The following is a 57,054-nucleotide window of genomic DNA, read 5'->3' as shown; positions in this document are numbered from 1 at the left end:
CGGCGGTGAACAGCACGCTGCTGGCCAGAAAAATGGCGGCGCGTGAATTCCGCGAGGCACGCGCCAGTTCCGATCCGTTTCGTCATCGTCGTCTCCGGTTGGCGCCGCTTGGGACCAGCGCCGTCGATTGCGTCAAAACAAAAAAGCCGCCGGCCAGGTCTTCGCGTCCGGGATTCCGGGAGCGCGTGTGGACCTGAGCGGCAGCTTTGCCTGTGGCGCCCGCCATTGGACGCCGTGTCACTTGGCCCTTGCGGGCCTTACATTTTGGAAAGCAGGAAGCGTGCCAATTCGACAGCGCTCTTAATTATCGAATGAAATCAATATGAACCGCAGCCGCGCGACTTTTGACCAAGCTCGGCAGCGGATCAAAGATTAGTCAAGATGCCTTGCACAGCAGCATAATATTTGTGCAATGCGGTAGATTGCCCATTGCCGATGCAGATTTCCAATGATGATGACGCGTTAGCCCGTTATGGCCTCACTCCGCGGCTTCGACGAAGCGGTGGCGTTCGTAGAGGAATTTCAGCACCGCCTCGCGGCAGCGTAGGAAGGTGCGGTCGGAGGAAAGCTCGATGCGCCGACGCGGCCGGGCCAGCGGCACGGGAAGAACCTCGCCGATGGTGGCCGCCGGCCCGTTGGTCATCATGACGATGCGGTCGGACAATAGCACCGCCTCGTCGACATCGTGAGTGATCATGATCGTCGTCGAGCCGAGCCTCGAATGGATATCCATCACCGCGTCCTGCAGATGCGCACGGGTCAGCGCGTCGAGCGCCCCGAACGGCTCGTCGAGCAAAAGAATCTTCGGCTCCATCGCGAGCGCGCGCGCAATGCCGACGCGCTGCTTCATGCCGCCCGAAATCTCCGCTGGGCGCTTGTCTTTCGCATGCGCCATCTGCACGAGATCGAGATTGCGCATGATCCAGTCATGCCGTTCGGCCCGGCTCTTTTTGCCGCCGAAGACCTTGGATACCGCGAGGTTGATGTTTTCGTACACGGTGAGCCATGGCAGCAGGCTGTGGTTCTGGAACACCACGGCGCGTTCGGGACCGGGGCTGTCGACCTCCTTGTCCTCCAACAGAACCGCGCCGGCCGAGACCTTGGTCAGCCCGGCGATTAGATTGAGCAAGGTCGACTTGCCGCAGCCGGAATGGCCGATGATCGAGACGAATTCGCCCTTGTCGATGGTCAGTCTTATGTCCTTCAGGACGTCGCTGACCTGGCCGCCGCGCATGAAGGATTTATCGATATGGTCGAGTTTCAGATAGGCCGTCATCGTCCCTCTCCTCACTTTGCCGTTGTGCCGCGGGTGACGAAGACGCCGACCGACGCGACCAGGCGGTCGAGGCAAAAGCCGGTGACGCCGATATAGGCGAGTGCGACGATGATGTCGGGCAGCCGCGACGAATTCCAGGCATCCCAGATGAAGAAGCCGATACCGACGCCGCCGGTCAGCATTTCGGCGGCGACGATGGCAAGCCAGGACAGACCGATGCCGATGCGCAAGCCGGTGAAGATGTAAGGTGCCGCGGCCGGCACCATGATTTTCACGAAGAATTCGAGCTGGTTGAGCCTGAGGATGCGGGAGACGTTGCGATAGTCCTCTGGAATGTTGCGGACGCCGACGGCGGTGTTGATGATCACCGGCCAGATCGAGGTGATGAAGATGACGAAGATTGCCGACGGGCTGGAATCGCGGAACGCCGCCAGCGACAGCGGCAGCCAGGCGAGCGGCGGTACCGTGCGCAGAATCTGGAACACCGGATCAAGGCCGCGCATCGCCCAGATCGACTGGCCGACCAGAGCGCCGAGCGCGACGCCGACGACCGCCGCAAGGCCAAAGCCGATGGCGACGCGCTGCAGCGAGATCAGCACCCGCCAGGCGAGCCCAATGTCCTGCGGGCCATTGTTGAAGAACGGATGGGCGATCAGGTCATAGGCCTCGTTCCAGACCTGGCTTGGCGGCGGCAGGCTGGCCGTCGGCGACGAACAGGCGACCTGCCAGACGACGAGCATGAGGGCGACGACGATGACCGGCGGCACCAGCGTGCTGGCCAGCTTGCCTGCGATTGCGGCCGGGTCGAAGCGACGCCGCGCCCTGGCGGTGAAGGCGATGATTTCGGCGGGCTTGGAAGGCGCGGGGAACGGCTTCACCTTGCGGTCCTCGATGGCTTGGATAGACATTTCTCGAATGTTCCTTTGGCATTTGGCGACAAGCGGCGCCGTTGCGCTTGCGGCGACAAACGGCGCGAGCGCCGTTTGCACCGTTCAGGCCGATGCCTTGATCTTCAGGCTGTCGAGATAGGCGGACGGGTTCTCCGGATCGAACACCTTGCCGTCGAAGAAGGTCTCGACGCCGCGCGATGAAGACGCCGGGATATCGGCCGCGGCGACACCAAGATCCTTGGCCGCTTCGCGCCACAGATCCTCGCGATTGACCTGGGCGACCAGCGCCTTGATGTCGGTGGTCGGCGCGAACTTGCCCCAGCGGATGTTTTCGGCGAGGAACCAGCTGTCGTGGCTCTTGAAGGGATAGGACACGCCGCCCTGCCAGAACTTCATGTAGAGATCTGTGCCGTTGGCGACGCGGCCATTGCCGTAGTTGATGTCGCCCTTGAGGCGGCCGATGATGTCGGCGGTCGGCACGTTCATCCATTGCCGCTTGCCGATGATGGCGGCCATCTCGTCCTTGTTTTCCTTGGCTTCGCACCATTGCTGGGCTTCCATGACGGCCATCAGGATCGCCTTGGTGGCGTTCGGATACTTGTCGATGAAGGCGGCGCGCAGGCCGAGCGCCTTTTCCGGATGGCCCTTCCATAGCTCGCCAGTGGTAGCGGCGGTGAAACCGACGCCCTGGTGGACGAGCTGCTCGTTCCACGGCTCGCCGACACAGAACACGTCCATGTTGCCGACCTTCATGTTGGCAACCATCTGCGGCGGCGGCACGACGATGGTCGAGACGTCCTTGTCGGGATCGATGCCGCCGGCGGCCAGCCAGTAGCGCAGCCAAAGGTCGTGCGTGCCGCCCGGGAAGGTCATGGCGGCCTTGACCTCCTTGCCTGCGGCCTGCTTGGCGGCGAAGGCATCCTTCAGCCTGGAGGCGTCGAGGGCGACGCCGGTGGCGGCATATTCCTGGGCAACGGAAATGCCCTGGCAGTCGTAGTTGAGGCGCGCCACGATCGCCATCGGCAGCGGCTGCTTGTTTTGCGTCACCTTGCCGGTGTGCATCAGATAAGGCATCGGCGTCAGGATATGGGCGCCGTCAATGCCGTTGGCTTCGCCGCCGAGCACCAGATTATCGCGCGTCGCCCCCCAGGAAGCCTGCTTGAGCACCTCGACATCGGGCATGCCGAATTTCTCGAACAGGCCTTTCTCCTTGGCGATCATCAACGGTGCTGCATCAGTCAATGCGATGAAGCCGAGCTTGGCGCCTGTGACTTCCGGTACGGCGGTAGCCGCATAGGCGCCGGAGGGCAGCAGCGCACGCGCCGCGGCCAGCGTTGCCGCGGTGGCCGCGCTGATCCTCAGGAAATCGCGGCGGCTGATCGCCGTTTGGGCGGAATGGCTCTTGATGCGTTTCGTCATCGTCATCTCCGGTTGGGCGCGGCTTGGGATCGGCGCCGTCGATTGCGTGTTCGATCAAAACAAAAAAGCCGCCGGCCAGGCCGCGCGCGTCCGTCCATCCGGGATCGCGTGTTGACCTGAGCGGCAGCTTTGCCTGTAGCGCCCGCCATTGGACGCCTATTCCGTGACCCCGAGAAGAGTCTGCCTATTGCAACGCAGGAACCGTGCCAGTTTCGGAATGGATGATAAACATCAATGAGATCAACGGCATGCCAAAATCGTCGGCGCCCCGGCCCGCCGGGCGAGCAAGCCAAAGATTGTTCATTAGCGCAGTTGCACGCACATTTTTTGTGCAGTGCACAAGAATGGCGCGGAAATGATCAGGCTTCAGCGCGCGCCAATTTCTGGCCGGCAATGTAGGCGTCGATCTCGTCGGGATCGAAGATCTGGCCATCGAAGAAACCGTCGGGACCGAGCACCAGGCTTGCCCCCGCCGAACCAACTGGGGTCGCGGCCTTCAGCGCGCCCTCGACCTTGGCATTGGCACCGGGAAGCGCCACGCCAAGCGGCTTCAACGCCGAGCGGTAGAGATCGGGGCGATAGCAGTCGCGGGCAATAGCGAGGTTTTCCGGCGTGTGCGCGACATGCCCCCAGCGCACCATCTGCGTGTAGAACCACAGCGCATGGCTCTTCCACGGGAAGTTCGCCGCCTTGTTGAAGGGCAGAAAGAAGTCGCCGACGCTCAGTTCGGCACCGCCGCCGAGCGCCAGATGCCCGCTGAGGATCGGCATCTGCAGCGCCGGCGCCAGGCCGAGAAAGGCCGGCTGCGCCATCAGGGCCGCGAGTTCGCCACGGTTTGCCGGGTCCTGGCACCAGCGCGCCGCATGATGCAGCGCGCGCAGCAGAGCCGAAAGCGCGTCAGGCTCTCTTTCGGCCCATGCCTTGCGCACGCCGACGACTTTCTCCGGGCTGGTCTTCCAGATGGCCGCCTTGACCGTGGCGATATGGCCGGTGCCGGCGACGACCGCGGCGCTGTTCCAGGGTTCGCCGACGCAGTAACCGTCGATCCTGCCGGCGGCGAGCGCGTCGGCCATGAATGGCGGCGGCACGATGACGATTTCGATTTCACGCGACGGGTCGATGCCGCAGGCGGCGAGCCAGTAGCGCAGTTCGTAGTTGTGCCCGGAGTGCGGATGGACGACGGCGAAGCGCAGCGGATCGCCGCCGCCATTCGCCCGATCACGGATCAGCGCTCGCAACGCCTTACCGGCCCGCGCCGGATCGAGATCGGGCCGGGCGCCGTGCGCGGCCATGCCGGCCCAGACCGCGTTCGAAACCGTCACGCAATTGCCGCCGAGGCCGAGCGAGAACGGCACGACGGTGTCGGAGGCGAGCGGCGTCAGCCCCAGATTGCAGGCGATCGGCATCGGCCCCAGCATATGCGCCAGGTCGAAATGGCCGATGGCGATGCGGTCGCGGATGTTGGCCCAGGACGTTTCCCGGTTGAGCGTCAGGTCGATGCCTTCACGTAGGGCGAAGCCGATTTCCTTCGCCGCGACAAGGATGGCGCTGTCGAAGAGCGGCATGAAGCCAACATTGATCCGGTGCTCGGCCGCCATTCTCAACTCTCCTCGGGATCCAGAAGCCCTGCCGCCGTCACCAGGCTCTGCGCGATTTCGGCGATCTTGCGGTTCTGGTTCATGGCTGTCTTGCGCAGCAGCGTGTAGGCCGCGTCCTCCGACAGGCCGCGCGACTTCATCAGGATGCCCTTGGCGCGATCGATCACCTTGCGGCTCTCCAACTCGCTGCGGGCCTCTTCCAGTTCGCGCGCCATGCGCGAGAAGGCGTTGAAGCGGCTGATCGCCATGTCGAGGATCGGCTTGACCCGCTCCTGGCGCAGGCCGTCGACGACATAGGCCGACACCCCGGCTTCCACCGCTGCCTCGATCGACGCCTGGTCCGAGCGGTCAACGAACATGGCGATCGGCCGCTTCACCACGCGCGAAAGCTGGAACATGTTTTCGAGCATGTCACGGTTGGGATTTTCGAGATCGATGACGATGACGTCGGGTTCGATCTCGGCGATCCGCCGCGCTATGCCGGCGACGTCGTGGATGACCGTGACCTGCTGATGCCCGGCCTCCCGCAATCCCGCTTCGATTATGGAAGCGCGGATGTGGTTTTCATCGATCACCAGGACAGTGAGGGATTTGCGGATCATGCCGCATTTTGCGCAGGCGAGGCGATTGTGCAATGCGGTATAGCGAGATTCACGGAAACAAAGCCGACGCGCCGCCTGATGCACTGGACGCGACGGCCGGCGCGACGCGGGCGGCGGTCGGCGACAACGAACGGGCAACACGCCTGTCCGGCGTCTGCGCCTGGCAGGCGATCACCGTGCCCTACATCATCTCGAGCGGGCTCGCACTGCTCTATATCGGCCTGATCAAGGCGCCGTCGCTGTCGCTCGCCGAACCGCTGGTGCTGCCTTCGGTGCCCGCGGCCGTCGGCGGCGGAACCTCGATCTCCGGCGGCCGCGGCGGCTCCACCATCATCGGGGCGCTGATCCTCACCCGAAACGCTGTGCGGTCAGATAGTCATGGGATTTGAAAGCGTCCTTCACGGCTGCAGGCCAGATATCAGTCGTCGTTGACAAGACCACCGCGTGAGGATAATGAACATGATCATACAGGTTCACTGAACAGGTATCCAAATGAAGCGGCGTTCGGTTCAACTGTCTCCCGGCACGGGCAAGCCAGAACAGATTGCCACCGTTCTCGAACATGAAATCCGCTCCGGTGTTCTGGGCTTCGGCGACCGGTTGCAAAGCGAGAACGAGCTCGTCCAGCGTTTCTCCGTCAGCCGTAACACCGTTCGCAAGGGCCTTGAGGAACTGTCAAGCCGCGGACTGATCACCACCAAGGTCGGCATCGGCTCTTTCGTCACCTTCGATGGCAACCCCGTCGATGACTCAATCGGTTGGTCGCGGGCGCTCGCCAACGCCGGCGCCAATGCCGAGACGCGCACCCTGCGGCTTGAGGTGATCGAGGATCCTGATCTTGCCGCGCTACTTGGTATAGAAAACCCGTTTTTCATCGCTGTCGACCGGGTGCGCACCAATGCCAGCGACGGCCACGCTATTTCCATCGAGCGCAGCCGACTGCCATTGTCGCCCGAACTGGAGGACGTGCCGTTGCGCGGCCTGCGCGAAGGCTCCCTGCACCAGACGCTTCGCGGCGCCGGCCTCATTCCCGACCATGGCGAGGAATGGGTCGGGATCGAAATGCTCAACCCTGAGGACGCTGCAATCCTCGGCTGCCCGCAAGGCACGCCATTCCTGCGCGGTCGTCGGCTGACCCGCGCCGCCGATGACCGGCCGATCGAATATGTGACCAGCCTGCTCAACCCGGCGCATTTTGCGCTGCATATGAGGTTCTGAGTGATGCCGGACGACGCCGGGAGCATGACCGATCGGGCCCTGGGAGCGCTTGTCGGCGGCGCACTGGGAGATGCGCTGGGCATGCCGACGCAGCTTTTGTCGCCGGCGCGGATTGCCGAACTCTACGGCCATGTCGAAGGCTTCATTACTCCTTTCGCCGACCATCCGGTGTCGAAGGGGCTCCCGGCCGGAACGATCACCGACGACACCGAACAGGCGCTTCTGCTTGGCCGTATCTTGGTCGAATCCGGTAACCGGTTCGACCATGCGCGGTGGGTCAACGCGCTGCTCGACTGGGAACGCGATGTCAAGGCGCGCGGCAGCTACGATCTGCTGGGACCATCAACCAAACGCGCCATCGACGCCATCAACAATGGTATGCCTGCCGAGGAAGCCGGGCGCAGTGGCGACACAAATGGTGCGGCGATGCGCATCGCGCCAGTAGGTATCATGATGCCGCTGGAGCCGCTTGACGCGCTGGTCGCCAAAGTGGCCGAAACCTGCATGGCGACGCACAACACGTCGATCGCAATCGCTTCGGCCGCAGCGGTCGCTGCCGCCATCAGCCGCGGCGTCGCTGGCGGTGACTGGCGTGCCGCTTCCGACAACGCCATCACGGCAGCGAGACGAGGGGCGACGCTCGGCCATTGGGCGACCGGCGGTGACATTGCTGCGCGCATTGCTTGGGCGCAGGAGCTTGTGCGCGGCAAGGCGACGAAGGACGCGATTCGGCTGATCATCGATCTGGTCGGCACCGGCGTCGCCAGCCAGGAGTCCGTTCCGGCCGCATTCGCAGTGCTGGAGGTCGCCGGTGGGGATCCCTGGCAAGCGGCAGTCATCAGCGCCAATCTCGGTGGCGACACCGACACGATCGGCGCCATCGCAGCCGCCATGGCCGGTGCCTGTACCGGCTTTTCCCGATTGCCTCAGAACCGCATTGCAAACCTCAAGGGCATCGACATGACGGGGGTTAGCGCGCTCGCCGCCGACCTTGTGAAGGCGCGGATATCAAAGGGCCTTGTGGACAAGACCAGTGGCGGCAAGGATGCGACGGCATGAGCGGGCGTCTCGTCCATGTCGGCAGCGCGGTGGTCGACTATGTCTACCGTGTCGATGCCTTACCGGCACCGGGCACAGAGAAGACCGCGTCGAGCTACGCGCGAGTCGCCGGCGGCGGCTTCAACATGATGGTCGCAGCCAGCCGCACCGGCATGGAGGTGCTGTTCGGCGGCCAGCTCGGCAGCGGACCCAATGGCGACTTCCTGCGCAACGCCTTCAACGCCGAGGGTATCGATACTGTAACCCCGCCCTCGCCCATGATGGACAGCGGCAATTGCGTAGTCATGATCTCGAGCGATGCCGAACGCACTTTCGTGTCTTGGCCGGGTGCTGAAAGCGTGCTCAGCGTCGACATGCTGGCGCCCGTGGTGGTCGCTGCAGACGACTGGGTGTTCACGTCAGGCTATACGCTGAGCTATCCCAAGAGCCGCGACGCGCTCACCGACTGGATCGAGGCGCTTCCGGCCGACACACCGCTTGTCCTCGACCCGACACCTGTCATCACCGACATTCCCCACCCTATCCTGTCGCGGATACTCGCCCGTACTACCTGGTTGAGCTGCAACACGACGGAAGCGGCCGCGATTGCCGGTCCGGGCGCCGTCGAGACACTAGCGTCACGGCTGCTAAGCGACCACTCCCCTAAGGCCGTTGGCGTCGTCATTCGTGCTGGCGCGAAAGGCTGCCATGTGCGGCTGGCCGGCGGCTCGGCGCAAACGATTGCCGGCTTCGAGGTCGCCGCCCTCGACACCAATGGCGCCGGCGACACCCATATCGGCGCTTTCATCAGTGCGCTGGCGCGCGGCATGCCGCCTTTTGCGGCAGCGCACTACGCCAATGCGGCGGCGGCCATTTCCGTCACCCGCCACGGTGGTTCATCAGCGCCGACCGACTACGAGATCCAGACATTCCTAAGCCATGCCGGCGGTCCCCAGATGGGCCTCCATGGCCGGAAGCAAGAGGCCAAACGCCCGACAGCCTGACAAAGCCCGGGAAGCGGGCAAACACAGAGAGGAACGAACATGCGCATACCCGACTTTACCGCCCTAGTGACGGCGGCCGCCGTCTTCACCTCCGCACTCGCATTTGCCGCCAAGGCCGACGAGGTGCACGTACTCAACTGGAAGGGCTACGGCGCCGACGAGCCGTGGGCCATCGAGGCCTTCGAGAAGGCGACCGGCAACAAGGTCGTCAACGACTTCTTCAATTCCGAACAGGAAATGCTGACCAAGCTCAGGACCAATCCCGGCCTCTACGACGTCGTTATGATCAACGCCGCCTTCAACGACCAGGCAATGGCGGAAAAGCTGATCCAGCCGATCGACACATCCAAGCTGCCGAACTATGCCGACATCAGCAAGGACAAGGCGAGTTCGCCGATGCTTGTCCATAACGGCAAGGTCTATGGGGTACCGTGGGTCTGGGGACTGACGGCGCTCGCCATCAACGACAAGTCCTTCGACAAGCCGCCAACGAGCATCGCTGAAATGTGGGATCCCGCCCACAAGGGCCGCGTCACCATCCGTGACGATGCCGTCGAGGCGGTGCAGTTCGGCGCCATTGCCACCGGCCAGAACATCAACGATGTCAAGGACATGGAGGCGGTCAAGGCGAAACTCACCTCGCTGATGCCGCAGATCAAGACGTTCTGGAGCTCGGAGAACGACTGGAACCAGATGGTTGCCTCTAACCAGATCGACATCGGCACCTATTGGAGCGGCTCGGCCGACCGCGCCAAGACCCATTTCAAGCTGCCAGTCTCGCTCGTGATCCCGCGGGAGGGCGCTGTCGCCTGGCTCGACGCCTTCTCCATTCCCGTCGGTTCCAAGAATGTCGCCGGCGCCGAGGCCTTCATCAACTACATGGTCGACCCGAAGTTCTATGTCGAATGGGTCACCAAGGTCGGAGCCCCGGTATCTGCCAATACCAAGGCCGTGGAAGCACTTCCCGAGGATGCGTTCAACCGCAAGGTGATGGGTGACCCGGCAGTTGCCAAGCGCATTCAGTTCCAGGCGCCGATCACAGACGCCCAGCGCGAAGCCTATCTGTCGCTCTGGCAGCAGCTCAAGGTCAACGTGAAGTAACAGCAGAAAGCGGGATCAGCCGATCATATATGTCGGCTGATCCTTCCCTGGGAGGATGTCATGGCAGCACAGGTTGCAGCCGCGTCGCGCAGCGGGCTGAGATCGGCCTTGCCGCTACTGGCGCCTGCCTATCTCTGGCTGACGGTTGCGATCTTCTTGCCGCTCTCAGCCATGGTCTTCTTCTCTCTCACGACCGAGCTGCCGTTGTCGGGCAAGCCGTGGGCGTTCACGCTCGAAAACTATACCGCCTTCTTCTCGCAAAGCCTCTATCTGACGCTTCTGCTCGCCTCGCTGCGCCTCGGCCTCGAAGTGACGCTGTGGTGCATCATCGTCGGTTATCCCGCCGCTTATGTGCTAGCCAAGGTGCTGAAAGGCCGTAGCCGCGAAGCGATTTTCCTGCTCGTCATCCTGCCGTTCTGGTCAAATGGGCTTGTGCGCATCTTCTCCTGGGCGATGGTGCTGCGCGAAGGGGGCATTCTCGATACCGCGCTCAACGCCGTGCTGCCGTTCAAGATCAATATCGACCTGATGTATTCCTATCCGGCTGTCATCATCGGGCTAGTGCACTCCTACGTTCCTTACATGGTGCTGACCTGCTACCTGACCCTACAGGCCATCGACGACTCGCTGATCGAGGCCGGGCGCTCGCTCGGCGCATCGCGGCTGCAGATGCTGAAGCGGGTCATCATTCCGCTGTCGATGCCGGGGCTGGTGGCTGGCGCGGCCCTCATCTTCGTCCCGGTCGTTGGCTCGTTCATGGAGCCGCGCATACTTGGCGGCCGTACCGGCACCTTTTACGGCACTGTCATCGAGGACCAGTTCGTCGCCGTGTTCAATTGGCCGCTGGGTGCTGCGCTCTCCTTTATCCTGCTGGCCGTCGTGCTGGTCATCCTGGCGGTTGCCTCGCCGGTGCTGAGGAGGGCTATGTGATGGCGACGACACGGGTCCTCGAATGGCTCGGCCGCCTCTACATCTGGCTATTGCTCGCCTTCCTCTATGTGCCCATCATCATCATGGCGCTGATGTCTTTCAACGTTTCGCCCTTCTATCAGCTGCCGTTCGAATGGACGACGGAATGGTATGCCTCGCTGTGGCAGAACGACCAGCTCATCTCAGCCACCTGGAACAGCCTCGAGATCGCGGTCATCACCACCATCATTTGCGTGGTGCTTGGCTCCGCGGCGTCACTGGCGCTCTACCGCTATGAATTTCGCGGCAAAAAATTCCTGCAGGCGCTGCTGTTTCCGCCAATCGCCATTCCGTGGCTGATTACCGGCACGGCGATGCTGATCTTCTTCTTCGGCGTCGGCATCGGGCGCGGTCTGTTCGCCATCCTGCTCGGCCACGTCGCGCTTGCACTGCCCTATGTCATCGTCGTCGTATCGGCCCGGCTGCAGACCTTCGCGCCCGAGTTGGAAGAGGCGGCGCGCTCGCTCGGCGCCAATCAATGGCAGGTGACGAACCGCGTCACGCTGCCCTGGATCATGCCGGGTGTCATTGCCGGAGGGCTGTTCGCTTTCGCCGTGTCCTTCGACCAGTTCGTCGTATCCTACTTTCTGTCGACGCCCGGCCAAACGACGCTGCCGGTCGAAATCTACGCCGCGATCCGTAAGGGATTCACACCTGAGATCAATGCGGTCTCGACGATCATCATTGTCGTGTCGATGGCATTGATGCTGCTCACGGCGCGTTTCTTCAAATTCGCGGAGAGAAATAATGGCGGGCGTGCAGGTATCGAATGTGTCGCGCAGTTTTGGCGCGCACAAGGCGCTGGACGATGTCTCCATCGATTTTGCCGACGGCGGCTTCTACGCCCTGCTCGGTCCCTCCGGCAGCGGCAAGACCACGCTGCTGCGCCAGATCGCCGGCTTCGACTTTCCCGACTCTGGCCGCATTGCGATCGGAGGCGAGAGCGTCGAGCGGGTGCCGGTCGAAAAACGGCGCATCGGCATGGTGTTCCAGAACTACGCGCTGTTTCCCAATATGAGCGTCGCCGACAATGTCGCCTTCGGCTTGTCCGTGCGCGGCGAGCTCAAGGCAGTGATTGCTGCCGAGGTGCAGGGGGCGCTCGACCTCGTGCAACTCGGCAAGCTCGGTGGTCGCCGGCCACACCAGCTCTCCGGCGGCCAGCGCCAACGGGTGGCGCTCGCTCGCGCCATCATCACCAAGCCGCGTGTACTTCTGCTCGACGAGCCGCTCGGCGCTCTCGACAAAGCGCTGCGCGTCGGAATGCAGCTCGAGCTCAAGCGCATCCAACGCGAGATCGGCATTACCACAATCTTCGTCACCCACGACCAGGAAGAAGCGCTGACGATGAGCGACCGCGTCGGCATTCTGCGAGACGGCAAGCTGGTGCAGGAAGGCCCGCCCGAGGAGATCTACAATCGGCCGAAGAGCGAGTTCGCCGCCACCTTCCTCGGCGATGCCAACATTTTTCGTGGCGAGAGCACAGGCAACGGCATCCGGCTGCCGGACGGCACGGCGATTTTCGCTGGATCTGGCGCCAACCTTGCCCCTGGTGCAAAGGCCAGTTGCGCCGTACGGCCCGAACGGATCCGCATCTTCACCGATGCTGCGGCTCCGGATACGGCCAATGCGAACGTGCTGCGGGGGGAAGTGTCGAAACGCATCTTTGCCGGCAATAGCAGCACCTACTTCGTCGAACGTGGCGGACAGATACTGAAAGTCATCGTGCAGAACACCAGTGCTGACAAGCTGGCGGAGGGCCAGGAAGTGGTGCTGCGGTGGTCGCCGGAGAGTACCGTCCTGATGGCAGCGAGTTAGTCTAGCGGGCGGCCGTGCTAACGGGACGTTGCGTTACCTCCCCACCTCCTCTGCCCTACCGAACATTCGTCGCTCATCGTGAGCAAAGAAAAAATCCACCGCCAGATATTGGCAGCACTAATTGACTGCGTTGGGTCCAGATCAGGACAAATCCTTTGCCGTGCAGACCGCCGGCTCACTCACATCTCGCACCAAGAAGCCGCCGGTCCACTTTCCGCCCAAACGCGACGTCTGAGTAATGCTTCGGCGATGACCGCTTTTGGCTTTGCTGCTGTTGAGCGACGCCAGCTTTCGCCCAAATCGCCCTCCCCATCATCCCACCACCCTCCCCTGCTCCGCCTCCTCGGCATTCGGATCGCCCGGCGCCGTCGCCCAGGCCAGTTCGACCAGCGTCACCGTCCGCCGGCCAACCCCATCCAGCTGGCAGACGATCAGCCCCTGCTCCTCGATATAGGTCAGCAGGCGCCGGGCGCGGCGCAGCGAGTGCGAGCCATAGGCGCGGGCGATCGCCGCGTCGCTCGGGCAGGGCCACCCCTCCTTGGCCGCGCGGGCGATCATCATGAACACGCCCTGCATATCCTCGGGCAGCAGCGAGGCGCGCGCCGAGACATCTTGCCAGGCGTCATCGTCGGCCATGTCGGAGCCCAGGCCGGCGCGGGCGCGCGTCAGCATGCGGCGGAACGCGGGCAGGTCCGGCACGACCGAGGCGAGGCCCTCTATGCGGCAGCGGACCACGAACTCCTGATAGAGCACGCCGATGACACGGAAGCCCGCGTCGGGTTGCGCCAGCACAGCGCGCAGCACCCGGTCGACACGCTCGCGCCGCTCCGCCAAGTCCTCGGCGCTGATCGGCGGCTCCACCGCTTCGGGGCGGATTTCCAGCGCCGCCGATTTTGCCGCCATCAGCTGATCGAGCAGGTCCGGCGACGACCGGCGCTGCGGCCGGACGGTTTCGGGCGGCGGGGCCGCCAGGATGATCGCGCGCGCGTCCTCCAGTCCCGATTCCGGCAGCGGCATCAGGCGCGGCGTCGCGTTGCGCGGACTTGTATCGGTCGGGCCGATGCGCAAGCCGAGCGGGCGGCGCGACAGCGCCGGGCCGAGCGCCATGAACTGCCCGCGCTCGAGGTCGCGAAAGGCTTCCGCCTGGCGCCGCTCCATGCCGAGCAGGTCGGCGGCGCGCGCCATGTCGATATCGAGAAAGGTCCGGCCCATGAGAAAATTGGAAGCCTCGGCGGCGACGTTCTTGGCAAGCTTGGCCAGCCGCTGGGTGGCGATGATCCCGGCCAGCCCGCGTTTGCGGCCACGGCACATCAGATTGGTCATGGCGCCGAGAGAGAGCTTGCGCGCCTCGTCCGAAACCTCGCCGGCAACCGCCGGCGCGAACAGCTGCGCCTCGTCCACCACCACCAGCATCGGATACCAGTGGTCGCGGGCGACCTCGAAAAGTCCGCCGAGGAAGGCGGCGGCGCGCCGCATCTGGTTCTCGGCGTCGAGCCCCTCGAGATTAAGCACCGTGGAGACGCGGTGGATGCGCGCCCGCTCGCCGGCGCTCTGCAGGCCGCGCTCGGTATGCTCCTCGGCGTCGATCACCAGATGGCCAAAACGGTCGCCCAGTGTCACGAAGTCGCCTTCGGGATCGATGATCGTCTGCTGCACCCAGGGCGCACTCTGCTCCAAGAGCCGGCGCAGCAGGTGGGACTTGCCGGAGCCCGAATTGCCCTGCACCAAAAGGCGCGTCGCCAGCAGTTCTTCAAGATCCAGCGCCGCCGGGGCGCCTGCGCTCGTGTGGCCCATCTCGATCGCAACCGTCATGTCTTCGACTCTCCTTAAGGAGAGGGCTTATCAACCGCATCACAGCCCGTCGAGCGCGCCATGGCCGACGCTCCGTGTTGCGCACAGGCTGGATGCTGCTCACGATCAGGGGATCGCAGAGGATTGGAATGAAACGGGCCGTTTCGATTCGATAAGGAGGCGGTGCGGATGTTTCGCAGCCGTTATCCGGAGGTCGAGTTGGATCTCATCGGGATGAATTCGCCATTGCTGGAAAGAGCACTCGCCGCCAGCGAGATCTACCTCGGCATGCTGCATCCCCGCTCTCGACCCCGGAGCTGATCGTCCATGGCCTGCCCGACGAGCCGCTGGTGCTGGCGTCCGGCAACACACCGGCTTGCGGCTCGCCTTTTACCGCTGTCGTGGTGCCATTCGCGAAACGACGAACAACAAAGCTCTCATAATGACTGTATCGATCACTATTTCTGTCGAACGGAACATCCTGGAAAAACTCTCGTTGGGTTAGATCGCGATCCAGCGATGCAACTCGATGGAGACACTAAGATGATGAAAATTCTCTCTGCATCCCTACTTGCTATCGGCCTGGCCACATCTGCCATGGCACAATCAACCGGTTCGGGAACTGGCGGAACTGGTATGAACGGCAATACCGGCGTCGACACGGGCACCGCCGGCAACAGCGGCAACAACGGGACCAGTACCACTACGCCGAACCAGATCGATCCGAATGCAACGAACGCCACCACGCCGCAGACAAACGGTATGGGGGACCGCTGCAAGGATACGGCAGGCAACGACACCGACAACAACACCCCAAGCGGCGCCATGACGTCGGATATGCAGAACTGCAACAAGTAACGGAGTTTTGCTCAGCGGTCGTTTCAGCCCGCTGCCTGGTCCAGACCGGGCACGGGCTCACCATTTTAGATGGACGGCGAGCCGAGGTCGGCTAGCCATACATTTTGTCTCAGCTAGGTCGGCGACAGATGGCGGCCAGCCCGGGACCGGCGGCCGTTCTGCTGATTTTCGCGGAGAGAACTGGTGGAGCCAATCGGAATCGAACCGACGACCTCTTGAATGCCATTCAAGCGCTCTCCCAACTGAGCTATGGCCCCACTCCGGCAGTTCGCCGGCGCCGTTTCCGGCGAAGAGATCCGGCGCGGGTTCTAGGCCGCGCCATTAGTGCAGGCGGCTTCTAACCCCGCCTTCAGTCAATATCAAGCCTTCAACGACCGCTTTTTCTAGGCGGCGCGGCGAAAGCCGGCGAATGCGGTTCGCTCAGACTTCGTCGTCGTCGTCGCCGACGCCGATCATGTCGGCAACGTCGTCGTCTTCTTCCTCTTCGTCGGCGAGGAATGTGTCATCCTCATCATCGCCAAGGTCGACGTCGTCCTCGTCATCGGCGAGATCGGGAAGCTCGTCGGCCTTCGCGTCCTCGTCCGCCTCTTCGAGCGAGACGACCTCGACGCCCTCTTCCTCCTCGGCGTCCACTTCCTTTTCGGCAACTTCCTCTTCTTCCTCGAGGGCGGCGATCTTGCCTTCTTCGAAATAGGATCGCGGATAGCTCTTGCCCGTATAAGGCGAGACGATCGGGTCCTTGTTCAAGTCATAGAATTTTCGACCCGTCTCCGGGTCGATGCGTTTGGTGCCAAGTTCGGGTTTTGCCACAGCAAGCCTCGTCGATGAAAGTTTGGTCCCCTTAACCAGAGTTTACGGCGCTGTCAAAGCGAAAAGCCGGCGTCCCAAAAAGCGTGAATTCGAAGGCCTTCGTACCAAGGGGATGACCATTTCGGTCCGCCATGATAGGAGACCGCGCAAACCAGAAGAAAATAGCCGGGCGCCGGCGTTTCCAGGAAAGAACCATGTCGCACGCTGCTGCCCCGAAACAGGCCACCGCCCGCAAATCATCTGGCCTTTCAGGTGCGGCACGGGTGCCGGGCGACAAGTCGATCTCGCACCGCTCGTTCATGTTCGGTGGCCTGGCCTCTGGCGAAACCCGCATCACCGGGCTGCTGGAAGGCGAGGACGTAATGCGTACGGGCGCCGCCATGAAGGCGATGGGCGCTCATATCGAGAAGCATGGCACTGAGTGGGTGATCCGCGGCACCGGCAATGGCGCGCTGCTGCAGCCGGAAGGCCCACTCGATTTCGGCAATGCCGGCACGGGCTCCCGCCTCACTATGGGCCTGGTCGGCACCTATGACATGGAGACCACCTTCATCGGCGACGCCTCGCTGTCCGGCCGGCCGATGGGCCGCGTGCTCGAGCCGCTGCGCCAGATGGGCGTGCAGGTGCTGAAGGCGACGCCTGGCGACCGCATGCCGATCACGCTGCACGGGCCTAAGCACGCCGCGCCGATCACCTACCGCGTGCCGATGGCATCGGCACAAGTCAAGTCGGCGGTGCTGCTGGCTGGGCTGAACACGCCGGGCATCACCACCGTCATCGAGCCGGTGATGACGCGCGATCACACAGAAAAGATGCTCAAGGGATTCGGCGCCAATCTGTCGGTCGAGACCGACGAGCGCGGCGTGCGCCACATTTTCATCGAAGGCCAGGGCAAGCTCACCGGGCAGACCATCGCGGTGCCAGGCGACCCCTCCTCGGCGGGCTTTCCACTGGTGGCGGCGCTGATCGTGCCGGGTTCGGACATTACAATCGAAAACGTGCTGATGAACCCGACCCGCACCGGACTTCTGTTGACGCTGCAGGAAATGGGCGCGCGCATCGACATAATCGACCCGCGCAACGAAGGCGGCGAGGATGTCGCCGACCTGCGCGTGCGCTATTCCGAGTTGAAGGGCGTCACCGTGCCGCCCGAACGGGCGCCGACCATGATCGACGAGTATCCGGTGCTTGCCGTGGCGGCCAGCTTCGCCGAGGGCGAAACGCTGATGCTCGGGCTGGAAGAGCTTCGGGTGAAGGAATCCGACCGGCTGTCGGCGGTCGCCAACGGGCTAACGCTCAACGGCGTCGACTGCACCGAGGGCGAGGCCTCGCTTGTCGTGCGTGGAAAGCCGGGCGGCAAGGGATTGGGCCAGCACCCAAATGGACAAGGCACCATCGTCCAGACCCACCTCGACCACCGCATCGCCATGAGTTTTCTGGTGATGGGGTTGGCGACGGAAAAACCTGTGACCATCGACGACCAGGCGATGATTGCTACGAGCTTTCCGGAATTCATGGGGCTGATGAAGGGGCTGGGGGCGGAGATCGAGTGACAGTTGATGGCAATCGTAAACCTTGGAGATTGGGCGCCAACATCCTTCCCTTCGTCATCCTGGGGCGAAGCAAGGAGCGAAGCGACGCGGCGAAGACCCCAGGATCCATGCCGTGACGTCAGAGCATCGCAACGGTTCAGAATTCTGGCCCGCCGCATCCCTCGGTACATGTCACGGCATGGATCCCAGGGTCTCCGCGACGGAGCTTCGCTCCTGCTCCGCCCTGGGATGACGAAGGCGCGAGGGCTGGTCCACTGCCAATGAGCATCCCTTTTACCATCGCCATCGACGGCCCCGCCGGCGCCGGCAAGGGCACGCTCGCCCGCAGGCTGGCCGATCACTATCGGCTGAACCTGCTCGACACCGGCCTTACCTATCGCGCGGTGGCGCATGCGCTGCTCCGGCTCGGCCTGCCGCTCGACAATGTTTCGGCCGCTGAAACCGCGGCCCGGCAGGTCGATCCGGCAAAGCTCGACCGCGCAGTGCTTTCGGCACACGCCGTTGGCGAGGCGGCTTCGAAAGTGGCAGTGATCCCGTCGGTGCGGCGCATCCTGGTAGAGAAACAGCGTGACTTCGCAAGAACACCGCCTGGCGCGGTGCTCGACGGCCGCGACATCGGCACCGTCGTCTGTCCCGATGCCGACGTAAAACTCTATGTCACGGCCAGTGCCGAGGTGCGGGCAAAGCGGCGGCTGGATGAAATCGAGAGCATCGGCGGCACTGCCAATTTTGACGAAATCCTTGCCGATATCGTGCGCCGCGACGAGCGCGACATGGGCCGCGTGGACTCGCCCTTGAAGCCGGCCGTCGACGCGCACTTGCTCGACACGTCGGAAATGGCTATAGAAGCCGCGTTTCTGGCAGCACGGGCGATCATCGACGACGTCCTGGCCAAGAGAAACAAAGCCTGAGCCTGGGTTTTCCTGCCGCCGCCGATTGCCGGCGACAAAAAGAATTCCCATATCGGGCGTGAACCAGCCTGCCAGCATTCTTCATGCGCCGGAATTGCCGCTCAAAGGCGGCCAGGGCTTTTGCCCGGAACGTTGGCAGGCCAACGCAACGCTAACCCACGGCGCCGGCCCTGCGACAGATTGCGGGGCATTCCAGGAGAAACTATGTCAGTTGCAAACCCCACTCGCGATGATTTCGCGAGCCTGCTCGAAGAATCATTTTCCGCCGGCCATTCCGGCGAAGGCCAGGTCGTCAAGGGCATCATCACCGCCATTGAGAAGGACATGGCCATCATCGACGTCGGCCTCAAGGTCGAAGGCCGCGTGCCGCTGAAGGAATTCGGCGTCAAGGGCAAGGATACGACGCTCAAGGTCGGCGACACGGTCGAGGTCTATGTCGAGCGTATCGAGAACGCGCTTGGCGAAGCCATGCTGTCGCGTGAAAAGGCCCGCCGCGAAGAGAGCTGGGTCCGTCTCGAAGAGAAGTTCACCAAGGGCGAACGCGTCGAAGGCGTCATCTTCAACCAGGTCAAGGGCGGCTTCACCGTCGACCTCGACGGCGCCGTGGCCTTCCTGCCGCGCAGCCAGGTCGACATCCGCCCGATCCGCGACGTCTCGCCGCTGATGCACAACCCGCAGCCCTTCGAGATCCTCAAGATGGATCGCCGCCGCGGCAACATCGTGGTGTCGCGCCGCACCGTGCTCGAGGAAAGCCGCGCCGAACAGCGTTCGGAAATCGTGCAGAACCTCGAAGAAGGCCAGGTGGTCGAAGGCGTCGTCAAGAACATCACCGACTATGGTGCGTTCGTCGACCTCGGCGGCATCGACGGCCTGCTGCACGTCACCGACATGGCATGGCGCCGCGTCAACCATCCGACCGAAATCCTCAACATCGGCCAGACGGTCAAGGTGCAGATCATCCGCATCAACCAGGAAACCCACCGCATCTCGCTCGGCATGAAGCAGCTCGAGAGCGATCCGTGGTCCGAGATCGGCACCAAGTTCCCGATCGGCAAGAAGATCAAGGGTACCGTTACCAACATCACCGACTACGGCGCATTCGTCGAGCTGGAGCCGGGCATCGAAGGCCTCATCCACGTTTCGGAAATGTCGTGGACCAAGAAGAACGTGCATCCCGGCAAGATCCTGTCGACAACGCAGGAAGTCGACGTTGTGGTGCTCGAAGTCGATCCGGCCAAGCGCCGTATCTCGCTCGGCCTCAAGCAGACGCTGGAGAACCCGTGGGAGGCCTTCGCGCGCAGCCACCCGGTCGGCAGCCAGGTTGAGGGCGAGGTCAAGAACAAGACGGAGTTCGGCCTGTTTATCGGCCTCGAAGGCGACGTCGACGGTATGGTCCACCTTTCCGACCTCGACTGGACCCGTCCGGGCGAGCAGGTGATCGAGGAGTACAATCGCGGCGACATGGTCAAGGCGCAGGTGCTCGACGTCGACATCGACAAGGAGCGCATCTCGCTCGGCATCAAGCAGTTGGCCAAGGACACGGTCGGCGAAGCCGCGACGTCGGGCGAACTGCGCAAGAACGCAGTCGTCACCTGCGAGGTTATCGGCGTGAAGGATGGCGGTCTGGAAGTGCGGCTGGTCGACAGCGGCATCGAGACCTTCATCAAGCGCTCCGACCTCAGCCGTGACCGCGACGAGCAGCGCCCCGAGCGCTTCACCGTCGGCCAGAAGGTCGACGCCCGCGTCATCGCCTTCGACAAGAAGACCCGCAAACTGCAGGTCTCCATCAAGGCGCTGGAAATCGCCGAAGAGAAGGAAGCGGTCGCCCAATACGGTTCGACCGACTCCGGCGCTTCGCTGGGCGACATCCTTGGCGCCGCGCTGAAGAAGCAGGGCAGCTAAGCCAACACCGCGCTTCGCGCGGGTTATAAACGAAACAAGAGAGCCCCGCCGGAACGATCAGGCGGGGCTTTTGCTTGTGACCTTTGCGACGGACCGCAGGCTCAGGCCCTGCCGTAAAGCGGCACCAGCGTGCCGCTGATGGCCATGTTGGCCGGCGAGGCGAGATAGGCAATGGCCTCGGCGGCCGCTTCAAGGCTGACCCATCTGCTGAAATCTGCGTTCGGCATGTCAGCCCGGTTGGCCGGCGTGTCGAGCGTCGAGGGCGCCACGGCGTTGACCAGAATGCCGTTGCCCTTCAGCTCTTCGGCCATCGCCACGGTCATCGCGGCGACTGCCGCCTTGGCGGCGGCGTAGGCCACCTTGCCGGAGCCGCGCCGCGGATCGAGCCCGGCTCGCGCGGTGACATTGACGATGCGGCCCGGCACGGAAGATTCCAGCATCGAGCGTATCGCCGCGCGGCAGCACAGGAAGGTGGTGCGGGCGTTGGTGTCCATCATCTCGGCGAAGGAGGCGGGCTCGATCTTCTCGACCGGCGCGGCGGTGAAGCCGCCGGCCAGATGCACCGATGCCCATAAATTCGGAACGCTGGCATAGAAGGCGTCGACCTTGGCAGGGTCGGCGAGGTCGACGTTATGCGCCAACCTGACGCGGTCATGCGCCGGGAAGGGGAAATGTGCAGGCGCGGCAGCGTGAGCGTTGGGCACATGGCAGATCGCGCCCTGCTCCAGCAGGTTCCCTACGACCGCGCCGCCAAGGGCACCGGTGCCGCCGGTCACCACGATATGTCTGCCGTCCAGTGTTTCCGTCATATTCGACCGCTCCGTCATTGCGCGCCGCCGATCCGGAAGGTCGCGCCTTTCGCGCGATCACTCAACCGAAATCTCTATGACGTAAGGTCGTCCAGTCGCCCGCGCGCGCCCAAGCGCGTCCGCCAAGCCGCCGGCGCCGGAAATCCGCTCGGCGGCAATGCCGTAGGCTTCGGCCAATTTGCAGAAATCCGGCGGTGCCGGGGAGACGCCGACCGGCTCGACGCCGACGTCGAGCATCGAGGTTTCGATCTCGCGGTAGCCGCGATTGTTCCAGACGGCGAAGATCACCGGCGCCGCAGCGTCGAGCGCGGCGCCCAGTTCCGGCAGGGTGAACTGGAAGCCGCCGTCGCCGGTGAGGCAAACGACCGGCGCCTCAGGCCTGGCAAGGACGGCGCCGATCGCCGCCGCCGGGCCATAGCCGAGCGCGCCGAAGCCGGTGGCCGCGTTGAACCAGCCGCCCGGCCGGTCATGATCGTAATAGAGGTTGGCGGCGTAGACCGGCTGGGTCGAATCGCCGACGATGATCGCGCCAGGCAGCGCATCGCGGATCGTCTCGACGGCGCGCAGTTGCGCCTGCATAGCCGGGCCGATCTCGGCAAAGGCCGCTTGCCGCGTCGCGGCGGCGCGAGCGGCGCCGTCGACCGATTGCGCCTGGCCCGTGCCGAGTTCGGCACCCAGCGCCTCGAGCGCTGCACCGCAATCGGCCTGGATCGAAATCCGGGCCGGCCGGCGGGCAAGCTGGTCGGCGCCGATATCGATGCGGATCAGATTGGCAGGCAGGACAAAACCGCCGTCGCCATAGCCATCATAGTCGGTCGGACCGAATTCGGTGCCGGCGGCAATGACCAGATCGGCGCCGGCCATCAGCGCACGCACCGCCTTCAGGCTGGGGCTGGCCGGCACGCCAAGCGGATGGCGATAGAGCAGGCCGCGCGCATTGGCGGTCTGGACGACCGGCGCTCCCAACCTCTCGGCAAGGCGCTGCAACGGTGCTTCGGCCGCTTTGGCGCCGCCGCCGGCCAGGATAAGCGGCCGGCGGGCGGACGCGCATAGCCTTGCCGCCGCGGCAATCGCCGCCACATCCGGCTCGGGCGGCGCTGAATTCCGCAGCAACGGCACGATGCTGTTGCCAGGCAGGCTCATGACATCGGTCGGGATCTCGATATGCACCGGACCCGGACGCGAGGATGAAAACAGCGCAAAGGCGCGGGCGAGCACGCCGGGCAGCTCGCCGGCGTCGGTGACACGGTGCGAAAACAGCGCCACCTTCTCCATCATGCCGCGCTGGTCTGGCAGTTCATGCAGATGGCCAAGGCCTTTGCCCAGCGTCGGTGTGGCGTTGACGCCCGAGATTACCAGCATCGGCACCGAATCGGCGCGCGCCTGGCCCATGGCGGTGATGGTGTTGGTCAGCCCCGGCCCGGTGATGACGAAGGCGATGCCGGGCCTGCCGCTGGCGCGCGCATAGCCATCAGCCATGAAGCCGGCGCCCTGCTCGTGGCGCGGCGTGACGTGACGGATCTTCGACCGCGCAAGCCCGCGATAGAGCTCGACCGTGTGTACGCCGGGAATGCCGAAGACTATGTCGACGCCGTGCGCTTCGAGCAAGGTGATGAGCGCTTCGCCGATGGTCGTCATTGTCTTAGCACCGGGCGTGTGAGGCAGGTCGGGCCGCCCTCGCAGGCAATGCACAGCGCATCGGCCTCGAATGTCGAGACCGTACAGCCAGCGGCCTGCATGGCAGCCGCCGTCTTCGGAAAACCGGCAACGGCGATAACCTGGCGCGGCGCGGTCGGCAGGACGTTGAGGCTGAGCCCATTCGAGGCGAAGAATTCGTCGGCGTCGCCCTCGACCAGCCGAATGCCGCGTTCGCGCAGCATTTGGTGGAAGGCGACCGGCAGGAGGGGCGCATAGACCAGCGCCAGATCGTCGGCGAGCGGGCTGATCACCGACATCAGGTGCAGGCAGGCCTCCTCGCCTTGCCAGAGCGGCAGGTCGAAGCCGTAGACCTGGATACCCTTGGGCGAAAGCAGGTTGGCGAGCTGCTGGATGCCGAGCTGATTGGTGCGCACGCCGCGGCCGACGGCCAGCGTGTTTGCATCCACCCACACGCAGTCGCCGCCCTCGACCTGGCCGGGAGCCTCGATACGGCCAAGGATGGGGATGCCCATGCGCCCATAGGCTGCCTCGTGCAGGCCTGGCTCGGGCCGGCGCAGCGCCTTGCCCATAGCGAGGATAACCGCGCCGTGGTCGGTCATCAGCGAGGGATCGTGGGTGAAGACCGAATCGGCAAGCCCGTCATCGGCGTCGCTCAGCCATTCGATTTCGGCGCCTGAGACAGAAATCAGCCTGGCCAGCGCATCATGCTGGGCCGCCGCTTTTTGCGGATCGAAGCCGGGGCCATAGTGCCAATCCAGCGCTTCGGCCCGACGCATGGCGCTGGCGGCGGAGCGCATCAGCACGCGCTGCAGCGTCCCGGCCATCGACTGCGACCCGTATGCTTTGACCACTAAATTCTCCTGAAACGCGCCCCTCCTGCCAATAGCCACTCGGCAGGCGGTGATCAATGGTCCAAAAACTGCGGTTGACGGAGGCAAGCGGAACGGTCCATCTTGAGAATCGGAACGCTGTCCAGTGACGGGTAATGGGTAAAAAATTCCAGCAAGGACTGCCTCGGTTGCTCCGCGGGGCGCCGCGACGATGACAGCGCCCGTCACCGCCCTGAAGCATCCGGCGCAGAACGGCGCTGCCGAAGCCATCCACGTCGAGAACCTGCACAAGAATTTCGGCAACCTGCACGTACTGAAGGGCGTTTCGCTGTCGGCGCGCGACGGCGAGGTGATCGCCATCATCGGCGGCTCAGGCTCGGGCAAATCCACGCTGCTGCGCTGCATCAACTGCCTGGAGAACCCGACCAGCGGCATCATCCGCGTCAATGGCGAGCAGATCCGGTTGAAGGCCGACAGCCACGGTCACACCGTGCCCGCCGACCGCAAGCAGATCGAACGCATCCGCTCCAAGCTCGGCATGGTCTTCCAGAATTTCAATCTGTGGAGCCACATGACGTTGATCGAGAACGTCATCGAGGTTCCCGTGCATGTGCTCGGCGTCAGGCGCGATGTGGCGATCGGCGAGGCGGAAAAGCTGCTCGCCCGCGTCGGCCTTGCCGAAAAACGCGACGTCTATCCCGCCTATCTGTCGGGCGGCCAACAACAGCGCGCCGCGATCGCCAGGGCGCTGGCCATCAATCCGCGCGTCATGCTGTTCGATGAGCCGACCTCGGCGCTCGACCCGGAGCTGGTCGGTGAGGTGCTGAAGGTGATCGGCGACCTGGCGCGCGAAGGCCGCACCATGGTGCTGGTCACCCATGAGATGAAGTTTGCCCGCGAGGTCGCGACGCATGTCGTCTACCTCCATAATGGGCTGGTCGAGGAAGAGGGGCCGCCGGAACAGATCTTCGGCGCACCCAGATCCGAAAGACTGAAGCAGTTTCTGCGCAATGTTGGATGACTTGCGAGAAAAGCAGACGGGAACGTCAAAGCAAAAAAACGGGAGAACTGAAAGAAATGAAACCTTTTCTCAAAACGGTGCTCGCGGCCACGCTGATCGCATTGTCGGGTGCATTTTCGGCAAGCGCCGAACAGATCAAGGTGGGATTTTCGCCTGAAGCCTATCCGCCGTTTTACTCGCAGGATGCATCCGGCAAGTGGGGCGGCTGGGAAGTCGACATCGTCAACGCCATCTGCGGCGAAGCCAAGCTGGATTGCGTATTGACGCCAGTCCCATGGGACGGCCTTATCCCGGCGCTTAAAACCAAGAAGATCGATGCAATCATGAATTCGATGTCCATTACCGACGAACGCAAGAAGGAAATCGACTTCTCCGACAAATATTATAACACGCCGACCGCGGTGATCGGCGCCAAGGATCAGAAATTCGATGCGACGCCAGAGGGGCTGAAGGGCAAGATAGTCGGCGTTCAGGCCTCCACGGTGCACGCCGCCTACGCCAAGAAGCACTTCACCGACGCTGCGGAAATCAAGGAATACCAGACGCAGGACGAGGCAAATCAGGATCTCGCCGCCGGCCGGATCGATGCCACCCAGGCCGATTCGATCGCGCTCGACGCATTTTTGAAGTCGGATCAAGGCAAAGCGTGCTGCGACCTCAAGGGTTATGTCGCACCGGACCTGGAAGTGCTCGGGCCTGGCGTCGGCGCCGGCGTACGCCAAGGCGACACCGAGATCAAGGATAAGCTCAATGCCGCAATCAAGGCTATCCGAGCCAATGGCAAGTATGCCGAAATCACCAAGAAGTACTTCGACTTCGACATCTACGGCGACGAGTCGCAGTCCAACTGACGGCAGCGGCATCAAGCCGGGCAGGCCTAGCCGCCATCGTCGCGATGGCACGTCCGGCTTGATACATCATTGGCGCCTCAACCCGGAAGTCCAGGGGGACATAAGCTGAGCGACGTTCTCGCCACCATGTTCGGAGCCAGTTCGCTGGAATTGCTGTCCTTCGAACCGCCGAACGGCAGGGGTCTCAACCTTCTGCACGGGCTGGCAAACTCGGTCGGAATTGCCTTCGGTTCCTTTGGGGTCGGTCTTGTGATCGGCGTCGGCGGCGCCTATGGCAAGCTCTATGGCGGGCCGGTGGTCCGTGACCTGCTGGAAGTTTACACCACAGTGGTCCGCGCCGTGCCCGAGTTGGTCCTGATCCTGCTGCTTTATTTCGCTGGTACCGACCTCATCAACCAGTTGCTTACCGCGCTCGGCTATGCCGCGATCGATATCAACGGGGTTGTCGCCGGCATAGGTGTGCTCGGGGTCGTGCAGGGCGCCTACTCCACCGAAGTCTTGCGCGGCGCGATCCGCGCCATTCCGCAAGGCCAGATCGAAGCCGCCCGGGCGTATGGAATGCCTCCCGGCCTGCTTCTCAGGCGCATAACGCTGCCGGCGATGCTGCCCTTCGCCATTCCGGGGTTGGCAAATCTGTGGCTGATCGCCACCAAGGACACCGCGCTTCTCGCGATCGTCGGCGTTAATGAACTGACCCAAACCACACGGACGGCAGCCGGCGCGACGAAGGCTTATTTCACCTTCTTCATGGCGGCGGGCGCGCTCTATCTCGTCCTGACCCTCGTCTCCAACATCGCTATCGGGCGCGTTGAGCGCTGGGCACGACGCGGCATGCCCTCCATCGCGGGATCGCATTGATGGCCGCCGAAACTCCGGTCATTGACGCCGCCGCACGGGCCTCGCTGTGGATGCAGCCGCACCGCATAGCGCTGATCCTGATCGCGCTGGTTGTCGTAGTGGCATCGATTTTCCTCATGCGCTGGGATTGGCTGCCGGCCTATCTGCCGCTGGCCTTGCAAGGCATATGGCGGACCATCTGGCTGCTTGTGGTAACGTCGGTGCTGGGCATCGCGCTGGCCATTCCCCTCGGCCTTGCGCAGGTGATCGGCCCGCCGATCTTGAGTGTGCCGGCCAAGGTGTTCTGCACGATTATTCGCGGCACGCCGCTGCTGCTCCAGCTCTGGCTGCTCTACTACGGACTGGGTTCGCTGTTTCCGCAATTTCCTTGGATACGCGAGTCGTTCCTCTGGCCCATTCTAAGGCAGGCATGGCCCTACGCCGTTCTTTCTCTGACGATCTCGTATGCCGGCTATGAAGGCGAAGTAATGCGTGGCGCCTTCGCCGGGGTACCGCTTGGCCAACTCGAAGCGGCCCGCGCTTTCGGCATGAGCCGTTGGAAAATCTTCAGGCGCATATGGCTCCCGCAGGCGATCAGCCGGGCACTGCCGACGCTGGCGGGTGAAACTGTTCTCCAGCTGAAAGCGACACCGCTGGTGGCAACGATAACTATGGTCGACATCTATGCCGTAGCTTCGCGGGTGCGCCAGGATCTATTCATCACCTACGAACCCTTGCTGCTTCTGGCGTTGGTCTATATGTCCATCACCGGTATCCTGGTGTTCGGTTTCCGCAGGCTCGAGGCGCGGATCCCGAGCAAGCTAGGCTAAAGCTGTTAAAGTCGCGAATTCAGGGCAGCTGCCATGCAACTCAGTCTCGACCAGGCGACAGGGCTGTGCCGGATGGCCGCACTTGGCGCCGGCGCCAACGAAGAGGCGGCGCAGTCGCTGGCTGCCTCGATCGTCGCGGCCGAGGCTGAAGGACTGTCGACAGTCGGACTGTCGCACTTCATCGATTATCTCGAAGCACTGGAAGCCGGCCGTATTGACGGCAACGCCGATCCGGTGATCACCAGGCCGGCGCTCGCGGTCTATCTTTCCGATGCGCGCGGCGGCTTAGCGCATACCGGTTTCGACCGCACGATCGATGACCTCGCCAAGGCGGCGCGGCTGTTCGGCGTCGCCATCTTTTCGCAGAAGAATGCTTATACCTGCGGCGCGCTCGGCTATTTCACCGGACGGCTGGCCGCGCAGGGATTGGTGTCGTTCGCCGCCACCAACGGCCCGGCCGTGCTTGCCGGCTCGGGCTCGGTCAAGCCGGTCTACTGCACCAACCCGATGTCCTTTGCCGCACCCACCACGGACGGGGCGCCGCTGGTCATCGACCAGTCGTCGAGCGCCACTGCCTTCGTCAACATCCGCAAGGCGGCCGAGGACGGCAAGAAGATCCCCGAAGGCTGGGCACTGGACGCCAGCGGCAATCCAACCACGGACCCGGCAGCCGCCATGAAAGGCGCCATGCTTGCCTTCGGCGGCCAGCGCGGCGCCAACATCGCGCTGATGGTCGAGGTGCTGGCTGCGGGCCTGTCGGGCGCCAACTGGTCGCTCGATGCGCCATGGTTCAGCGGCGGGCCGGACAGTCCGGGGACCGGCCTGTTCGTGCTCGCCGTCGAGCCCAAGCTGCTCGATCCGAACTTCGAGAAACGGATGAAGGACCAACTCGACAGGTTGCGGCGGCGCTATGGCGTGCATGTGCCGGGGCGTGCCCGGGCAGAAGCGGCAGAGAAGGCGGCGGCGCGCGGCATAAGCGCGCCGAAAGCCGTGGTGCAACGCATTTCCGAATTCGCCGCGCGCTATTCGTCCTAAAGAAATTCGTTTGTACGATGAGCGGCAGAGGCCGGCCGATCCGGGAGCGCGAGCCTACTTCCCGCAATGATGATCGTTGATGACGTTCACCGCATTCGCGTCCGGTCCTACCCTGTTGTAGGAGCAGGGTTCGGCGGCCGTCGTGAACAGGGGGTTGTCATAGTAGCGCGGGCCACCGAACAGAATGTCGATGATGTCGCCGTTGGCGGGAACGTAGCGTTCGGGTTGCGCTTGGTGATGCCGGTTTGCCGCGAATGCCGGGGCACCAATGCTGCAGCCTGTTACGAAAGCCAGAGCGAAGATCGCAACGCGTTTTGTCGTCATCGGCAATATCCTCCATTCGGAATCAAACCATACATCTAAAATCGCCTAGCGAACAAAGGTTCCTGTTCCTAATGGAGTTGCCGTAAAGCCGGGCCTCGACGGCGTTTTCTGCCATTTCGAACGGATCCGGAAAATCATGCTTCAACAGTGCCGGGCGACCTATGGTCGCCCTTTGCCTTTGGCGCGAAACCGACTATGAAACGGCTTCAATCAAGCCATCTGGATAGCCCGCCGGAGCCAGCCATGACCGAAATCCTTCAGACCCCAAAGCTCGTCGTCGTTTTCGGCGGCTCCGGCTTTGTCGGTCGTCATGTCGTGCGGGCGCTGGCCAAGCGCGGCTACCGCATCCGGGTCGCCTGCCGCCGGCCCGATCTCGCCGGTCATTTGCAACCGCTTGGCAATGTCGGGCAGATCCAGCCGGTGCAGGCCAATGTCCGGGTGCGCTGGTCGGTCGACCGCGCCGTGCAAGGCGCCGACCATGTCGTCAATCTGGTGGCGATCGCGCATGAGGCCGGCCGGCAGAAATTTACTGCCGTCCACGAGTTCGGCGCGCGCGCTATTGCCGAAGCGGCGCGCGCCGTCGGCGCCGGCCTCACCCACATCTCGGCTCTGGGAGCGGAGCTCCACGCGCAATCGGACTACGCGCGGACCAAGGCGCTCGGCGAAAAGGCCGTTCTTGAGACGGTCCAAGACGCCGTGATCTTGCGGCCATCGATCAATTTCGGGCCGGAGGACGGTTTCTTCAACCGCTTTGCCAACATGGCCCGCTTTTCCCCAGTGCTGCCGCTGATCGGCGGCGGGCAGACGAAATTCCAGCCGGTCTATGTCGGCGACGTCGCCGAGGCGGTGGCGCACTCGGTCGACGGCAAGGTCCAGGGCGGCCGGATCTATGAACTCGGCGGGCCGCAGGTGCTTACCTTCAAGGAATGCATGCAAGAGCTGCTCGTCATCATCGAACGCAGGCGGTTTTTGCTGCCCGTGCCATGGTGGCTGGCGAACCTCCAGGCATCAATTCTCGGGCTGCTGCCCAATCCATTGTTGACCAAGGACCAGGTCCTGCTGTTGCGCCAGCACAATGTCGTGTCGGATGACGCCGTCAAGGACAACAGGACGCTTGCCGGCCTCGGTATCCAGCCGCGTTCGATCGGAACCATCCTGCCAAGCTATCTCTGGCGCTACCGCGCCGCCGGCCAGTTCCAACGCAAGTCCGCCGCATAACACGAACGGACGTCCGGTTGCCTACGGCGCGCGCCTGGTAACCTGCATCGGCAGCCCGCCTTGCGGCTGCGTCGTCAGCTTCTGCACCGGCCAGGGTCGGGTTTGCGCGGTGGTATCGAAACGATAACGCGAAAGCATGATCGCCAACGCGATGATTGCCTCCTGCATGGCAAAGCTGGCGCCGATGCAGACGCGAGGCCCGGCGCCGAACGGCAAATACTGGAAACGGTCGATCTTTTCACGATTCCCCGGATGGAAGCGTTCCGGCATGAAAGCGTCCGGCCGGTCCCACAATTTCCGATGGCGGTGGACGACCCACGGCATCACCAGCACCGCGGCACGCCGCGGTATGTAGAGGCCGTTCCAGGTTTCGGGCTCGATCGGTTCGCGGTTGATCGATGGCGCCGGCGGATAGAGCCTGAGCGCCTCTTCGAAGGCGGCACGGGTGAGCGGCATGGCGTCGAGCCATTTCGTCGGGTCGGGCTCACGCGCCAGCACCGCATCGATCTCGTGCTCGATCTTTTCGCGCTCCCACGGCGCTTCGGCAAGGCAGTAGAGCGTCCAGCCGAGCGCCCTGGCCGTAGTCTCGTGGCCAGCGCCGATGAAGGTGATGATGTTGTCCTCGACTTCGGACCGGGTTAGCCCGCCCGGTCCCTCCGCCCTCAACAGCAGCGTAAGAAAATCCTGCGGCACCGTGTCCGGAGCACGCCTCAACCGCGCCTCGCGCATCTGCACCGTGTCGGTGACGATCTTGCGGAAGTAGGCCATGGTCTTGCGGCCGCGGATGCGGGTCAGGCGCGGCAGCCAGTCGGGTGCCCGCAACAGGTCGAGTGGATCGACCCGACCCATCGTCTCGAACAGGCGGTCGATCTCCTTGGCAAAGCTGCCCGGCTCGCCTGAAATCTCACCGGAAAACAGCGTCTCGGCCAGGATGTCAAAGGTAAGCAGCGTCATGTCGTGAGCGACGTCGAACGTACCGCCGCCCTCGTAGCGCATGACGAACTCCCGCGTGCGTTTCAGCATCGGCTCGGCGAAACCGAAGATATGGCGCGGCGTGAACACTGGCGCCATCGCCTTGCGTGAACGCCTCCACACCTCGCCCTCGGCGGTCAGCAGGCCGTCGCGCAGGATCGGCCGCAGGATCAGCTGGCGAACCGTCGCCATCTTGTAGTTCTTGGCGTTATCGACGAGCACATGGCGAATGAGACCGGGATCGTTGGCGATGACCAGCGGCCCACCGATACCGGTCACCGAAATCCAGGGCTCGTTATAGGTCGGCTCGCCCCACAGCTCGAGCGGATTGCGGTAGACGATGCGGATCATCTCCAGCGTCGAGGGCGGCGCTGTGCGCGGCTTCGGCGCCGGCGGGACGAAGGGGACGGGCTGACTGTCCATGGCTTGCTCCGCTGACACCTCAATGTAGTGGCGGGCAAGGCAGGCGTCCATGTGACTGGACGACAAGGCGAAGCATCCGCTCTCTGGAATGTGACCAGGGCACCGGAAATTGCCTGCTTGCTGTGTCCGGCTGCGTGTCTTAGGTGGCAGCACCACAGATGTCAGAAACCGGCAGGAGCCCCGCTTTGAAGCACCAGTTGAACGTCATCATCGGCAGCACGCGGCCGGGCCGCGCCGGACCGGTTTTCGCAAAGTGGCTGGAAAGCTTTGCGCGCGAACACGGCAAATTCGAGCCATTGCTCACCGATATCGCCGCCTTCAACCTGCCGGTGCTGGACGAGCCGCATCATCCGAGACTCGGCAAATACGAAAACAGCCACACGAAAGCCTGGTCGAAAGCAATCGACGCCGCCGACGCATTCGTCTTCGTAGCGCCGGAATACAATTATTTCGCCGCTCCGGCGATCGTCAACGCGGTCGACTACCTGCTCAGGGAATGGCGATACAAGCCGGCCGCCATCCTCAGCTATGGCGGTGTCTCCGGCGGCTTGCGAGCGGCGCAGGCAGTCAAACCGTTGCTGACCTCCGTCGGCGTCATGCCGATCCCGGAAGGCGTGGCGCTGCCGATGTACCAGAAGCTGCTCGACGAGACCGGCGCCTTCCTGCCCAGCGAGCAGGTGCTCGGCGGGGCCAGGACCATGCTGGACGAGTTGTTCCGCTGGAGCGAAGCGCTGAAGCCGATGCGGGTCGGCTGACAACGCGAACGGCCGCGCTTGCCAATGCCATAACTTGCTCATGCCATAAAGAGATGGAATGCTCCGGCAAACGACCGGGCCGGGGCGGTTCGATTTGCGTCTTCTGTTTGCCTTGCTGCTGATCCTCTCGACGGCCTCCGCTGCCGTGGCGGAGCGGCGCGTTGCGCTGGTCATCGCCGAGAACGACTACCGGCTGATCCGGCCGCTCGCCAATCCCGTCAACGACGGCGAGGTGATGGAAACGGTGCTGAGGAAGCTCGGCTTTGAGGTCTTCCTCGAAACCAACCGCGACCTGCGGCGCATGCGCCGGGCGCTCGACGATTTCCGCGAGGATGCCAAAGGCGCCGACGTGGTACTGGTGTTCTTTTCCGGCCACGGGGTCGAGATCGCCGGCGAGAATCGGCTCCTGCCGGTCGATGCAGACGCGTCGTCGCTCGATGCGCTGGAAAGGACCAGCCTGCCGCTGGAGCAGATCCGCACGACCGTCGCCGCCACCAGCAAGGTCGGGCTGATCGTGCTCGATGCCTGCCGCAGCGATCCGTTTGCGGCTACGGGCGGCGAAGGCCGCGGCGCAACGGCGCTTGCAAAAGAGGTCGGCGTCAAGGTCCGGCCGGGTCTTGGCCGCGTCGGGCGGGCAGAAAACATTCTGTTTGCCTTCTCGGCAGCGCCCGGCGAGACCGCCGCGGATGGGACCGGCCAGAATTCGCCGTTCACCGCGGCGTTGACGAAATATCTCGGCACCGATGGACTCGAGATCCGCTCCGTGCTGACGCTCGTGCAGCAGGAGGTCTACGACCTCTCGCGCGGCAAGCAATTGCCCTATGTCGAGAGCGGCCTGCCGCAGCTGTTCTTTGCCACGACAGCCAAGGAGAAACTGCCCGAGCGCGAACGCCTGTTGCTTGCCATGGCCGAGGTGACGCCTCAGATGCGCGGCGAGGTGGAGAAGATCGCCAGTGACGCCGACATGCCGCTGGCACCGCTCTATGGCGCGTTGATCAGTTCCGATACCGGCCACCTCTCCGCTGACAGTCTGAACGCCAGGCTGCGTGAGGCAGCCGACGCCTTCGTCAAGGTGCGGAGCGAAATGCAGACGCTTGGATCCGACGATCTGCGGGTGGCAGCGTTGCGCCGGCAGGCCGAAGAGCAGCTTTCGCTGGGAGCGTTCGATGCGGCGCGCAAAAAGCTCGCCGAGGCAGCCGAGATCGATAATGTCTCTCGCAACGCTCTGAAGGCCAATTTCGTCAGCCGCACGCTCTCCGAGGCCGCAACGCGCTATCTGTCCGGCGGGGCGGCGCGGGCCGACCTCGACTACGCCACAGCCATCAAGGACTATGAATCCGTGCTCGCGCTTTATGGCGAAGCCGGACGGGTGGTGCTGTCGCTCGACGATGCCGACCGCTTGATCCGCACGCTGGACGAGCTGGGCAAACTCTATACCACGGTTGGCAATATCGATGCGGCCGGCCGCGCCTTCGAGACGCTGCAAGCCGATCTCGAACGGCGGTCGCATCATGAAACCGATCCCAACGTGAAACGCGACTTCGCCGTCAGTCACGTCAAGCTCGGCAATGTGCGGATGGCACAAGGCAATCTGCCGACAGCGCTGCAAAACTATGAGGCGGCCAAGACCATTCTGCAGGGCCTGACCGAGGCAGAACCGGACAATCTGGAGTGGTTCGGCGACCTCGCCATGGCCGACGACAAGATCGGTAACGTACTGGCGACGCAAGGCGATCTGGCCGGCGCCGCAGAGGTCTACCAGGAAAGTCTGTCGATCAAGAAACAGCTCGCCGCCGGAGAGCCCGACCGTGCCGAACTGCAGCGCGACCTGACCATCACCTACGATGAGATCGGTCACCTTGCCCATGTCGCAGGCCAACTGGATAACGCACAGGCGGCCTATGAAGAGAGCCTGAAGGTGCGGCTGGCGCTGGCGGCGGACAAACCGGGAGACGCCGACCGGCAGCGTGACGTCTCGGTCAGCCACGATACGATAGGCGACCTGCTGCGCGAACGCGGCGACGCCGCCGGGGCGCTGGCGGCTTACAGGGAAGGCCTCGCGATCGTCAAGCAACTGGCGAAACGCGATCCGGACGACACCGAGCTGAAACGCGACCTGTCGGTCGGCAACGCCAAGATCGGCAATGCGCTGAGCGACCAGCAGAATTGGCCGGCGGCACTTTCGGCTTATCGTGAGGCACTTTCGCAGGCCAGCGCGCTCGCCGTCGGCGACCCGAACAACACCGAATGGCAGCGCGACCTGTCCGTCTGCCTCGAGAAAGTCGCCGGCGTCCTGGCGATACAGGGCGACCACAAAGGCGCGCTGAAAGCCTATCTGGACAGCTACGCGATTGCGCAGCGGCTGGCCAAGCTCGATCCGGCCAATTCCGACTGGCAGCGTGACTTGTCGATAACGCTGTCCGAAGTCGCCACCCTGCGCCTAAAGCAGCGCGACCTCAGCGGAGCCCGGCAAGCCTATCAGGACAGCCTGGCCATTCGCGAGAAACTTGCCCGGGCCGATCCGGACAACGCCACCTGGCAGCGCGACCTGGTGGTCGCCTATATCGACTACGCGCAAGTCGCTAAGGATCCGAAAGCCGTGCTTTCCAAGGCGCTCGACATGACGCTCGAGCTCGACCGAAGCGGGCGGTTGGCGCCGCGATACAAATTCATGATCAAGTTCCTGCGTCAGCGGCTGGCCAGGATCGAAGCCAAGCGCCAGTAGCCGGCCGACGCGACCGTCATTCCGTCCGGAAATGCCTGCAAACCTTGGAAAAACCGCCTTTTGCGCCTATATCTACGACATTAGAAATGCGCGATTCGAAGCCGATTTTTCGCGCTCTGCACACGGCATCAATCAGACAGGTTTTCATGAGCGAACAGACCGACATCGCCAACGGCGTTGAAGCCGAATACGGCGCCGATTCCATCAAGGTTTTGAAGGGCTTGGATGCCGTTCGCAAGCGGCCGGGCATGTATATCGGCGATACCGACGACGGCTCGGGCCTGCACCACATGGTCTATGAAGTCGTCGACAACGCCATCGACGAAGCCCTGGCCGGCCATGCCGACCTGGTCACGGTGACGCTCAATCCGGACGGATCGGTGACGGTCACCGACAATGGCCGCGGCATTCCGACCGATATCCACACCGGCGAAGGCATTTCGGCGGCCGAAGTGATCATGACGCAGCTGCATGCCGGCGGCAAGTTCGACCAGAACTCCTACAAGGTGTCGGGCGGCCTGCACGGCGTCGGCGTGTCGGTCGTCAACGCACTGTCGGCCTGGCTGAAACTGAAGATCCGCCGCAACGGCCAGATCTACGAGATGAGCTTCACGCATGGCAATGCCGACGCGCCGCTGCGCGTTACCGGCAGTTATGAACAAGACAAGCTCCCCGGCACCTATGAAGGCCGCAGCGGCAGCGAAATCACGTTTTTGCCGTCGTCCGAAACCTTCACCATGGTCGAATTCGACTACGGTACGCTGGAGCATCGGCTGCGCGAACTCGCCTTCCTGAACTCCGGCGTGCGCATCGTTTTGACCGATGCCCGCCATGCCGACATCGTGCGCCATGAATTGCACTACGATGGCGGCCTCGAAGAGTTCGTCCGATATCTCGACCGGACGAAAAAGCCGTTGCTCGACAAGCCGATATCGATCCGCGCCGAGCGCGACGGCATCACGGTCGAAGTCGCCATGTGGTGGAACGACAGCTACCACGAGAACGTGCTGGCCTTCACCAATAACATCCCGCAACGCGACGGCGGCACGCATCTGGCAGGCTTTCGCGGTGCGCTGACACGCCAGATAACCGGCTATGGCGACTCTTCGGGCCTGACCAAGAAGGAAAAGGTGGCGCTGATCGGCGACGATTGCCGTGAAGGGCTGACGGCGGTGCTGTCAGTCAAGGTTCCCGACCCGAAATTCTCCTCGCAGACCAAGGACAAGCTGGTGTCGTCCGAGGTCCGTCCGGTGGTCGAAGGGCTGGTCAACGAAGCGCTCGGCACCTGGCTGGAGGAGCACCCGACCGAGGGCAAGGCGGTCATCGAGAAGGTCATCCAGGCCGCGGCCGCGCGTGAAGCCGCGCGCAAGGCACGCGACATTACCCGCAAGAGTTCGCTCGGCGTCACCTCGCTGCCCGGCAAGCTGGCCGATTGCCAGGAGCGCGATCCGGCAAAATCGGAGATCTTCATCGTCGAGGGCGACAGCGCCGGCGGCTCGGCCAAGGGCGGCCGTTCGCGCCAGAACCAGGCCATTCTTCCGCTGCGCGGCAAGATCCTCAATGTCGAGCGCGCCCGCTTCGACCGTATGCTCGGCTCCGACATGATCGGCACGCTGATCACTGCGCTCGGCACCTCGATCGGCAAGGACGAGTTCAATGCCGACAAGCTGCGATACCACAAGATCATCCTGATGACCGACGCCGATGTCGACGGCGCCCACATCCGCACCTTGCTGCTGACCTTCTTCTTTCGCCAGATGCCGGAACTGATCGAACGCGGTCATCTCTACATCGCGCAGCCGCCGCTCTATAAGGTGACGCGCGGGAAGAGCTCGCAATACATCAAGGACGAAGCCGCCTTCGAGGAATTCCTGATCGGCTCCGGGCTGGAAGAAGCGTCGCTTGCGCTCAGCACGGGCGAGGTGCGGGCCGGGCAGGACCTGCGCAGTGCCATCGACGACGCCTTGGCTGTCCGCCAGCTCATCAACGGATTGCACACCCGCTATAACAGAGGCGTGGTCGAGCAGGCAGCGATTGCCGGCGCGCTCAACCCGGAGATCTTCACCGACCTCGGCCGCGCCAATGAGACGGCCGAGCGTGTTGCCCGCCGTCTCGACATTATCGCCGAGGACACCGAGCGCGGCTGGATCGGCCGCATGTCGACCTCGAACGAGGGCATTGGCGGCTATGTCTTCGAGCGAACGGTGCGCAGCGTCAAGGAGTTCGCACATCTCGACCTGGCGCTGATCAATTCCGCCGACGCACGCCAGCTCGACCGCTATGCGCCGCGTCTGGCGGAAATCTATGGCGAGCCGCCGGTGCTGCGCCGCAAGGATGTCTCGGAAACCATTTCGGGGCCGCTGGCACTGCTCAATGCCGTGTTTGCCACCGGCCGCAAGGGCCTCACCATGCAGCGCTACAAGGGCCTTGGCGAAATGAACGCCGAGCAGCTCTGGGAAACGACGCTTGACCCGAATGTGCGCTCGCTCTTGCAGGTCAAGGTCAATGACGCAACGGATGCGGACAGCTTGTTTTCGCGGCTGATGGGCGACGAGGTCGAGCCCAGGCGCGAATTCATCCAGGAAAACGCGCTGTCGGTCGCCAATCTGGACATCTGAGCCACGATCTCAGATACCCAGCCAGCAGGCATGAAGTGCATTGGTGCGCCTTGGCGCACCGATGCCGACTGTTGCAAGCAACAGAGATCAGCAGGACCGCCGGAACGGAAAGGCTTTCAAGGCATTGTAGTTGATCACAATCGCCGCAGGAGGCATCCATGGGACGTGGCATTTTGCTCTGGCTTCTCGGAGTCCCGATTCCGATCATTATTCTGATCATGCTGTTTGCAAGGTAGGGGGCTTCGATGCCGTCCACCCTAACGACTGCCGACGTTTCCGCACCGACGGAATCCGCTTCCCCCGCTGTCAGCTGGGGGCCAATCGTCGCCGGCGCCTTTGCTGCGTCGACGCTTACCTTCATCTTGATGCTGCTCGGCTCCGGGCTTGGGCTGAGCATGGTGTCGCCATGGTCCGGCTCGGGTGCGTCAGTCACCACTTTCGCAGTTTCCACTGCCGTCTGGCTGATCGTCGTGCAGTGGTTGTCGTCGGCGCTGGGCGGCTACCTCGCCGGACGCCTGCGCACCAAATGGGTCGGCATCCACACCGATGAAGTCTTCTTCCGCGATACCGCTCACGGTTTCCTGGCCTGGGCGCTGGCGACGTTGCTCGTCGCCGGCGTGCTCGGCACGGCGCTTTCGGCCGCAATAGGCAGCGGTGTCCAGGCTGCTTCGACTGTGGCATCGGGCGCGGCAATGGGCGCTTCGGCAGGTGCTGCCGCAAACGCTGGTGGCGCCTCGACTAACGACGCCACGTCGTATTTCGTCGATACGCTGTTTCGCCCGGCCGATCCGGCAAGGCTCGCTGCCGCCAATCCGGAGAGCGACGCCGCGGCATCGGCGCAGGCATCGCGCATTCTGATCGCGAGTGCCGCAGCAGGCGAAATATCGGCCGACGACAAGACCTATCTGTCGCGGCTGGTGGCCGCCCGCACAGGCCTGTCCGAAGCGGATGCCACCGCTCGCGTCGATGCAGTAATCGCCAGAGCGCAGGAGGCCAAGGTCAAGGCGCAGCAGGCGGCCGACACCGCCAGAAAGGCAGGCGCCACCTTCTCGCTGATTGGCGCGCTGTCGCTGGTCATCGGCGCCTTCATTGCCAGTGCGGCCGCAGCACTTGGCGGCAGGCAGCGCGACGACGAGGAAGCAATTTTCCTGACCAATCGTTGATCGGTGACTAGGCGAACTCGGTCCGCTTCGGGAAGATTACGCCCGAAGCGGACCCTTGCCTTGAAGTGCCGCCGCGGCATTGTCGTGCTCACCGCCTACAGCTCAGCTTCCAGTTTGCGGCCGAGATCGACCGCATCGCGCAGCACGGCAAGGTGCGAGCGCGGCCGTGCGCCGACCGGCGCATTGACTTCGACGCCGCTCGCCGTCAGCGACCAATAGAGCCTGTGCGTGAAGACGCGGCCAAGCGAGCCGCGCAGCTCGACCTGGATGTTTTCCACGCCGGGACCGAAGTTTTCCGTCATCCGCCCTGAGATCGGGTCGCCGGTCAGCCAGCCATTGCCCCTGTCGAAAATATTGGTCCAGCGCGTTGCGGCAAACACCGCGCCATGATGCACCGCCCGCTGCGGCTTGCCGGAATGGCTGCGCCCTTCCTGGTAGAGCATGGTCCCGCCCGCCGCCCTGTCGGCGATCGGCGGGCATGCCGAAAACAGGCGCTCGGCGATGCCGCGCCTGAATTCGGCGAGGTTGTAGGTCACCAGGAACTCGCTGTGGGTCAGCGGACTGCCGAGCGTGACGAAATCGCTGATCTTCCACGGCAGCGGATGATCGGCGTCGCCGACGCGAAGCTGCCGGTAGAGCTCCCATTGGTGGCGCCGGAATGCGGGGAGATCATTGAGGCTGTCGGGCCAGGCGGAGGCATCGGCGGCCAGCGTCGCCTTGTCGACGGCGTGGATCGCCTTCAGCCGCGCTTTGTCGCGAATGGCTTCCAGCTTTCTAGGCCTGAAATCAGCCCACAAGATCTGCAACAGATCATAGGCGATGATCGACCCGAGGCTGTGCGAGACCAGCACGATGCGATCATAGGCATCGTCCATCATGAGACGCTTCAGCAGCTTGAGGCCACGCTCGCGGACCAGCGCCCGTTTCTCGACCGTTGCCGCTTCGGCCCGCACATAGGCGGCGACGTCGCCGAAATAAGGCAAGCCAAACTGGTCCACCGACCAGATGACGAACGACGCCAGAACCGTGACAAGCACACCGGTCGTCCAGGAGATGTAGCCTTGCCAGGTCGACGTTGCGAGCGCCAGCGCCGCGCCGAGGACGACGATGGTGGCCAAAAGCGTGACGACGTAGAGTTTGCGCACATCGCGCGGAATATCGACGGGCTTGCGCCAGAGCAGGGTCGTCACCCAGGCAGCAAGGCGGCTTCGGGTCGTGCCCTGGGTGATGTCGGCCCAGTAAAGCTCGTAGAAATCGGTGCGGCGGCCATCGACATCATAGGGCGTGGTGATCCGGCGGAGTTCGTGCGAATTGGTCCGGCTGTCGGGCGTGATCCAGCTCTGGTTGATCTTCGCACCCATCGGGTCGGCCGGATCGGCGACATGGGCATAGAACGGTGCACGGGCCGGATCGTGGCTCCATACGGCCTGGACAAACTCCCTCAACGTGTCCATGGGCCGCTGCTCGCCCATGCCGTGCACGACCACTACCGCCTGGCTGCGCTTGCGTGGCGCCTTCTCTGCTGCGGTCAGATCGGCGGCCGGCGATGCAGCAGAACCAGGGTCGGGCACCAGCACCTCCACGATGACGCCGTTTGCAAGACGACGGGTCGGCATCGTAGCTTCAGAACCGGTAACAGCCAAGAAAAAGCCCGGCGCGGAGCCGAGCTGTATTCGACGATCGGCAGTGAATTGGCAACGAGGCCTTTTCAGTGATCCATGGCCTTGACGATCTCCTCGGTCATCTTCTTGGCGTCGCCGAGCAGCATCATGGTGCCGTCCTTGTAGAACAGCGTGTTGTCGATGCCGGCATAGCCGGAGCCAAGCGAGCGCTTGACGAACAGGCAAGTGCGCGCCTTGTCGACGTCGAGGATCGGCATGCCGTAGATCGGTGAGGACTTGTCGTCACGAGCCGAGGGATTGGTGACGTCGTTGGCGCCGATGACATAGGCGACGTCGGCCTGCGCGAACTCAGAGTTGATGTCCTCCAACTCGAACACTTCGTCATAAGGCACGTTGGCTTCGGCCAAGAGCACGTTCATGTGGCCGGGCATGCGGCCGGCGACGGGGTGGATGGCGTATTTGACGTCGACGCCGTTGGCCTTGAGCTTGTCGGCCATCTCGCGCAGCGCGTGCTGCGCCTGGGCGACGGCCATGCCGTAGCCCGGCACGATGATGACCTTTTGCGCATTCATCATCAGATAGGCGGCATCCTCGGCCGAGCCCTGCTTGACCGTGCGCTCGATGCCGTCGTTGGCAATGGCTGATGTCTCGCCGCCGAAGCCACCGAGGATGACCGAGATGAAGCTCCGGTTCATGCCTTTGCACATGATGTAGGACAGGATGGCGCCCGATGAACCGACCAGAGCGCCGGTGATGATCAGCGCCAGATTGCCGAGCGTGAAACCGAGTGCGGCGGCGGCCCAGCCGGAATAGGAATTCAGCATCGACACCACCACCGGCATATCGGCGCCGCCGATCGGGATGATGAGAAGGACGCCCAGCACCAGCGAGCCGGCAACGATCAGCCAGAACACCAGCTTGGACTCGGTGGTGACGAGCAGCACGATCAGCACGATCAGCGCAATGCCCAGGGCCGCGTTGATGAAGTGGCGGCCACCGATCATGATCGGCTTGCCCGACATGCGGCCGTCGAGCTTCAAGAAAGCGATGACCGAGCCGGTGAAAGTGATGGCGCCGATGGCAACGCCGAGGCTCATCTCGATCAGCGCCTGGGCATGAATATCGGCGACGGTGCCGATGCCGAAGCTTTCCGGTGCATAGATGGCGGCGGCCGCCACCATGACCGCAGCAAGACCGACCAGCGAGTGAAAGGCGGCGACCAGCTGCGGCATCGAGGTCATGGCGATGCGCCGTGCCGTGACCGCACCGACCGAGCCGCCGATCAGCAGCCCGAGCACGATCAGCGCGAAGCGGCCGGCGGAAGGGGTGGCCAGAGCCAGCGTCGTGGCGATGGCAATGCCCATACCGATCATGCCGTACATGTTGCCCTGGCGGCTGGTGGTCGGATGCGACAGGCCGCGCAATGCCAGGATGAACAGGATGCCGGAGACCAGATAGAGGAAGGAAGCGAAGTTGGCGTTCATAGCGGCCTACTTTTCCTTCTTCTTGTACATAGCCAGCATGCGCTGGGTGACGAGGAAGCCGCCGAAGATGTTGACCGATACCAGCATCAGCGCAACGAAGCCGAAGCCGGTGGCGATGCCCGAGGCCGAGATGCCGACGGCCAGCAACGCGCCGACTACGATGACGGAGGAAATGGCGTTGGTGACGGCCATCAATGGCGTGTGCAGCGCCGGCGTCACCGACCAGACGACGTAGTAGCCGACGAAGATCGCCAGCACGAAGATGGCGAAGCGGAAGACGAAGGGATCGATGGCACCGCCGGACAGCGCGTGAGCGGCGTCACCCGCCGCTTCGGTGCCGGGCGCGGCGGCTAGGTTCTGAACCGCGAGCCGCACGGCAGCTGTCGCCTGGTCGAGCTGGTCGAGGGCTTTCTGCAGAGTCTGATCCATCACGCGATCCCTCCGGTGGTCTTGGGCTTCCTCGAAGCGGCTGGTCTCTTCGCAGCCGGCTTCGCCGAAGCCTCGGCAACCATCGTCCTCGCCGGAATGGCCGGTGGTTCGACATGTTGGCCCTTTGGTGGCTCCTGTTCAGCCCTGACGAACGCGGGATGCACGACCTTGCCGGCATCGGTCAGCATGGTTGCCTTGACCAGCTCGTCGTCGCGGTTGATGGCAAGCGTCTTCGTCGCCTTATCGACCAGCGTCTCAAGGAAGGCATAGAGGTTCCTGGCATAGAGAAGCGAGGCCGAGGCGGCGACGCGACCGGGAACGTTGAGATGGCCGACGATCTTTACCCCGTTGGCGGTGGTCACCACCTTCCCGGGCACGGCGCCCTCGACATTGCCGCCGCGCTCGACCGCGAGGTCGACGATCACGGAGCCGGGTTTCATCGACGCGACCATCGCCGCCGAAACCAGCTTCGGCGCTGGCCGGCCGGGGATCAGCGCCGTGGTGATGACGATGTCCTGCTTGGCGATGTGCTCGGCGGTCAGCGCCGCCTGCTTGGCCTGGTACTCCTTCGACATTTCCTTGGCGTAGCCGCCAGCCGTCTCGGCCGCCTTGAACTCCTCGTCCTCGACGGCCAGGAATTTTGCGCCGAGCGAGGCGACCTGCTCCTTGGCGGCCGGGCGCACGTCGGTGGCGGTGACCACGGCGCCGAGGCGGCGCGCGGTGGCGATGGCCTGCAGACCGGCGACGCCGACGCCCATGACGAACGCCTTCGCAGCCGGCACCGTGCCAGCCGCCGTCATCATCATCGGCAACGCCCGGTCATATTCGGCAGCCGCATCGATCACCGCCTGGTAGCCGGCGAGGTTGGCCTGGCTGGATAGAACGTCCATCGATTGCGCCCGGGTGATGCGCGGCATGAACTCCATGGAGAAGGCAGTAACACCGGCCCTGGCAAGGGCTGCGACGGCAGCATCGTTGCCATAGGGATCCATGATGGCGATGACGGCGGCGCCGGACTTGTAGCCCTTCAGCTCGACGTCCATGGGGCGGCGCACCTTTAGCACCACGTCGGCCTTGGCAGCATCGCCGGCTTTGCCGATCGCGGCGCCCGCCTTGGCAAACTCCTCGTCGGGAATGCGCGACGCCGTGCCGGCGCCGGTTTCCACGGTTACGTCGAAACCCAGCGCTGCCAGCCGCTTCACCGTATCGGGCGAGGCCGCGACGCGAGGCTCGTTTGCGTCGAGCTCACGAGGGATGAAAACCGTCTGTCCCACCGCACGATCCTTTCGGCCGGAACCCTGTTACCGCAAGACACCGACCGTCCGCGGCGGCGCCTTCGACAAAGGTTGGAGGAGTTATCGGAGAATAAAGGCGCCGATGGCCAGGATCAGCACGAACAGGATAGTCGCCGAGAAGAAGCCGCCCACAAAGAAGCCGAACGCCATGGCAAGAAGCACGGCGGCGCAAAATAGCGACCCATATTTGGCCAGCATCACAAAGCCGGCATAGGTGCGGTCGTGCTCGGCATAGTCCATCTTCGCGCCCAGTTCGACAGGACCGGTCGGCGTATGTTCAGCCATTGGAATACCCCTTCGAAGACATCTTTCAGGCACATAGCGAAAAGCCGCGTTAAGGGCAATGGCGCTATTGCCGCATCGCCGCAGCCAACAATCTCAAGCAAAACTTGAAATCGCTGCGCGGAGCGCGGCGATACCAATCCTAATGGATGGCAGGTCCGCTATTGCCGATGTCGTTAGCCGGCGAGATGCGGGAACAGACCGAGCAGGCCGACAACGATCAGATAAAGGGCGACGATATAATTGAGTAGCCGCGGGATCACCAGGATCAGCACGCCTGCAATCAGCGAGATAAGCGGGGTAAGGGCGAGCGTGGAAATGGTCATATCGGTTCCTTTGATCGGATCGCTATCGAAGCGGTGCGTGATGGATGTCGGCCATGCCGACCTACCAACACCCTTGCCCAGAACGCCGAAGCGATCGGAAGGCTCCATGGGCTCGTTCAGGCGGCTTCGCGAAAATACTTGGCGGTGGGCAGGATGGTCAGCGGCGCGAGTTCGCCGGCGCCGGGCTTATCGAACAACATGCGCTGCTCCATCGGCGTCGAACGGAAGAACGGAAAGCGAGCGTAGGTTTCATTCTTGATCGCCAGGACATCGGCCTGATAAAGCAGCGCAAAACAGTTGATCACGCCGGCATAGGGCCGCGCATCACCGATCGGTCGCGCCCGATAGACGCGCTTGTAGAAAGCCGCATGGTCCTCACGGATCATGGATATGCAATAAGGCGCGCCGAAATGGAAGCACGCCATGCCGGCAAGGCGCAGCGTCACATACGGGATCTGAGGGTAAAGCCGTGACCATTCGGCGTCCACGGCAAAACGGCTCGGGTCGATAAAGACTTCGCCGGCCGCCAGACGCGGCATCAACAAGTCCTTGTATACGCTGAGCGCTGGTGATGTGGCGTTATCAGCAGACACGTCATGCAGGCGCATCGTGCTGACCAGCCGCCCCTCGATGTAGATTCCAAACGTATGGCAATTGGGCAGTTCGTCAAACTCGTCATGGACCTGACGGGACGCATTCTCGGGCACCAGATCGTTCATCCGATAGGAATTGTAGCGCAGCCTGTAAATGCTTTCGAAGTCCTCGCCGCTTTCACAGCGTCGGTACTCCGTCCGGTCAAGCAGCGCATAGACATGTTGCGCGAAGCTGGACATGGTCTCGGACGCATCTTTCCCACCAGCGCCCGCCGCATGGCCGAGCGAACTCAACTGGGCACACATGAACTCTATTCCCCGCGATTGCCGCCACCAGCCGACACTACGGACGGGTCATGAGATGTAAAGATGAAAATAAGCAGGAGGTCGTTTACCGCTCGTTAAGGTTAATAATTAATAAAATTATACTAAAATACGCGGTTTTCAGCGCGAAGTCAGCGCCGCGGCGCCTTCCTTGCCGTCTTAATATCCTTGGCGAAAGGCCAGACGGTGCTCGACATGGTCTCGATGCCGGACGCGCTGAGCGCAGATCCGAACAGAAAGCCCTGGACAAGGTCCGGCTTGACCTGCAATGCCAGGATCTTGAGCTGTTCGAAGGTCTCGACACCTTCGACGGTGACTGAAAGTCCCAGCGGTCGCGACAGGTTGACGATGCCCTTCAGCAATTCGAGCGACCGGCTGTTCTGGGTGACGTCGATCAGGAACGAGCGATCGATCTTGATCTTGTCGAGCGGCAGCTTGTGGAGATAGCTCAGGCTCGAATAGCCGGTACCAAAATCGTCGAGCGCAATGCGCACGCCGAGCCGCTTCAACTCCTCGATATATTGGCGTGTCAGCGACTTGTCGTCGAGCAGCGCCGTCTCGGTGACCTCGATCTCCAGACGTCCGGCGGAAAGACCGGATTCAGCCAGCGCGTCGCGAACCTTCTGGATGACATCACGGTTGCGGAAATCCTTGGCCGAGAGATTGACCGAGACGCTGGTCTGGGCCGGCCATTTGGCGCATTCCGTGCAGGCCGCATGCAGGACGAAGGTGCTGATGTCGGAAATAATCCCCATTTCCTCCGCCAGCGGAATAAAGATACCGGGGGAAATCGGCCCGAGATCGGGATGATCCCAGCGGCACAGCGCTTCGCAACTGGCGATACGCATCGTGCTCATCGCCACGATCGGCTGATAGACCACCCGCAATTCGTTGTTTTCCACGGCGCTGCGCAGGTCCGCCTTCATCAGCTGACGGCTGCGGAAGGCAGCATCCATGGAGGCCTCGAACAGCCGCCAACCGTTCTTGCCAAGCTCCTTGGCCTTGTAGAGTGCAAGGTCGGCTTTGACGATCATGGCGTCGACGTCGGTATCCTTGACCCGCGACAGCACCGCGCCGCCGCTGCCCTGGATGCGTAATCCGTGGCCGGCGACATCGACCTCGCCCTGTAGATTGACAAAGATCTCATCAACCTGGCCGATCAGGTGGCTTTCATCCTCGATGCGCTCGAAGAAGATCATGAACTCGTCGCCGCCGAAGCGGCTGACGGTGATGCCTGGCCCAGCGACCGCGGCCAGCCGCTCAGCAACGGCGTAGATCAATCCGTCGCCGACCGGATGGCCGAGCGTGTCATTGACGCTCTTAAAATCGTCGAGGTCGAGCACCACCAGCCCGCAGAGACGCGCGGGATCCCCTGAGGCCATGGCTTCCACCACCAACTCGTGGAAGTAGGCGCGGTTGGGCAGGCCGGTGAGACTGTCGTAGCGCGCCATGAAGCGGATCTTGTCTTCCGCCTCGACCCGGGCGGTCACATCCTCGAAAGTGACGACGCCCAGTTCCTGGCTGCCTTCGCGCGCCGAAAATTCATAGTGCTGGCCGTTGGTGAGCGAGACCAGGACCTTGCGGTCGCGGCCCTCGCGCAACGCACGCGTCAGCTGGGCTTCGATGTAACGGCAATCTTTCGGCGCCAACATGCCGCCTGCAGCGCCGCGCATCAGCAGACCGTGGATCGAGCGGCCTAGCAGCGCATCGGCCGATTTGAGCGACATCAGGTGCGCGGCTTCGGCATTGGCCACCGCCACCCGGCCGTCGGGACCAAGCATGACAAGGCCATGCGACATGGTGTTGAGCGCGCGGTTGAAACGCTGCGCGATGCGGTTCGCCTTCTTTTCCTCCGACAGGGCGGTAAACAGGACTTCGCGGACGATGTCGGCGAACCGCTTGATCGCAAACAGAAAAGGGGCCGACATCAGACCGAGGATAATGTGGTAGATATCGCCGCGCAGGATAAAGCCAAGCGATATGGGCCATGTGGTGGTAATGATAAAAATCATGACCATGCGCGGCGACCCATAATTGCGGCCGGCAATCGACGTAACCGATGCAAGAGTGACGCAGACAGAGGCTATTTCGGCATAGTTGTCGTGGCTGTCATTTGCCAGATAAATGCTAACGAAACAGAACGCGCCAAGCATGAAACCATGCATCGAACCGAAAATTATGTAATCATTTTCGCGATCATGGGCTTCTTCCCACGTCGTCGGGGAAGGAAGTCGCCCGTATTTCCGGATGTTGCGAAGGCGCAGAGTACCGACAATGATGAGCCCAGCAGCAACTAGAAGATACGCCAAGTCCATGGTCTTCCAATAGACCAGAATGACGAGGAGGGTCTGCGCAACAAGGCCGATCGACAGCGTGAACCCGTCGCGAAACAGCGTTTCCACGAACGGAATGTAAACGTCGACCGGAATCTCGTTTTTTCGTCTCAGATTCACGCCTGGATCCCAACCCTGGGGAACCCAGCAGTGTCACATTGGCCTTAAGAAAGGTTTAGAGCGGCGTTTCGAGCCCTGCCGGCATCCATTGGTGACGCCGCGGAAGCAGGGAAACTACAGTTCAGGTAAACAAGGGGTGTCAGAGCGCGGAATCATTCGGCGGCTTGAAGTTGCGGCCGCAGCGGCGCCCTCGAGAGGCGGTCGAGCAGGCGCTGGCGTTCGCCGGCGGCTTTTTCGGCACTGGCCTGCTTGACGTGGCCAAAGCCGCGGATGAGCGCCGGTACCGAAACAAGCGCGGCAGCGGCCTCGATCTTGCCCGGCGCCAGCGCGCCGGCGACAAGCTCCAGGTCGGCTTCATAGAGGGCAAGAAGCTGCCGCTCCATACGCCTCTCGGCGCTGTAGCCGAACAGGTCGAAAGCGGTGCCGCGCAGCCCCCTCATCGCCGCCAGCAGGCGGAACCCGTTCATCATCCACGGGCCAAAGCTCGATTTCTTCGGCTTCCCGTCACTGCCGCGCCTGCCCATGATCGGCGGTGCGAGATGGAATTCAAGCTTGCCATAGCTCTGGAACTGCTTTGCGAGCTCTGCGGCAAAGGAGCCGTCCGTATAAAGCCGCGCCACCTCGTATTCGTCCTTGATCGCCATCAGCTTGAACAGGTTCTTCGCGGCAGCTTCGGTCACCACGGTCGAGCCGGGCACAGCATCGGTTTCGGCCTTGCGCAGCGCCGCCAGTCTGTAGGCATAGCGCCTGCCATAGGCGGCGTTCTGATAGGCGGTCAGGAAGGCGACGCGGCGGGCAATGATGTCGTCCAGCGTCTCGGCAATGGCGGCAGGCTGCGTGGCCTTGCCCGGCTGGGCGAGAGGGCCGCGCACGAAATCCGGCTGGTGGGCAGCGCGGCGGCCCCAGCGAAATGCCGCGACATTCATCGCCACCGCCTCGCCGTTGAGTTCGATCGCCTTCTCGACCGCCTCCGCCGACAGCGGCAGGCCGCCATGCTGGAAGGCGAAGCCGAGCATGAACATGTTCGCGCCAAGCGAGCTGCCGAACAGCGCGGTGGCGGTGCGGGTGGCGTCGAAGAAATGCGTCTTGTCGTCGCCTGCGGCCGTTCTTATCGCTTTCTTCAGCCGCTCGACGGGCAGCGAGAAATCGGCCGAACGGGCGAACTCGCCCGGCATGATCTCGGCGGTGTTGGCGAGGAAGATGGTATGGCCTTCGCGCACCGCGGCCAGCACCTTCTTGGCACCCGAAACGACGAGATCGCAGCCAAGCACGAGGTCGGCTTTGCCGGCCGATACCCGAATGGCGTGGATGTCGTCCGGCGTGCGGGCGATGCGGACATGGGTGAACACGGAGCCGCCCTTCTGGGCGAGGCCGGCCATGTCGATCATGCCGCAGCCCTTGCCTTCCAGGTGCGCGGCCATGCCTAGCACCGCGCCTATGGTGACGACGCCGGTGCCGCCGACACCGTCGATGATCGCCGCCCAGCCTTGTTCACCGAGCGTAAATTGCGCCGGCGCCGGCACCCCCGCGAGCGGGTCGGCCGCGCCGGCTATGCCTTCGGCTTTCCTGATTTTGGCGCCGTGAACGGTAACGAAGGAGGGGCAGAAACCGTTGACGCAAGAGAAGTCCTTGTTGCAGCTCGACTGGTCGATCTTGCGCTTGCGGCCGAATTCGGTCTCGACCGGCTGGATCGAGACGCAATTCGACTGCACGCCGCAATCGCCGCAGCCTTCGCAGACCAGCTCGTTGATGAAGATACGCTTGTCGGGATCGGGGAAGGTGCCGCGCTTGCGCCGACGGCGCTTCTCGGCAGCGCAAGTCTGGTCGTAGAGCAGCACCGAGACGCCTTTGACCGAACGCAACTCGCGCTGGATGAGATCGAGGTCGTCGCGGTGATGGATAGTGGCGCCGGCGGGAAATTCCACCTTGCCGGTATATTTGTCCGGCTCGTCGGTGACGATGGCGATGCGCTCGACGCCCTCGGCGCGCACCTGCCTGGCGATCATGTCCACCGTCAGGCCGCCCTCGTGCGGCTGCCCGCCGGTCATCGCGACGGCGTCATTGTAGAGGATCTTATAGGTGATGTTGGCGTCGGTCGACAGCGCGAAGCGGATCGCCAGCACGCCCGAATGGTTGTAGGTGCCATCGCCCAGGTTCTGGAAGATGTGCTCGCGCTTCGAGAACGGCGCCTGGCCGACCCACTGCGCGCCTTCGCCGCCCATGGCGGTGGGCGGCGGCGAGCGAGCCGTCCGGCACCTTGGTCGAGGAATTGTGTGGGCAGCCGGAGCAGAAGAACGGCGTGCGCGAGGCGATGTCTGACGTGTCGGCCAGCATCGCCTGGAACTGGCGCAATTTCGCCACCCGCGCGGCGATTTCCTCTGACGGGCCGATCGTTCGCAAAATCCTCTCGCCGAGCGCGATGGCAATGTCGTTGGGGTCGAGCGCGCCCTTGGCCGGGAACAGCCAGTCGCCGCGCTCGTCCTTCTTGCCGACGATGACCGGCTGCGTCGCGGTGCCGTAAAGGTTCTCGCGCAGTTGCACCTCGATCAGCGAGCGTTTCTCCTCGACGACGACGATGGTATCGAGGCCGCGAGCAAAGTCGGCGACGTGCTGCAGGTCGAGCGGCCACGGGCAGCCGACCTTGAACAGCCTGATGCCGATACGATTGGCGGCCGCTTCGTCGATGCCGATATCCTCCAGCGCCTGGCGAACGTCGAGATAACTCTTGCCGATGGTGACGATGCCAAGCCTGGCGCTGCTGCCGCCCGAATAGACGATCCGGTTCAGCCCATTGGCGTGGATGAAGGCGGAAGCTGCGGCGCGCTTGTATTCATGCAACCGCTCCTCCTGGCCGAGCATGTCGATCTCGTTACGGATGTTGAGGCCGCCGGGCGGCATGTCGAAGTCCGGGACGACGATATCTAGCCGGTCGAGCGCGGCATCGACCGAGGCCGTCGATTCGATGTTGTCCTTGACGCATTTGATCGCCGCCCAGGTGCCGGCAAAACGCGACATGGCAAAGCCGTAGAGGCCGTAGTCGATGATCTCCTGGACGCCGGCCGGATTGAGGATCGGCACCATGGTGTCGACGAACAGGAACTCGGTGGCATGCGCGTTGGTCGAGGATTCGGCCATGTGGTCGTCACCCATCAGGGCTAACACGCCGCCATGTTTCGACGACCCGGCGAGATTGGCGTGGCGGAACACGTCGCCGGAGCGGTCGACGCCCGGACCCTTGCCGTACCAGACCGAAAAAACGCCGTCATGGGTACCCTCGCCCAGCAATTCCGCCTGCTGCGAGCCCCAGCACGCGGTGGCGGCGAGCTCCTCGTTGAGACCGGGCTGGAAGACGATGTCCGACTGCGCGAGCTGGTTTCTGGCCTTCCACAGCTGCATGTCGAGGCCGCCGAGCGGCGAGCCACGATAGCCGGAGACGAAACCGGCGGTGTTCAGGCCAGCCCGGCGGTCGCGCTCGCGCTGCATCAGAAGCATGCGGATGACTGCCTGGGCGCCCGACAGGAAGATGCGCTCCTTTGCCAGGTCGAACTTGTCGTCGAGCGCGACGTTGTGCAGCGTCATCAGGCGTTTCCTGTGCGGAGACCGTGCCAGGAGGTGCACGGCCAACGTCGGAGTCGAGTGCCTACAGTCTTTCTTCCCTTGCCGGGGAGGTCAAACGAAATCGAAGGTGCCAGGCGGTCCGCAACAAACGATCGGTGCGCGGCCGTGTGGCGCCACGAAACGCCTGTCGGGGAGGATGGCCGAGCACGAAAACTCCGGCGGCGGTCGGTGCCGCTGGTGACGCATCATGCAGCCTTTGGGCAACTGGGCTTCGGTTCACCGGGCAGCTTGCCGTCGACATGGCCGGCCAAGTCCTTGTTGAGCTCGTAGACTGGCCCGACCACCAGGGGCCGGTCGGGCAGGACCGACTGGTCGAGCGAGGACGTCAGAGTGGTCTCGAAACTCTGCAGCAACTGGCCGCTGGAATCCTCGATGCGGATCGACACCGCATAGGGCTTGTCCTTGACAACGCAGGTGAGCGGCGGGCTGGTGAGCGTCACATGCGGCAGCTTCGGCCATATTTTCTGGGTGACGATGATCGGATCACCACCGGCCGGGTTCTGGAAGGAGACCACGGCGACCTGCCCCTCACCCACCGGCCGCAGCGGATTGAGGGTGATGACGTAGGTGGCGATACCCAGCCGGTAGTTGAACTCGAACAGCTTCCCGGAAATGGCGAACAGCTGGTCCTTGCCGGAATCACGGCAGGCGCCGAGCGCGGTCGCCGCGAACAACGCCGCGACGACGATCATCGCGCGCGAATATTTCTTAGGCATTGGTGACCTCCCTGGCCGCGGTCCGGCGGCGATAGTATCGGTTTGCCTTCTGGCGGTTGCCGCACACCGCCATATCGCACCAGAGGCGGCTGGAATTGCGGCTTTTGTCGACAAACAGCCAGCTGCAGTTCGGACATATCCTCAGCCTGGCGATGGTGTCGCTGCGCAGCAGCGACAGCGCCGAGACCGCAAGCGCCGCCTCGAAGGCGATCGGCGTTGCCGGATCGCCGAACGGTTTTCCGGGCATGCCGATTTCGGTGTGGCCATGGGCGAGGCCATCGGCGCAGGCTTCCAGGAATTCAGGCATGTCGGCGGTGTCGATCGCACCTTTCGATACCGCGCCGCGAAACAGCCGATCGGTCGTCTCGCGAATCGACAGCACCACCGGTGCGATCTTTTCAGGCGCCGGCGCTACGAGCCGCCTGCCGCCGAGCTCGGCGGCGCGAAAGCCACTCGCGGCTTCGGCAAAGCGGGCGATCTCGGCCGGATCGTCGAAACGGTCGAAAGTTTCCTCCGGATCGTTCCGCAAAACGACGGTGTTCGCCGTGTCGAGCGCCAGCATACCACCGGTGAAGCGGTGCGGAGTCCAGGATACTGTCATATCGCGAATCTAACCGATAAATCGCGTTTGACAAGTTAGATTCCGGGTGCAACGCTCGTCAGTGAGGCGATCGCCGTATCGAGAATGTCGTCGTCTCAAGCCCCGCCCCGATTGTGGGGCATGCATCGAGGGTCTTGCATGCTCTATTTCTTCCAGCAGGTTCTGAACGGGCTGCATTCGGGCGCGCTCTACGCATTGCTTGCCTTCGGCTACGTGCTGACCAACGGCATCCTGCACCGCACCAATCTTGCCTATGGCGCGCTGTTCGCCTTTTGCGGGCATACGATGATCCTCACCGCGGCGTTCGGCTATCAGGCGCTGTGGTTGACGCTGTTTGCATCGGTCGCGCTCGGCGTAGTGGCGGCATTCCTTTATGCGGCGCTGCTCAGCCATGTCCTGTCGCGAAGCATCTTCGAACCGCTGGCCGCCCGCTCGCCCAACGCCATCGTGGTGACCACGCTCGGCATATTGCTGGTCTTGTCGGAAGCCAGCCGCATCGCCGCCGATACCCATGACCTATGGTTGCCGCCAATGCTGGCCCAGACCATCGTCTTCGCGCAGAATGCCAGCTTCAAGGCGACGTTGACACTGATTCAGTTGCTCGATTGCGCCGCCGTCCTGGCGGCTATTTCGCTGGCTGCGTGGGGGTTCACACATTCCAGCTTCGGCCGAAGCTGGCGTGCCGTATCCGACGATCCAAACGCCGCTGCGATGTGCGGCGTCGATGTCCGCGCGGTGTTTCGGCGTGCGGTGCTTTTCGGCGGCCTTTGCGCGGCAATGGCTGGCGTGCTCGCCGCCTTCTACTACGGCAACATCAGCTTCGGCACAGGGTTGGTCTACGGGTTGAAAATCCTGTTCGTGACCGCAGTGGGCGGCTATCTCTCGCCTTTGCGGGCGGCACTAGGCGCCGCCGCTTTCGGCATGGCCGAATCGCTATGGTCCGGCTATTTCCCGCTCGAATGGCGGGACGGCTGGATGTACCTGTTCCTCGTCGCTATGCTTGTGCTGATCGGCTCCGGCCGCGACCAACAGAAGATCGCCTGAGCCGCATCCGACTTTGGTTGGATGAATGAACCACATGTCCCCTTGGACATGCAAAGGACGCGGCAGCATTTTGCCGGCGGCCACCTCACAACTGTGTTTATGCGGGCTGTCCGATGTTGACCCGCCGAACCACGCACTGCATACCGTTGGTCCACAGCGACGCGACGGACAGGGAACCGGCGCGCTCCGACACAAGGGAGGAATGCATGGCAGGGCTTCTCGCTCTTTCCAGAGCCATTGACCGTTTGAACGAATTCATCGGCAAATGGGTTTCGTGGCTGATCCTGCTGGCGATCCTGGTAAGCGCCGCCAACGCCGTGATCCGCAAGGTGTTCGACATGTCCTCGAACGCCTGGCTGGAATTGCAATGGTATCTGTTCGGCGCCGCCTTCATGCTGGCCGCCGCCTACACTCTGAAACAGAACGACCATATCCGCATCGATATCGTCTACGGCATGTTCTCGCGCCGTGTGCAGCACTGGATAGACCTTTTCGGTCACGTCTTCTTCCTGATGCCGTTCGTGACGTTGATGGTCGTCTATTTCGTTCCCTATGTGTCGCTGTCGTATCGCAGCGGCGAGATGTCGAACAATTCCGGCGGGCTGATCATCTGGCCGGCGAAGGCGATTCTGCTGGCCGGCTTTTTTCTACTCGCGCTGCAGGGCATTTCCGAGATCATCAAAAAGATCGCCATCATGCGCGGTCAGATGGACGATCCCACTCCGTTCATATCGGTGCATGAGCAGGCCGAGCTAGAAGCCAAGGCGCTCGTGGAAGAGGTGCGCTCGTGATCGAGTTCATCGCCCAGAACATGGCGCCGATCATGTTTGCCTCGCTGGTCGTCTTCCTGCTGATCGGCTACCCCGTCGCCTTCTCGCTCGCCGCCAACGGCCTGATGTTCTTCTTCATCGGCGTGCTGCTGTCGCCCTATTCGGGCGGCTCCATCAATCTCGCCTGGCCGTTGCTGCACGCGTTGCCGGATAATTTCTATGGCAGCCGGGTGATGTCGAACGATACGCTGCTGGCGATCCCGTTCTTCACCTTCATGGGCATCGTGCTCGAACGATCCGGCATGGCCGAAGACCTGCTCGACACCATCGGCCAGCTGTTCGGACCGGTCCGTGGTGGCCTTGCCTATGCCGTGATTTTCGTCGGCGCGCTGCTTGCCGCGACGACCGGCGTGGTGGCGGCCTCCGTCATTGCCATGGGTCTGATTTCGCTGCCGATCATGCTGCGCTACGGCTACGACCGGCGGCTGGCATCCGGCGTCATTGCCGCGTCCGGGACCCTCGCCCAGATCATCCCGCCGTCGCTGGTGCTGATCGTCCTGGCCGACCAGCTCGGCCGCTCGGTCGGCGATATGTACAAGGGAGCGCTGATCCCCGGGCTCATTTTGACCGGCATCTACATGCTCTACATCCTGCTCATGTCGATCTTCCGGCCGAAGTCGATGCCGGCCCTGCCGCTGGAGGCCCGCACGCTCGGCCACGGCGTGCTGTCGCTGCTGGCGGCGGTGCTGGCGGCGGTGGTGGTTTCCTATGCGGCGTATCGCTACCTTGCGCCGAACCATGGCGGCGACGCCGATATCCTCGGCGCCACTATTGGCGTCATCTTCATCTATGTCGTGGCGATCGTCGACCAGCGCCTGAAGATCAACCTGATGTCGAGGCTGGCGCAGCAGGTGATCATCGTCCTGATCCCGCCGCTGGCGCTGATCTTCCTGGTGCTGGGCACCATCTTCCTCGGCATCGCCACGCCGACGGAAGGCGGCGCCATGGGCGCCGTCGGCGCGCTGGCAATGGCCGCGATGAAGGGGCGGCTGTCGCTCGACGTGGTCAAGCAGGCGCTGGCCTCGACGACCAGGCTGTCGTCCTTCGTTCTGTTCATCCTGATCGGCGCGCGGGTGTTCTCGCTGACCTTTTACGGGGTCAATGGCCACATCTGGGTCGAGCACCTGTTGACCTCGCTGCCGGGCGGTGAAGTCGGTTTCCTGATTGGCGTCAACATCCTCGTCTTCGTGCTCGCCTTCTTCCTCGACTTTTTCGAGCTTGCCTTCATCATCGTGCCGCTTTTGGCGCCGGCGGCCGACAAGCTCGGCATCGACCTGATCTGGTTCGGCGTGCTTTTAGGCGTCAACATGCAGACCTCCTTCATGCATCCGCCCTTCGGCTTCGCGCTGTTTTATCTGCGCTCGGTCGCCGCGCGCGTGCCCTATCTCGACCGGCTCACCGGCAAGCAGATCGCGCCGGTCACCACAGGGCAGATCTATTGGGGCGCAGTGCCCTTCGTCTGTATCCAGGTAATCATGATCGGCCTGACCATCGCCTTCCCGCAGATGGTGATGCACTACAAAGGCACCGTCGTCGATCCGGGCACCATCAACTACCAGGTGCCGGAAACGCCTGGCATCGGCTTGTCGCCGCTTGGCACGCCGCCGGCCAACGGCGGCACTGCCCCGGCCTCACCTTCCACACCGGATTTGTCGCAGCCGCCGAGCTTCGACGAAAAGCCGCCCGCGAAGCCGGCGGCACCGGCAATCGATCTGTCGCAACCCCCGAGTTTCAACTGAGGCGAGTTTCAACTGAGGAAGGCCCTGCAGCCATGAAGGCGGTTCGGTTGGAGCGGGTGGGCGGCCTCGCCGTGTGCGAGGTCGAGAAACCGACCGCCGGGCCGAGCGATCTGCTGGTACGGATCGAGGCGTGCGGCGTCTGCGGCACCGACAGACATCTTTTCCATGGTGAATTCCCGTGCACGCCGCCCGTGACGCTCGGGCATGAATTCTCCGGCATCGTCGAGGCGATCGGACCTGCGGTATCCGGCTTTTCGGTCGGCGACCGCGTCACCGGCGATCCCAATATTGCCTGCGGGCGCTGCGCGCATTGTCAAGCGGGCCGAGTCAATCTCTGCAGCAATCTGCGTGCCATCGGCATCCATCGCGACGGCGGCTTTGCCGAATATCTTGCCTTGCCGCAGAAACAGGCCTTCGCCTTGCCAGCCGATCTGAAGCCTACGCATGGTGCTTTCTGCGAGCCGCTCGGCTGCTGCCTGCATGGCGTGGACCTTGCCGCGATCAAACCAGGCTCGTCGGTCGCGGTGCTCGGCGGCGGCGTGATCGGCCTGCTCACCGTTCAGCTGGCAAAGCTCGCCGGTGCGACGACCATCATCCTGTCGACGCGTCAGGCCTCGCGGCGGGCTCTTGCCGAGCGACTTGGCGCAACGGCGACGGTCGATCCCAGCGCCTTCGATGTCACCGATGCGATCGTCGGCCGGTCGGGTTTGATGCCGGGCGGCGTCGACGTGGTGTTCGAATGCGCAGGCGTGAAAGACACTGTTGAGCAGGCGATGCGGCTGGCCAAAGCGGGCGGCACAATTGTCGTCGTCGGCGTTATGCCGCAAGGCATGAAAGCGGCGTTCGAACCGTTCGACCTGCTGTTCCGCGAGT

General features: G+C 63.3%; 48 protein-coding genes, 1 tRNA gene and 3 pseudogenes (1 of these 52 only partly in view). 28 read left to right on the top strand and 24 right to left on the bottom strand.

All coding sequences use genetic code 11. The annotated features are described in order from the left end of the window. Positions 1 to 5 precede the first annotated feature (5 nt). Positions 6 to 197, top strand: a complete 192-nt coding sequence (locus NKH42_RS03055; protein ID WP_352506991.1) for a hypothetical protein — start codon at positions 6 to 8, stop codon at positions 195 to 197. Positions 198 to 478: 281 nt separating this feature from the next. Here NKH42_RS03055 and NKH42_RS03050 read toward each other — a convergent pair whose 3' ends face one another. The 3 genes from NKH42_RS03050 to NKH42_RS03040 form a co-directional block, all read right to left on the bottom strand. Further along, a complete protein-coding gene (locus tag NKH42_RS03050; protein ID WP_352479817.1) occupies positions 479 to 1,276 on the bottom strand; it encodes an ABC transporter ATP-binding protein in 798 nt (265 codons plus the stop codon). A gap of 11 nt (positions 1,277 to 1,287) precedes the next feature. Then, the gene (ntrB, locus tag NKH42_RS03045) at positions 1,288 to 2,184 is read right to left on the bottom strand and encodes a nitrate ABC transporter permease (protein WP_352506992.1); all 897 of its coding nucleotides are present in this window, start codon (positions 2,182 to 2,184) and stop codon (positions 1,288 to 1,290) included. Between the two features lie 84 nt (positions 2,185 to 2,268). Beyond that, the gene (locus NKH42_RS03040; protein WP_352506993.1) at positions 2,269 to 3,585 is read right to left on the bottom strand and encodes a CmpA/NrtA family ABC transporter substrate-binding protein; all 1,317 of its coding nucleotides are present in this window, start codon (positions 3,583 to 3,585) and stop codon (positions 2,269 to 2,271) included. Between NKH42_RS03040 and NKH42_RS03035 the strand changes: the two genes are divergently transcribed. Next, positions 3,572 to 3,700 carry a hypothetical protein gene (locus NKH42_RS03035; RefSeq protein WP_280952097.1) on the top strand — a complete coding sequence of 43 codons (129 nt, stop codon included), beginning with the start codon at positions 3,572 to 3,574 and terminating at the stop codon, positions 3,698 to 3,700. The genes NKH42_RS03040 and NKH42_RS03035 overlap by 14 nt on opposite strands. Before the next feature lie 244 nt (positions 3,701 to 3,944). Here the strand turns inward: NKH42_RS03035 and NKH42_RS03030 are convergent, their stop codons facing one another. After that, positions 3,945 to 5,183 carry a CmpA/NrtA family ABC transporter substrate-binding protein gene (locus NKH42_RS03030; protein WP_352506994.1) on the bottom strand — a complete coding sequence of 413 codons (1,239 nt, stop codon included), beginning with the start codon at positions 5,181 to 5,183 and terminating at the stop codon, positions 3,945 to 3,947. 2 nt (positions 5,184 to 5,185) lie between these two features. Beyond that, positions 5,186 to 5,785: an ANTAR domain-containing response regulator gene (locus tag NKH42_RS03025; protein ID WP_023676288.1), complete on the bottom strand. Its 600-nt coding sequence runs from the start codon at positions 5,783 to 5,785 to the stop codon at positions 5,186 to 5,188. 113 nt (positions 5,786 to 5,898) lie between these two features. Here NKH42_RS03025 and NKH42_RS03020 point away from each other — a divergent pair. The 8 genes and pseudogenes from NKH42_RS03020 to NKH42_RS02985 all read left to right on the top strand — a co-directional run. Beyond that, positions 5,899 to 6,138 (top strand): annotated as a pseudogene (locus NKH42_RS03020) (ABC transporter permease); the annotation flags it as partial. A 139-nt stretch (positions 6,139 to 6,277) separates the two neighbouring features. Continuing rightward, a complete protein-coding gene (locus NKH42_RS03015; RefSeq protein ID WP_352740915.1) occupies positions 6,278 to 7,003 on the top strand; it encodes a GntR family transcriptional regulator in 726 nt (241 codons plus the stop codon). A 3-nt stretch (positions 7,004 to 7,006) separates the two neighbouring features. Then, positions 7,007 to 8,062 carry an ADP-ribosylglycohydrolase family protein gene (locus NKH42_RS03010; RefSeq protein ID WP_352740926.1) on the top strand — a complete coding sequence of 352 codons (1,056 nt, stop codon included), beginning with the start codon at positions 7,007 to 7,009 and terminating at the stop codon, positions 8,060 to 8,062. Further along, on the top strand, positions 8,059 to 9,045 hold the full coding sequence (locus tag NKH42_RS03005) for a PfkB family carbohydrate kinase (protein ID WP_352740917.1): 987 nt from the start codon (positions 8,059 to 8,061) through the stop codon (positions 9,043 to 9,045). The genes NKH42_RS03010 and NKH42_RS03005 overlap by 4 nt, the downstream gene beginning before the upstream one ends. Positions 9,046 to 9,084: 39 nt before the next feature. Next, positions 9,085 to 10,146: an ABC transporter substrate-binding protein gene (locus NKH42_RS03000; RefSeq protein WP_352740919.1), complete on the top strand. Its 1,062-nt coding sequence runs from the start codon at positions 9,085 to 9,087 to the stop codon at positions 10,144 to 10,146. 60 nt (positions 10,147 to 10,206) lie between these two features. After that, positions 10,207 to 11,076 carry an ABC transporter permease gene (locus NKH42_RS02995; protein ID WP_352702522.1) on the top strand — a complete coding sequence of 290 codons (870 nt, stop codon included), beginning with the start codon at positions 10,207 to 10,209 and terminating at the stop codon, positions 11,074 to 11,076. Then, positions 11,076 to 11,849 (top strand): annotated as a pseudogene (locus NKH42_RS02990) (ABC transporter permease); the annotation flags it as partial. The gene NKH42_RS02995 and the pseudogene NKH42_RS02990, both read left to right, overlap by 1 nt. Before the next feature lie 13 nt (positions 11,850 to 11,862). Continuing rightward, entirely contained in the window at positions 11,863 to 12,930 is a 1,068-nt protein-coding gene (locus NKH42_RS02985) for an ABC transporter ATP-binding protein (protein ID WP_352973920.1), read from the top strand. Between the two features lie 312 nt (positions 12,931 to 13,242). Here the strand turns inward: NKH42_RS02985 and NKH42_RS02980 are convergent, their stop codons facing one another. Continuing rightward, positions 13,243 to 14,742 carry a helicase HerA domain-containing protein gene (locus NKH42_RS02980; protein WP_352691798.1) on the bottom strand — a complete coding sequence of 500 codons (1,500 nt, stop codon included), beginning with the start codon at positions 14,740 to 14,742 and terminating at the stop codon, positions 13,243 to 13,245. A 522-nt stretch (positions 14,743 to 15,264) separates the two neighbouring features. On the opposite strand from NKH42_RS02980, the gene NKH42_RS02975 reads away from it, so the two are divergent. Then, positions 15,265 to 15,579, top strand: coding sequence for a hypothetical protein (locus NKH42_RS02975; protein WP_352509788.1), 315 nt, complete (start codon positions 15,265 to 15,267; stop codon positions 15,577 to 15,579). 181 nt (positions 15,580 to 15,760) lie between these two features. On the opposite strand, the gene NKH42_RS02970 is transcribed toward NKH42_RS02975, so the two are convergent. Beyond that, positions 15,761 to 15,836, bottom strand: a tRNA-Ala gene (locus NKH42_RS02970). A gap of 163 nt (positions 15,837 to 15,999) precedes the next feature. Then, positions 16,000 to 16,389, bottom strand: coding sequence for a TIGR02300 family protein (locus NKH42_RS02965; protein ID WP_254816066.1), 390 nt, complete (start codon positions 16,387 to 16,389; stop codon positions 16,000 to 16,002). 194 nt (positions 16,390 to 16,583) lie between these two features. Here NKH42_RS02965 and aroA point away from each other — a divergent pair, with 194 nt between their 5' ends. The 3 genes from aroA to rpsA all read left to right on the top strand — a co-directional run bounded on the left by aroA (position 16,584) and on the right by rpsA (position 20,755). Continuing rightward, positions 16,584 to 17,942, top strand: coding sequence for a 3-phosphoshikimate 1-carboxyvinyltransferase (aroA, locus tag NKH42_RS02960; RefSeq protein ID WP_352509789.1), 1,359 nt, complete (start codon positions 16,584 to 16,586; stop codon positions 17,940 to 17,942). Between the two features lie 260 nt (positions 17,943 to 18,202). Then, positions 18,203 to 18,853, top strand: a complete 651-nt coding sequence (gene cmk, locus NKH42_RS02955) for a (d)CMP kinase (protein ID WP_352509790.1) — start codon at positions 18,203 to 18,205, stop codon at positions 18,851 to 18,853. A 204-nt stretch (positions 18,854 to 19,057) separates the two neighbouring features. Beyond that, the gene (gene rpsA / locus NKH42_RS02950; RefSeq protein ID WP_023676278.1) at positions 19,058 to 20,755 is read left to right on the top strand and encodes a 30S ribosomal protein S1; all 1,698 of its coding nucleotides are present in this window, start codon (positions 19,058 to 19,060) and stop codon (positions 20,753 to 20,755) included. A 101-nt stretch (positions 20,756 to 20,856) separates the two neighbouring features. Here the strand turns inward: rpsA and NKH42_RS02945 are convergent, their stop codons facing one another. From NKH42_RS02945 to NKH42_RS02935, 3 genes are read right to left on the bottom strand one after another with little or no spacing between them, the layout of a single operon-like run. Beyond that, entirely contained in the window at positions 20,857 to 21,564 is a 708-nt protein-coding gene (locus NKH42_RS02945) for an SDR family NAD(P)-dependent oxidoreductase (protein ID WP_352480696.1), read from the bottom strand. 57 nt (positions 21,565 to 21,621) lie between these two features. After that, complete coding sequence (locus NKH42_RS02940; protein WP_352509792.1) at positions 21,622 to 23,202, bottom strand: 5-guanidino-2-oxopentanoate decarboxylase; 1,581 nt, start codon at positions 23,200 to 23,202, stop codon at positions 21,622 to 21,624. Further along, complete coding sequence (locus NKH42_RS02935; protein WP_352509798.1) at positions 23,199 to 24,047, bottom strand: dimethylarginine dimethylaminohydrolase family protein; 849 nt, start codon at positions 24,045 to 24,047, stop codon at positions 23,199 to 23,201. The genes NKH42_RS02940 and NKH42_RS02935 overlap by 4 nt, the downstream gene beginning before the upstream one ends. A gap of 217 nt (positions 24,048 to 24,264) precedes the next feature. Here NKH42_RS02935 and NKH42_RS02930 point away from each other — a divergent pair, with 217 nt between their 5' ends. The 5 genes from NKH42_RS02930 (at position 24,265) to NKH42_RS02910 (ending at position 28,627) form a co-directional block, all read left to right on the top strand. Further along, positions 24,265 to 25,074, top strand: coding sequence for an ABC transporter ATP-binding protein (locus NKH42_RS02930; protein WP_352509793.1), 810 nt, complete (start codon positions 24,265 to 24,267; stop codon positions 25,072 to 25,074). Between the two features lie 56 nt (positions 25,075 to 25,130). Beyond that, a complete protein-coding gene (locus NKH42_RS02925; protein ID WP_352509795.1) occupies positions 25,131 to 25,925 on the top strand; it encodes a transporter substrate-binding domain-containing protein in 795 nt (264 codons plus the stop codon). A gap of 126 nt (positions 25,926 to 26,051) precedes the next feature. Then, a complete protein-coding gene (locus NKH42_RS02920; RefSeq protein ID WP_254816058.1) occupies positions 26,052 to 26,783 on the top strand; it encodes an ABC transporter permease in 732 nt (243 codons plus the stop codon). Then, the gene (locus NKH42_RS02915) at positions 26,783 to 27,592 is read left to right on the top strand and encodes an ABC transporter permease (protein ID WP_254816057.1); all 810 of its coding nucleotides are present in this window, start codon (positions 26,783 to 26,785) and stop codon (positions 27,590 to 27,592) included. Before NKH42_RS02920 ends, NKH42_RS02915 begins: the two co-directional genes overlap by 1 nt. 33 nt (positions 27,593 to 27,625) lie before the next feature. Next, complete coding sequence (locus NKH42_RS02910) at positions 27,626 to 28,627, top strand: Ldh family oxidoreductase (RefSeq protein WP_352686637.1); 1,002 nt, start codon at positions 27,626 to 27,628, stop codon at positions 28,625 to 28,627. Positions 28,628 to 28,681: 54 nt separating this feature from the next. On the opposite strand, the gene NKH42_RS02905 is transcribed toward NKH42_RS02910, so the two are convergent. Beyond that, positions 28,682 to 28,951, bottom strand: a complete 270-nt coding sequence (locus tag NKH42_RS02905; protein WP_352505873.1) for a hypothetical protein — start codon at positions 28,949 to 28,951, stop codon at positions 28,682 to 28,684. 243 nt (positions 28,952 to 29,194) lie between these two features. Between NKH42_RS02905 and NKH42_RS02900 the strand changes: the two genes are divergently transcribed. Continuing rightward, complete coding sequence (locus NKH42_RS02900; protein ID WP_352505874.1) at positions 29,195 to 30,169, top strand: complex I NDUFA9 subunit family protein; 975 nt, start codon at positions 29,195 to 29,197, stop codon at positions 30,167 to 30,169. Positions 30,170 to 30,190: 21 nt separating this feature from the next. Here the strand turns inward: NKH42_RS02900 and NKH42_RS02895 are convergent, their stop codons facing one another. Next, on the bottom strand, positions 30,191 to 31,564 hold the full coding sequence (locus tag NKH42_RS02895; RefSeq protein WP_352505875.1) for a cytochrome P450: 1,374 nt from the start codon (positions 31,562 to 31,564) through the stop codon (positions 30,191 to 30,193). Positions 31,565 to 31,749: 185 nt separating this feature from the next. On the opposite strand from NKH42_RS02895, the gene NKH42_RS02890 reads away from it, so the two are divergent. The 4 genes from NKH42_RS02890 (at position 31,750) to NKH42_RS02875 (ending at position 38,825) form a co-directional block, all read left to right on the top strand. Next, on the top strand, positions 31,750 to 32,319 hold the full coding sequence (locus NKH42_RS02890) for an NADPH-dependent FMN reductase (protein ID WP_352505876.1): 570 nt from the start codon (positions 31,750 to 31,752) through the stop codon (positions 32,317 to 32,319). Positions 32,320 to 32,377: 58 nt separating this feature from the next. Further along, a complete protein-coding gene (locus NKH42_RS02885) occupies positions 32,378 to 35,044 on the top strand; it encodes a caspase family protein (protein WP_352751862.1) in 2,667 nt (888 codons plus the stop codon). Positions 35,045 to 35,190: 146 nt separating this feature from the next. Continuing rightward, complete coding sequence (gyrB, locus tag NKH42_RS02880) at positions 35,191 to 37,662, top strand: DNA topoisomerase (ATP-hydrolyzing) subunit B (protein WP_352505878.1); 2,472 nt, start codon at positions 35,191 to 35,193, stop codon at positions 37,660 to 37,662. 245 nt (positions 37,663 to 37,907) lie between these two features. Continuing rightward, the gene (locus tag NKH42_RS02875; RefSeq protein ID WP_352480094.1) at positions 37,908 to 38,825 is read left to right on the top strand and encodes a hypothetical protein; all 918 of its coding nucleotides are present in this window, start codon (positions 37,908 to 37,910) and stop codon (positions 38,823 to 38,825) included. Between the two features lie 95 nt (positions 38,826 to 38,920). Here the strand turns inward: NKH42_RS02875 and NKH42_RS02870 are convergent, their stop codons facing one another. From NKH42_RS02870 to NKH42_RS02820, 11 genes and pseudogenes are all read right to left on the bottom strand, one after another. Continuing rightward, positions 38,921 to 40,441, bottom strand: a complete 1,521-nt coding sequence (locus NKH42_RS02870) for a hypothetical protein (RefSeq protein WP_352505879.1) — start codon at positions 40,439 to 40,441, stop codon at positions 38,921 to 38,923. Positions 40,442 to 40,533: 92 nt separating this feature from the next. Further along, a complete protein-coding gene (locus NKH42_RS02865) occupies positions 40,534 to 41,931 on the bottom strand; it encodes an NAD(P)(+) transhydrogenase (Re/Si-specific) subunit beta (RefSeq protein ID WP_352480092.1) in 1,398 nt (465 codons plus the stop codon). A 6-nt stretch (positions 41,932 to 41,937) separates the two neighbouring features. Beyond that, on the bottom strand, positions 41,938 to 42,360 hold the full coding sequence (locus NKH42_RS02860; RefSeq protein ID WP_302893582.1) for an NAD(P) transhydrogenase subunit alpha part 2: 423 nt from the start codon (positions 42,358 to 42,360) through the stop codon (positions 41,938 to 41,940). After that, a complete protein-coding gene (locus NKH42_RS02855) occupies positions 42,360 to 43,634 on the bottom strand; it encodes a Re/Si-specific NAD(P)(+) transhydrogenase subunit alpha (protein WP_352686627.1) in 1,275 nt (424 codons plus the stop codon). The genes NKH42_RS02860 and NKH42_RS02855 overlap by 1 nt, the downstream gene beginning before the upstream one ends. A gap of 81 nt (positions 43,635 to 43,715) precedes the next feature. Continuing rightward, a complete protein-coding gene (locus NKH42_RS02850) occupies positions 43,716 to 43,940 on the bottom strand; it encodes an aa3-type cytochrome c oxidase subunit IV (protein ID WP_254816044.1) in 225 nt (74 codons plus the stop codon). A 173-nt stretch (positions 43,941 to 44,113) separates the two neighbouring features. Further along, positions 44,114 to 44,263 carry a DUF3096 domain-containing protein gene (locus NKH42_RS02845; RefSeq protein ID WP_352480107.1) on the bottom strand — a complete coding sequence of 50 codons (150 nt, stop codon included), beginning with the start codon at positions 44,261 to 44,263 and terminating at the stop codon, positions 44,114 to 44,116. Positions 44,264 to 44,379: 116 nt separating this feature from the next. Then, a complete protein-coding gene (locus NKH42_RS02840) occupies positions 44,380 to 45,150 on the bottom strand; it encodes an N-acyl amino acid synthase FeeM domain-containing protein (RefSeq protein ID WP_502896201.1) in 771 nt (256 codons plus the stop codon). 161 nt (positions 45,151 to 45,311) lie between these two features. Further along, positions 45,312 to 47,633, bottom strand: coding sequence for a putative bifunctional diguanylate cyclase/phosphodiesterase (locus tag NKH42_RS02835; protein ID WP_352751858.1), 2,322 nt, complete (start codon positions 47,631 to 47,633; stop codon positions 45,312 to 45,314). Between the two features lie 152 nt (positions 47,634 to 47,785). Then, a pseudogene (locus NKH42_RS02830) lies at positions 47,786 to 51,212 on the bottom strand (indolepyruvate ferredoxin oxidoreductase family protein). Between the two features lie 224 nt (positions 51,213 to 51,436). Next, positions 51,437 to 51,967, bottom strand: coding sequence for a hypothetical protein (locus NKH42_RS02825; protein WP_352700888.1), 531 nt, complete (start codon positions 51,965 to 51,967; stop codon positions 51,437 to 51,439). Further along, positions 51,960 to 52,568, bottom strand: coding sequence for a CGNR zinc finger domain-containing protein (locus NKH42_RS02820; protein WP_254816039.1), 609 nt, complete (start codon positions 52,566 to 52,568; stop codon positions 51,960 to 51,962). Before NKH42_RS02820 ends, NKH42_RS02825 begins: the two co-directional genes overlap by 8 nt. Before the next feature lie 138 nt (positions 52,569 to 52,706). Between NKH42_RS02820 and NKH42_RS02815 the strand changes: the two genes are divergently transcribed. The 4 genes from NKH42_RS02815 to NKH42_RS02800 all read left to right on the top strand — a co-directional run. After that, positions 52,707 to 53,612, top strand: coding sequence for a branched-chain amino acid ABC transporter permease (locus NKH42_RS02815; protein ID WP_352480085.1), 906 nt, complete (start codon positions 52,707 to 52,709; stop codon positions 53,610 to 53,612). A gap of 206 nt (positions 53,613 to 53,818) precedes the next feature. Further along, positions 53,819 to 54,403 carry a TRAP transporter small permease subunit gene (locus NKH42_RS02810; RefSeq protein ID WP_352700890.1) on the top strand — a complete coding sequence of 195 codons (585 nt, stop codon included), beginning with the start codon at positions 53,819 to 53,821 and terminating at the stop codon, positions 54,401 to 54,403. Then, positions 54,403 to 56,181, top strand: coding sequence for a TRAP transporter large permease (locus tag NKH42_RS02805; RefSeq protein ID WP_352506052.1), 1,779 nt, complete (start codon positions 54,403 to 54,405; stop codon positions 56,179 to 56,181). The genes NKH42_RS02810 and NKH42_RS02805 overlap by 1 nt, the downstream gene beginning before the upstream one ends. Positions 56,182 to 56,213: 32 nt before the next feature. After that, positions 56,214 to 57,054: the 5' portion of a zinc-dependent alcohol dehydrogenase family protein gene (locus NKH42_RS02800; RefSeq protein WP_352740496.1), read on the top strand. The gene runs 182 nt beyond the window's last position; only the first 841 of its 1,023 coding nucleotides appear in the window; the start codon lies at positions 56,214 to 56,216; the stop codon falls past the right edge of the window.

Source organism: Mesorhizobium sp. M1142, from assembly GCF_040318565.1.
GTDB lineage: Bacteria > Pseudomonadota > Alphaproteobacteria > Rhizobiales > Rhizobiaceae > Mesorhizobium.
The sequence above is the reverse complement of the archived record's forward strand: the minus strand, read 5'-3'. Positions and strand labels throughout refer to the sequence as shown.

Excerpts from the sequence above, each read along its gene's own strand:
- NKH42_RS02870 (WP_352505879.1), bottom strand. The coding sequence starts at position 40,441 with ATGCCGACCCGTCGTCTTGCAAACGGCGTCATCGTGGAGGTGCTGGTG.
- NKH42_RS02865 (WP_352480092.1), bottom strand. The coding sequence starts at position 41,931 with ATGAACGCCAACTTCGCTTCCTTCCTCTATCTGGTCTCCGGCATCCTG.
- NKH42_RS03050 (WP_352479817.1), bottom strand. The coding sequence starts at position 1,276 with ATGACGGCCTATCTGAAACTCGACCATATCGATAAATCCTTCATGCGC.
- NKH42_RS02875 (WP_352480094.1), top strand. The coding sequence starts at position 37,908 with ATGCCGTCCACCCTAACGACTGCCGACGTTTCCGCACCGACGGAATCC.
- NKH42_RS02940 (WP_352509792.1), bottom strand. The coding sequence starts at position 23,202 with ATGACGACCATCGGCGAAGCGCTCATCACCTTGCTCGAAGCGCACGGC.
- NKH42_RS02980 (WP_352691798.1), bottom strand. The coding sequence starts at position 14,742 with ATGACGGTTGCGATCGAGATGGGCCACACGAGCGCAGGCGCCCCGGCG.
- NKH42_RS02985 (WP_352973920.1), top strand. The coding sequence starts at position 11,863 with ATGGCGGGCGTGCAGGTATCGAATGTGTCGCGCAGTTTTGGCGCGCAC.
- NKH42_RS03000 (WP_352740919.1), top strand. The coding sequence starts at position 9,085 with ATGCGCATACCCGACTTTACCGCCCTAGTGACGGCGGCCGCCGTCTTC.
- NKH42_RS02925 (WP_352509795.1), top strand. The coding sequence starts at position 25,131 with ATGAAACCTTTTCTCAAAACGGTGCTCGCGGCCACGCTGATCGCATTG.
- NKH42_RS02910 (WP_352686637.1), top strand. The coding sequence starts at position 27,626 with ATGCAACTCAGTCTCGACCAGGCGACAGGGCTGTGCCGGATGGCCGCA.
- NKH42_RS03025 (WP_023676288.1), bottom strand. The coding sequence starts at position 5,785 with ATGATCCGCAAATCCCTCACTGTCCTGGTGATCGATGAAAACCACATC.
- NKH42_RS02935 (WP_352509798.1), bottom strand. The coding sequence starts at position 24,047 with ATGGCCGGGACGCTGCAGCGCGTGCTGATGCGCTCCGCCGCCAGCGCC.
- NKH42_RS02820 (WP_254816039.1), bottom strand. The coding sequence starts at position 52,568 with ATGACAGTATCCTGGACTCCGCACCGCTTCACCGGTGGTATGCTGGCG.
- NKH42_RS02900 (WP_352505874.1), top strand. The coding sequence starts at position 29,195 with ATGACCGAAATCCTTCAGACCCCAAAGCTCGTCGTCGTTTTCGGCGGC.
- NKH42_RS02895 (WP_352505875.1), bottom strand. The coding sequence starts at position 31,564 with ATGGACAGTCAGCCCGTCCCCTTCGTCCCGCCGGCGCCGAAGCCGCGC.
- NKH42_RS02815 (WP_352480085.1), top strand. The coding sequence starts at position 52,707 with ATGCTCTATTTCTTCCAGCAGGTTCTGAACGGGCTGCATTCGGGCGCG.
- NKH42_RS02915 (WP_254816057.1), top strand. The coding sequence starts at position 26,783 with ATGGCCGCCGAAACTCCGGTCATTGACGCCGCCGCACGGGCCTCGCTG.
- NKH42_RS03010 (WP_352740926.1), top strand. The coding sequence starts at position 7,007 with ATGCCGGACGACGCCGGGAGCATGACCGATCGGGCCCTGGGAGCGCTT.
- NKH42_RS03040 (WP_352506993.1), bottom strand. The coding sequence starts at position 3,585 with ATGACGAAACGCATCAAGAGCCATTCCGCCCAAACGGCGATCAGCCGC.
- ntrB (WP_352506992.1), bottom strand. The coding sequence starts at position 2,184 with ATGTCTATCCAAGCCATCGAGGACCGCAAGGTGAAGCCGTTCCCCGCG.
- NKH42_RS03015 (WP_352740915.1), top strand. The coding sequence starts at position 6,278 with ATGAAGCGGCGTTCGGTTCAACTGTCTCCCGGCACGGGCAAGCCAGAA.
- rpsA (WP_023676278.1), top strand. The coding sequence starts at position 19,058 with ATGTCAGTTGCAAACCCCACTCGCGATGATTTCGCGAGCCTGCTCGAA.
- NKH42_RS02905 (WP_352505873.1), bottom strand. The coding sequence starts at position 28,951 with ATGACGACAAAACGCGTTGCGATCTTCGCTCTGGCTTTCGTAACAGGC.
- NKH42_RS02825 (WP_352700888.1), bottom strand. The coding sequence starts at position 51,967 with ATGCCTAAGAAATATTCGCGCGCGATGATCGTCGTCGCGGCGTTGTTC.
- gyrB (WP_352505878.1), top strand. The coding sequence starts at position 35,191 with ATGAGCGAACAGACCGACATCGCCAACGGCGTTGAAGCCGAATACGGC.
- NKH42_RS02995 (WP_352702522.1), top strand. The coding sequence starts at position 10,207 with ATGGCAGCACAGGTTGCAGCCGCGTCGCGCAGCGGGCTGAGATCGGCC.
- NKH42_RS02810 (WP_352700890.1), top strand. The coding sequence starts at position 53,819 with ATGGCAGGGCTTCTCGCTCTTTCCAGAGCCATTGACCGTTTGAACGAA.
- NKH42_RS02975 (WP_352509788.1), top strand. The coding sequence starts at position 15,265 with ATGATGAAAATTCTCTCTGCATCCCTACTTGCTATCGGCCTGGCCACA.
- NKH42_RS03005 (WP_352740917.1), top strand. The coding sequence starts at position 8,059 with ATGAGCGGGCGTCTCGTCCATGTCGGCAGCGCGGTGGTCGACTATGTC.
- NKH42_RS02885 (WP_352751862.1), top strand. The coding sequence starts at position 32,378 with ATGCTCCGGCAAACGACCGGGCCGGGGCGGTTCGATTTGCGTCTTCTG.
- NKH42_RS02930 (WP_352509793.1), top strand. The coding sequence starts at position 24,265 with ATGACAGCGCCCGTCACCGCCCTGAAGCATCCGGCGCAGAACGGCGCT.
- NKH42_RS03030 (WP_352506994.1), bottom strand. The coding sequence starts at position 5,183 with ATGGCGGCCGAGCACCGGATCAATGTTGGCTTCATGCCGCTCTTCGAC.
- cmk (WP_352509790.1), top strand. The coding sequence starts at position 18,203 with ATGAGCATCCCTTTTACCATCGCCATCGACGGCCCCGCCGGCGCCGGC.
- NKH42_RS02920 (WP_254816058.1), top strand. The coding sequence starts at position 26,052 with ATGTTCGGAGCCAGTTCGCTGGAATTGCTGTCCTTCGAACCGCCGAAC.
- NKH42_RS03035 (WP_280952097.1), top strand. The coding sequence starts at position 3,572 with ATGCGTTTCGTCATCGTCATCTCCGGTTGGGCGCGGCTTGGGATCGGC.
- NKH42_RS02860 (WP_302893582.1), bottom strand. The coding sequence starts at position 42,360 with ATGGATCAGACTCTGCAGAAAGCCCTCGACCAGCTCGACCAGGCGACA.
- NKH42_RS02850 (WP_254816044.1), bottom strand. The coding sequence starts at position 43,940 with ATGGCTGAACATACGCCGACCGGTCCTGTCGAACTGGGCGCGAAGATG.
- NKH42_RS02945 (WP_352480696.1), bottom strand. The coding sequence starts at position 21,564 with ATGACGGAAACACTGGACGGCAGACATATCGTGGTGACCGGCGGCACC.
- NKH42_RS02845 (WP_352480107.1), bottom strand. The coding sequence starts at position 44,263 with ATGACCATTTCCACGCTCGCCCTTACCCCGCTTATCTCGCTGATTGCA.
- aroA (WP_352509789.1), top strand. The coding sequence starts at position 16,584 with ATGTCGCACGCTGCTGCCCCGAAACAGGCCACCGCCCGCAAATCATCT.